At 71.0% G+C, this 57,671-nt stretch carries 47 protein-coding genes and 2 tRNA genes (1 of these 49 cut by a window edge); 18 read left to right on the top strand and 31 right to left on the bottom strand.

The features are described from left to right. The 3 genes from aroA to ACIRP2_RS11875 form a co-directional block, all read left to right on the top strand. On the top strand, positions 1-304 hold the final stretch of the coding sequence (gene aroA, locus ACIRP2_RS11885; RefSeq protein WP_404248952.1) for a 3-phosphoshikimate 1-carboxyvinyltransferase. The gene continues 1,037 nt to the left of window position 1, outside the view; only the last 304 of its 1,341 coding nucleotides appear in the window; its start codon lies beyond the left edge, outside the window; its stop codon occupies positions 302-304. Between the two features lie 3 nt (positions 305-307). Next, the gene (gene rsgA / locus ACIRP2_RS11880; protein WP_404248950.1) at positions 308-1,324 is read left to right on the top strand and encodes a ribosome small subunit-dependent GTPase A; all 1,017 of its coding nucleotides are present in this window, start codon (positions 308-310) and stop codon (positions 1,322-1,324) included. A gap of 90 nt (positions 1,325-1,414) precedes the next feature. Next, positions 1,415-1,738 (top strand): DMT family transporter, encoded by a 324-nt coding sequence (locus ACIRP2_RS11875; RefSeq protein WP_404248948.1) that lies wholly within the window; start codon positions 1,415-1,417, stop codon positions 1,736-1,738. Between the two features lie 45 nt (positions 1,739-1,783). Here ACIRP2_RS11875 and ACIRP2_RS11870 read toward each other — a convergent pair whose 3' ends face one another. Then, complete coding sequence (locus ACIRP2_RS11870) at positions 1,784-2,389, bottom strand: TetR/AcrR family transcriptional regulator (RefSeq protein ID WP_404248946.1); 606 nt, start codon at positions 2,387-2,389, stop codon at positions 1,784-1,786. Between the two features lie 121 nt (positions 2,390-2,510). Here ACIRP2_RS11870 and hisN point away from each other — a divergent pair, with 121 nt between their 5' ends. Both hisN and ACIRP2_RS11860 read left to right on the top strand, forming a co-directional pair. Continuing rightward, a complete protein-coding gene (hisN, locus tag ACIRP2_RS11865) occupies positions 2,511-3,311 on the top strand; it encodes a histidinol-phosphatase (RefSeq protein WP_404248944.1) in 801 nt (266 codons plus the stop codon). Positions 3,312-3,475: 164 nt separating this feature from the next. Continuing rightward, entirely contained in the window at positions 3,476-3,880 is a 405-nt protein-coding gene (locus ACIRP2_RS11860; protein WP_404248942.1) for a cyclic nucleotide-binding/CBS domain-containing protein, read from the top strand. Positions 3,881-4,112: 232 nt separating this feature from the next. On the opposite strand, the gene ACIRP2_RS11855 is transcribed toward ACIRP2_RS11860, so the two are convergent. Beyond that, positions 4,113-5,582 (bottom strand): catalase, encoded by a 1,470-nt coding sequence (locus ACIRP2_RS11855; RefSeq protein ID WP_404248940.1) that lies wholly within the window; start codon positions 5,580-5,582, stop codon positions 4,113-4,115. Between the two features lie 143 nt (positions 5,583-5,725). Here ACIRP2_RS11855 and ACIRP2_RS11850 point away from each other — a divergent pair, with 143 nt between their 5' ends. The 4 genes from ACIRP2_RS11850 to ACIRP2_RS11835 all read left to right on the top strand — a co-directional run bounded on the left by ACIRP2_RS11850 (position 5,726) and on the right by ACIRP2_RS11835 (position 9,330). Further along, entirely contained in the window at positions 5,726-6,145 is a 420-nt protein-coding gene (locus ACIRP2_RS11850; RefSeq protein WP_404248938.1) for a Fur family transcriptional regulator, read from the top strand. Positions 6,146-6,473: 328 nt separating this feature from the next. Then, positions 6,474-7,289: an ABC transporter ATP-binding protein gene (locus ACIRP2_RS11845; protein ID WP_404248936.1), complete on the top strand. Its 816-nt coding sequence runs from the start codon at positions 6,474-6,476 to the stop codon at positions 7,287-7,289. After that, complete coding sequence (locus tag ACIRP2_RS11840; protein ID WP_404248934.1) at positions 7,286-8,155, top strand: ABC transporter permease; 870 nt, start codon at positions 7,286-7,288, stop codon at positions 8,153-8,155. The genes ACIRP2_RS11845 and ACIRP2_RS11840 overlap by 4 nt, the downstream gene beginning before the upstream one ends. A 32-nt stretch (positions 8,156-8,187) precedes the next feature. Then, positions 8,188-9,330, top strand: a complete 1,143-nt coding sequence (locus ACIRP2_RS11835; RefSeq protein WP_404248932.1) for an ABC transporter substrate-binding protein — start codon at positions 8,188-8,190, stop codon at positions 9,328-9,330. A gap of 67 nt (positions 9,331-9,397) precedes the next feature. Here ACIRP2_RS11835 and ACIRP2_RS11830 read toward each other — a convergent pair. From ACIRP2_RS11830 to ACIRP2_RS11815, 4 genes are all read right to left on the bottom strand, one after another. Continuing rightward, positions 9,398-9,471 (bottom strand) — tRNA-Met (locus ACIRP2_RS11830). 104 nt (positions 9,472-9,575) lie between these two features. Next, complete coding sequence (locus tag ACIRP2_RS11825; protein ID WP_404248930.1) at positions 9,576-11,651, bottom strand: tetratricopeptide repeat protein; 2,076 nt, start codon at positions 11,649-11,651, stop codon at positions 9,576-9,578. A gap of 213 nt (positions 11,652-11,864) precedes the next feature. Further along, a tRNA-Met gene (locus ACIRP2_RS11820) sits at positions 11,865-11,938 on the bottom strand. A 52-nt stretch (positions 11,939-11,990) separates the two neighbouring features. Further along, entirely contained in the window at positions 11,991-14,918 is a 2,928-nt protein-coding gene (locus ACIRP2_RS11815) for a UPF0182 family protein (protein WP_404249473.1), read from the bottom strand. Between the two features lie 137 nt (positions 14,919-15,055). Between ACIRP2_RS11815 and ACIRP2_RS11810 the strand changes: the two genes are divergently transcribed. After that, positions 15,056-15,616, top strand: coding sequence for a PPA1309 family protein (locus tag ACIRP2_RS11810; RefSeq protein WP_404248928.1), 561 nt, complete (start codon positions 15,056-15,058; stop codon positions 15,614-15,616). Positions 15,617-15,643: 27 nt separating this feature from the next. On the opposite strand, the gene ACIRP2_RS11805 is transcribed toward ACIRP2_RS11810, so the two are convergent. The 4 genes from ACIRP2_RS11805 to ACIRP2_RS11790 all read right to left on the bottom strand — a co-directional run bounded on the left by ACIRP2_RS11805 (position 15,644) and on the right by ACIRP2_RS11790 (position 19,041). Next, entirely contained in the window at positions 15,644-16,732 is a 1,089-nt protein-coding gene (locus ACIRP2_RS11805) for a PDZ domain-containing protein (protein ID WP_404248926.1), read from the bottom strand. Positions 16,733-16,875: 143 nt separating this feature from the next. After that, complete coding sequence (locus ACIRP2_RS11800) at positions 16,876-17,046, bottom strand: hypothetical protein (protein WP_404248924.1); 171 nt, start codon at positions 17,044-17,046, stop codon at positions 16,876-16,878. 128 nt (positions 17,047-17,174) lie between these two features. Continuing rightward, positions 17,175-17,636, bottom strand: coding sequence for a molybdenum cofactor biosynthesis protein MoaE (locus tag ACIRP2_RS11795; RefSeq protein WP_404248922.1), 462 nt, complete (start codon positions 17,634-17,636; stop codon positions 17,175-17,177). A gap of 262 nt (positions 17,637-17,898) precedes the next feature. After that, positions 17,899-19,041 (bottom strand): SDR family oxidoreductase, encoded by a 1,143-nt coding sequence (locus ACIRP2_RS11790; protein ID WP_404248921.1) that lies wholly within the window; start codon positions 19,039-19,041, stop codon positions 17,899-17,901. Between the two features lie 192 nt (positions 19,042-19,233). On the opposite strand from ACIRP2_RS11790, the gene ACIRP2_RS11785 reads away from it, so the two are divergent. Next, the gene (locus tag ACIRP2_RS11785; protein WP_404248919.1) at positions 19,234-20,685 is read left to right on the top strand and encodes a zinc-dependent metalloprotease; all 1,452 of its coding nucleotides are present in this window, start codon (positions 19,234-19,236) and stop codon (positions 20,683-20,685) included. Continuing rightward, positions 20,682-21,230, top strand: a complete 549-nt coding sequence (locus ACIRP2_RS11780) for an NUDIX hydrolase (protein ID WP_404248917.1) — start codon at positions 20,682-20,684, stop codon at positions 21,228-21,230. The genes ACIRP2_RS11785 and ACIRP2_RS11780 overlap by 4 nt, the downstream gene beginning before the upstream one ends. Before the next feature lie 71 nt (positions 21,231-21,301). On the opposite strand, the gene ACIRP2_RS11775 is transcribed toward ACIRP2_RS11780, so the two are convergent. The 4 genes from ACIRP2_RS11775 to ACIRP2_RS11760 form a co-directional block, all read right to left on the bottom strand. Beyond that, positions 21,302-22,057: an AIM24 family protein gene (locus tag ACIRP2_RS11775; RefSeq protein WP_404248915.1), complete on the bottom strand. Its 756-nt coding sequence runs from the start codon at positions 22,055-22,057 to the stop codon at positions 21,302-21,304. A 17-nt stretch (positions 22,058-22,074) separates the two neighbouring features. Continuing rightward, positions 22,075-22,755, bottom strand: a complete 681-nt coding sequence (locus tag ACIRP2_RS11770) for an AIM24 family protein (RefSeq protein ID WP_404248913.1) — start codon at positions 22,753-22,755, stop codon at positions 22,075-22,077. Between the two features lie 12 nt (positions 22,756-22,767). Next, positions 22,768-24,414, bottom strand: coding sequence for a TerD family protein (locus tag ACIRP2_RS11765; RefSeq protein ID WP_404248911.1), 1,647 nt, complete (start codon positions 24,412-24,414; stop codon positions 22,768-22,770). Positions 24,415-24,521: 107 nt separating this feature from the next. Beyond that, on the bottom strand, positions 24,522-25,145 hold the full coding sequence (locus tag ACIRP2_RS11760; RefSeq protein ID WP_404248909.1) for a M48 family metallopeptidase: 624 nt from the start codon (positions 25,143-25,145) through the stop codon (positions 24,522-24,524). A 217-nt stretch (positions 25,146-25,362) separates the two neighbouring features. On the opposite strand from ACIRP2_RS11760, the gene ACIRP2_RS11755 reads away from it, so the two are divergent. Both ACIRP2_RS11755 and ACIRP2_RS11750 read left to right on the top strand, forming a co-directional pair. Next, a complete protein-coding gene (locus ACIRP2_RS11755; RefSeq protein ID WP_404249471.1) occupies positions 25,363-26,508 on the top strand; it encodes a ThiF family adenylyltransferase in 1,146 nt (381 codons plus the stop codon). Positions 26,509-26,549: 41 nt separating this feature from the next. Then, positions 26,550-27,944, top strand: coding sequence for an ABC1 kinase family protein (locus ACIRP2_RS11750; protein WP_404248907.1), 1,395 nt, complete (start codon positions 26,550-26,552; stop codon positions 27,942-27,944). 128 nt (positions 27,945-28,072) lie between these two features. Here the strand turns inward: ACIRP2_RS11750 and ACIRP2_RS11745 are convergent, their stop codons facing one another. From ACIRP2_RS11745 to ACIRP2_RS11725, 5 genes are all read right to left on the bottom strand, one after another. Continuing rightward, positions 28,073-28,234 carry a hypothetical protein gene (locus tag ACIRP2_RS11745; protein WP_404248905.1) on the bottom strand — a complete coding sequence of 54 codons (162 nt, stop codon included), beginning with the start codon at positions 28,232-28,234 and terminating at the stop codon, positions 28,073-28,075. 220 nt (positions 28,235-28,454) lie between these two features. Next, a complete protein-coding gene (locus ACIRP2_RS11740) occupies positions 28,455-28,778 on the bottom strand; it encodes a hypothetical protein (protein ID WP_351075610.1) in 324 nt (107 codons plus the stop codon). Positions 28,779-28,810: 32 nt separating this feature from the next. Next, on the bottom strand, positions 28,811-29,179 hold the full coding sequence (locus tag ACIRP2_RS11735; RefSeq protein ID WP_362200603.1) for a WhiB family transcriptional regulator: 369 nt from the start codon (positions 29,177-29,179) through the stop codon (positions 28,811-28,813). A 173-nt stretch (positions 29,180-29,352) separates the two neighbouring features. Then, positions 29,353-29,685 (bottom strand): hypothetical protein, encoded by a 333-nt coding sequence (locus ACIRP2_RS11730; protein ID WP_404248903.1) that lies wholly within the window; start codon positions 29,683-29,685, stop codon positions 29,353-29,355. Positions 29,686-29,850: 165 nt separating this feature from the next. After that, on the bottom strand, positions 29,851-32,103 hold the full coding sequence (locus tag ACIRP2_RS11725; protein WP_404248901.1) for an ATP-dependent DNA helicase UvrD2: 2,253 nt from the start codon (positions 32,101-32,103) through the stop codon (positions 29,851-29,853). 368 nt (positions 32,104-32,471) lie between these two features. On the opposite strand from ACIRP2_RS11725, the gene ACIRP2_RS11720 reads away from it, so the two are divergent. After that, positions 32,472-32,726 carry a mycoredoxin gene (locus tag ACIRP2_RS11720; protein ID WP_266748401.1) on the top strand — a complete coding sequence of 85 codons (255 nt, stop codon included), beginning with the start codon at positions 32,472-32,474 and terminating at the stop codon, positions 32,724-32,726. 99 nt (positions 32,727-32,825) lie between these two features. Here ACIRP2_RS11720 and nudC read toward each other — a convergent pair whose 3' ends face one another. From nudC to ACIRP2_RS11685, 7 genes are all read right to left on the bottom strand, one after another. Further along, positions 32,826-33,773, bottom strand: a complete 948-nt coding sequence (gene nudC / locus ACIRP2_RS11715; RefSeq protein WP_351075462.1) for an NAD(+) diphosphatase — start codon at positions 33,771-33,773, stop codon at positions 32,826-32,828. A 44-nt stretch (positions 33,774-33,817) separates the two neighbouring features. Continuing rightward, on the bottom strand, positions 33,818-35,212 hold the full coding sequence (locus ACIRP2_RS11710) for a dipeptidase (RefSeq protein WP_404248898.1): 1,395 nt from the start codon (positions 35,210-35,212) through the stop codon (positions 33,818-33,820). Between the two features lie 55 nt (positions 35,213-35,267). After that, complete coding sequence (locus ACIRP2_RS11705; protein ID WP_404248896.1) at positions 35,268-38,873, bottom strand: UvrD-helicase domain-containing protein; 3,606 nt, start codon at positions 38,871-38,873, stop codon at positions 35,268-35,270. A gap of 264 nt (positions 38,874-39,137) precedes the next feature. Next, positions 39,138-39,353, bottom strand: a complete 216-nt coding sequence (locus ACIRP2_RS11700; protein ID WP_404248894.1) for a hypothetical protein — start codon at positions 39,351-39,353, stop codon at positions 39,138-39,140. 6 nt (positions 39,354-39,359) lie between these two features. After that, positions 39,360-39,512: a hypothetical protein gene (locus tag ACIRP2_RS11695; RefSeq protein WP_404248892.1), complete on the bottom strand. Its 153-nt coding sequence runs from the start codon at positions 39,510-39,512 to the stop codon at positions 39,360-39,362. A 104-nt stretch (positions 39,513-39,616) separates the two neighbouring features. Next, entirely contained in the window at positions 39,617-43,117 is a 3,501-nt protein-coding gene (locus ACIRP2_RS11690) for an ATP-dependent helicase (protein WP_404248890.1), read from the bottom strand. A gap of 293 nt (positions 43,118-43,410) precedes the next feature. Then, the gene (locus ACIRP2_RS11685; protein WP_404248888.1) at positions 43,411-43,887 is read right to left on the bottom strand and encodes an MGMT family protein; all 477 of its coding nucleotides are present in this window, start codon (positions 43,885-43,887) and stop codon (positions 43,411-43,413) included. 221 nt (positions 43,888-44,108) lie between these two features. On the opposite strand from ACIRP2_RS11685, the gene ACIRP2_RS11680 reads away from it, so the two are divergent. The 3 genes from ACIRP2_RS11680 (at position 44,109) to ACIRP2_RS11670 (ending at position 50,664) form a co-directional block, all read left to right on the top strand. Further along, on the top strand, positions 44,109-46,934 hold the full coding sequence (locus ACIRP2_RS11680; RefSeq protein WP_404248886.1) for a lysylphosphatidylglycerol synthase domain-containing protein: 2,826 nt from the start codon (positions 44,109-44,111) through the stop codon (positions 46,932-46,934). Positions 46,935-47,136: 202 nt separating this feature from the next. Further along, positions 47,137-48,741, top strand: a complete 1,605-nt coding sequence (locus ACIRP2_RS11675) for an alpha/beta hydrolase (RefSeq protein WP_404248884.1) — start codon at positions 47,137-47,139, stop codon at positions 48,739-48,741. Positions 48,742-49,083: 342 nt separating this feature from the next. Beyond that, entirely contained in the window at positions 49,084-50,664 is a 1,581-nt protein-coding gene (locus ACIRP2_RS11670; protein WP_404248882.1) for an alpha/beta hydrolase, read from the top strand. 84 nt (positions 50,665-50,748) lie between these two features. On the opposite strand, the gene moeZ is transcribed toward ACIRP2_RS11670, so the two are convergent. The 5 genes from moeZ to ACIRP2_RS11645 form a co-directional block, all read right to left on the bottom strand. Then, positions 50,749-51,927: an adenylyltransferase/sulfurtransferase MoeZ gene (gene moeZ, locus ACIRP2_RS11665; RefSeq protein WP_114246509.1), complete on the bottom strand. Its 1,179-nt coding sequence runs from the start codon at positions 51,925-51,927 to the stop codon at positions 50,749-50,751. Positions 51,928-52,012: 85 nt separating this feature from the next. Next, the gene (locus ACIRP2_RS11660; RefSeq protein ID WP_404248880.1) at positions 52,013-52,837 is read right to left on the bottom strand and encodes a spherulation-specific family 4 protein; all 825 of its coding nucleotides are present in this window, start codon (positions 52,835-52,837) and stop codon (positions 52,013-52,015) included. Next, the gene (locus tag ACIRP2_RS11655) at positions 52,825-53,790 is read right to left on the bottom strand and encodes an NAD-dependent epimerase/dehydratase family protein (protein ID WP_376217821.1); all 966 of its coding nucleotides are present in this window, start codon (positions 53,788-53,790) and stop codon (positions 52,825-52,827) included. Before ACIRP2_RS11655 ends, ACIRP2_RS11660 begins: the two co-directional genes overlap by 13 nt. Before the next feature lie 155 nt (positions 53,791-53,945). Next, positions 53,946-55,199 carry a hypothetical protein gene (locus tag ACIRP2_RS11650; RefSeq protein WP_404249468.1) on the bottom strand — a complete coding sequence of 418 codons (1,254 nt, stop codon included), beginning with the start codon at positions 55,197-55,199 and terminating at the stop codon, positions 53,946-53,948. A gap of 451 nt (positions 55,200-55,650) precedes the next feature. After that, entirely contained in the window at positions 55,651-57,483 is a 1,833-nt protein-coding gene (locus ACIRP2_RS11645; RefSeq protein WP_404249466.1) for a glycosyltransferase, read from the bottom strand. Between the last annotated feature and the right edge of the window lie 188 nt (positions 57,484-57,671).

The raw sequence follows: 57,671 nt of genomic DNA, 5'->3' as shown, positions 1-57,671 counted from the left end.
GGACGGCCCGTCCACCCTGAGCGGCGTCGCCCATCTGCGGCTGCACGAGACGGACCGGCTCGCCGCGCTCACCAAGGAGATCAACGAGCTCGGCGGCGACGTCACCGAGACCGCCGACGGGCTGCACATCCGGCCCAGGCCGCTGCACGGCGGTACCTTCCATACGTATGACGACCACCGGATGGCCACCGCGGGGTCGATCATCGGCCTTGCCGTCCCCGGAGTGGAGATCGAGAACGTGGCGACCACCGCCAAGACCCTGCCGGACTTCCCGCAGATGTGGACCGGAATGCTCGGGGTCTGAGACATGCGCCGCTACGGCAAGAACCCCGACGAGGACGACATCCGGTTCCGCCCCAACCCGAAGGGCAACCGGCCCCGTACCCATACCCGCCCCAAGCACGAGGACGCCGAGGACGGCATGGTCCTCACCGTCGACCGGGGCCGTCTCACCTGTCTCGTGGACGGCCGTACGGTCATGGCGATGAAGGCCCGTGAGCTGGGCCGGAAGGCCGCCGTGGTGGGCGACACCGTCTCCATCGTCGGCGATCTGTCCGGCGACAAGGACACTCTCGCCCGCATCGTCCGCATCGGTGAGCGCCGCTCCGTGCTCCGCCGTACCGCGGACGACGACGATCCGTACGAGCGGGTCGTCGTCGCCAACGCCGACCAGCTGGCGATCGTCACCGCGCTGGCCGATCCGGAACCCCGGCCGCGGATGATCGACCGCTGTCTGGTCGCCGCGTACGACGGTGGGCTCTCCCCGCTCCTCGTGCTCACCAAGTCGGACCTCGCCTCCCCGGACAAACTGCTGGAGGCGTACACCCCGCTGGGCGTCCCCTTCATCGTCACCAGCCGCGAGGAACTGGAGAACGGCGACGCGGCCGAGCGGGTCCGCGAGCAGCTGAACGACCGGGTCACCGCCTTCGTCGGCCATTCCGGTGTGGGGAAGACGACGCTGGTCAACGCCCTCGTGCCGAAGGACCGGCGGCGTACCACCGGCGTCGTCAACGCGGTCACCGGGCGGGGCAGGCACACCACCACATCGGCACTGGCACTCCCCCTGCCCGACTACCGCGGCTGGGTGATCGACACCCCGGGTGTGCGCTCCTTCGGGCTCAATCACATCGATCCGTCCCGGGTGATCCACGCGTTCCCCGACCTGGAGCCCGGCACCGAGGAGTGCCCGCGCGGCTGCACCCACGACGGCAATCAGCCGGAGTGCGCCCTGGACGCCTGGGTGGCCGACGGCCACGCCGATCCGGCGCGACTGGATTCGCTGCGGCGGCTGCTCTCCACACGGGAGCGGCGCGAGGGCGACTGACCGGGACACGTTTGCGATCCGCCGTCGCCGGTAAGTGCATAATCACACCCGGCGAGGCAAGGCGGTCACCGAAGTGGGAGGGCACTGACGATGGCGTGGCTGCTGGTCGTGGTCGCGGGGCTGCTGGAGACCGGCTTCGCCGTCTGTCTGAAGCTCTCGCACGGATTCACCCGGCTCTGGCCGACCATCGCGTTCTGCGTCTTCGCCCTCGGCAGCTTCGGCCTGCTGACGCTGTCGCTGAAGAAGCTCGACGTCGGACCCGCCTACGCCGTGTGGACCGGCATCGGCGCGGCGGGCACCGCGATCTACGGCATGGTCTTCCTCGACGACCTGGTCTCCGCCCTCAAGCTGATCTCGATCACCCTGGTGATCCTCGGCGTGATCGGTCTGCAGCTCTCCGGCTCGTCGCACTGACCCCCGGCGGGCTCACGCCGTGACAAGCGGCGGCGGGCCCGGTCCTCATCCGGCCGACCGTCCCTCCACGACCGTGCGCACCAGCGGTGCGCCCTCGCCCGGGGAAGCCGGCACCAGCGCGTAGCTCAGTGCGAGCCGCAGCACGATCTCGCAGGTCGCGGCCAGTGGCTCCGGGTCGTGCGACGGCCGGCTCGCGGCGAGGGCGGCCACCATGCGGTCCCTGACCTGGCCGAGCAGTTCGGCGGGCGTCGGCGTTCCGGCGTCGGCCCACCGCTGGGCGGGAACCGCCGACGAGGTCGGCGCGGCCGGGCGTACGGGACGGGGTAATCGCTCACCCCAGCAGCCCGTGAGCAGCCCTCGGACGAGGGCGTTCGTCCGTACGGCACGAACGGTCCAGGCGGCGGTGGCGGCCGGGCCGTCCCTCGGGTCGCCGACCGATCGCAGCGCCCGGTCGACGCCTGCCAGGTAGCCGTCCGCGGCACCTCGGACCAGGGCACGGGCCAGGCCGTCCTTGCCGCCGAACTCGTTGTAGAGGGTCTGCCGGGAGACCCCGGCGGCCGACGCGACATCGACCATGCGCACCGCCGACCAGGGCAGCGTGGCCAGCGCCGAGAGTGCGGCGTCCAGCAATGCGTCTCGCGCCGTGGGCATCGTCGCCTCCCGCGCCATGGGGCCTGCGTTCCAGAGTTGACGCGCCGCCGGGGACTGTCAATGGTCCGGGCCGCCGCGGACCCCTGTGGCTCTGTTCACCTGCGGTCGATACTGTGACGGCATGCCCGACTACCACGATGATCTGCGCCTTGCCCATGTGCTGGCGGATGCCGCCGACGCTGCGACGATGGACCGGTTCAAGGCTCTGGACCTCAAGGTCGAGACCAAGCCGGACATGACGCCGGTGAGTGAGGCCGACAAGGCCGCCGAGGAGCTGATCCGCGGCCACCTCCATCGGGCACGTCCGCGCGACGCGATTCTGGGCGAGGAGTTCGGGATCGAGGGCACCGGCCCGCGGCGCTGGGTCGTCGACCCGATCGACGGCACCAAGAACTACGTCCGGGGCGTGCCGGTCTGGGCGACGCTGATCTCCCTGATGGAAGCGGGTGAGGACGGCTTCCAGCCGGTGGTCGGCGTGGTGTCCGCCCCTGCCCTGAACCGGCGCTGGTGGGCGGCGAAGGGCGCGGGCGCGTTCTCCGGCCGCAGTCTGACCTCGGCGACCCGGCTGCAGGTGTCGAAGGTGGAGCGGATCTCGGACGCCTCGTTCGCGTACGCGTCGCTGAGCGGCTGGGAGGAGCAGGGCCGCCTCGACGGGTTCCTGGATCTGACCAGGGCCTGCTGGCGCACTCGTGGCTACGGGGACTTCTGGCCGTACATGATGGTCGCCGAGGGATCGGTCGACATCTGCGCGGAGCCCGAGCTCTCGCTCTGGGACATGACCGCGAACGCGATCATCGTCCAGGAGGCCGGCGGGAGGTTCACCAGCCTGGACGGGGTCTCCGGCCCCGGCGGCGGCAACGCGGCGGCCTCGAACGGACTGCTCCACCACGAACTGCTGGGCTATCTGAACCAGCGCTACTGATCGGGATCGCGCCCCCGAGGGGCGTCACGCACCACCGCACGCCCCTCGGACGCTCCCGCCGCCCCTTGTTCCGGTTCCGCATCGGTGCAACTCTGAGAGTCCCCCCGCTTGTGAACTTGTGAACCGACTCACATGGTCGCTTCACGAAGGAGGTGGCTCCCTTCATGCTCGTCCGTGACGCCATGAGCACGCTGATCCTCACCATCGGACCGACCCATACGCTCCGCCAGGCCGCCCGGCTGATGTCGGTCCGCCGCGTCGGGGCCGCGGTCGTCCTCGACCGGGACACCAGCGGACTCGGCATTCTCACCGAGCGCGACATCCTCGACGCGGTCGGCTCCGGCAAGAACCCCGATGTCGAGACGGCCTCCACCCACACCACCACCGATGTGGTCTTCGCCGCGCCCACCTGGACCCTGGAAGAGGCCGCGGAGGCCATGACGCACGGCGGATTCCGCCATCTGATCGTGCTGGACGACCACGGACCCGTCGGCATCGTCTCGGTCCGCGACATCCTGCGCTGCTGGGCGCCCATCAGGCGCCGCCACCACGCGGAACTCGTCGGCTGAGCCCAAGGGCTGTCCCGTAGTCCCCGGCGCGCGCGACGACGGCCACGGCACCTCGCCGCGTTGCCGGAACATCCGCATGCATCCAGTGTGCGAACGCCCCTGTGCCTTGCGATGCACCGCATCCGACGCCGCGCGCCGGTCCACGACGGATTTGGGGACAGCCCTTGGAACGACCGGCGGGCCGGCCCCCTCCGAAGAGGGAGCCGGCCCGCCGTCGACGACAGGCGTCGGTTCAGCCGCGCAGGGCCTGGACCGCGGCCTCCAGACGCTTGCCGAAGTCGCCGTCCGCCTGGCGGAAGTTGTTGATCGCGCGCTCGGCGATGTCGTCGCGCGACACCTTGGCGATGAACCCGGCGAGGTTGTCGATCAGCCGGACCTTCTCGTCCTCGGAGAAGAGCCGGTAGAGGTTTCCGGCCTGCACGAAGTCGTTGTCCTCGGCGTGGCTCGGGGCCTCGTGCGTGCCGATCTCGCCCGTGACCGGGGTGGCCTCCCACAGCGGCCGGTCCGTCTGGGCCGGGCCGCCGAAGCTGTTCGGCTCGTAGTTCTTCGCACCCTTGTGACGACCGTCGTACAGGTAGCCGTCACGGCTGTTGGTACGCGCCTCGGTGGCGTGCGGGCGGTTGACCGGCAGGTGGTCGGCGTTGATGCCGACGCGGTAGCGGTGGGCGTCGCCGTACGCGAAGAGTCGCCCCTGGAGCATCTTGTCGGGGGACGGTCCGATGCCCGGCACGAAGTGCGCGGGGCTGAAGATCGACTGCTCGACCTCGGCGAAGATGTTCTCCGGGTTGCGGTTGAGCTCCAGCTTCCCGATCTCGATCGGCGGGTAGTCCTCGTGCGGCCACACCTTGGTGAGGTCGAACGGGTTGAAGCGGTACGTGGCCGCCTCGGCCGCCGGCATGATCTGGACCTGCACCGTCCAGGACGGGAAGTCACCGCGCTCGATCGCCTCGCGCAGATCACGCTGGTGGCTGTCGGGGTCCTCACCGGCGAGCTTGTTGGCCTCGTCCTGGGTGAGGTTCTTGATGCCCTGGTCGGTCTTGAAGTGGTACTTGACCCAGAAGACCTCGCCGGCCTCGTTGCTCCACTGGTACGTGTGCGAGCCGTACCCGTTCATGTGACGCAGGGTGGCCGGGATGCCGCGGTCACCGAAGAGCCAGGTCACCTGGTGGGTGGACTCGGGCGACAGACCCCAGAAGTCCCAGACGTTGTCCGCCTCCTGCGAGCCGGTGTACGGGTCGCGCTTCTGGGTGTGGATGAAGTCCGGGAACTTGATGGCGTCCTTGATGAAGAACACCGGGGTGTTGTTGCCGACGAGGTCGTAGTTGCCCTCTTCGGTGTAGAACTTCAGCGCGAAGCCTCGGGGGTCGCGCACCGCGTCGGCCGAACCGAGGTTGCCCGCGACGGTCGAGAAGCGGAGGAACGTCTCGGTCTGCTTGCCGACCTCGGAGAGGAACTTCGCCCGCGTCCACTGGGAGACGTCACGCGTGAGCGTGAACGTGCCGTACGCACCGGCGCCGCGAGCGTGCACGATGCGCTCCGGGATGCGCTCGCGGTTGAAGTGCGCGAGCTTCTCCAGCAGCGACTGGTCCTGCACCAGGACCGGCCCGCCGACGCCCGCGGTCTGGCTGTTCTGGTTGTCGGCGACCGGCGCGCCGGCCTCCGTGGTGAGCGGTCCCTGCGTCACGTGCGCCTCCTGCGTCATTCCTGCACATTCGTCATGTCCTGCACAGCCTGTCCCTTGGCTTATGCCGGTCTCGATCCTACAATGGACATTGTCCAAGTCAAGTGAACATCCAAAGTCACACCTGTTCGGGACCTGGTCCCCTCACTGTTAGGGTTGTTCTTATGAGTGACCTGTTGGAACGACTTCGCGGACGCGGCTGGCGCATGACTGCGCAGCGGCGCGTCGTGGCCGAGGTCCTCGACGGGGACCATGTGCACCTGACGGCCGACGAGGTCCACGCCCGGGCCGTCACCAAGCTGCCCGAGATCTCCCGCGCCACCGTCTACAACACCTTGGGTGAGATGGTGACGCTCGGCGAGGTCATCGAGGTCTCCACGGACCGCCGGGCCAAGCGTTACGACCCGAACGCACACCGCCCCCATCACCACCTCGTCTGCGCGAACTGTGGCATCATCCGCGACGTGCACCCGGCGGGCGACCCGCTGGCGGACCTGCCGAGCGACGAGCGGTTCGGATTCACGGTCTCCGGTGTCGAGGTCACCTACCGCGGCATCTGCCCGAACTGCGCCTCGACGAGCTGAGTTCCTCCACGAAGGGCCCCGGTGCGAGCATCCTGCCCACCGGGGCCCTTCGCATGCCTGCCGGAGGTGCGAACCACGCGCCCGCCGGCCGACCGGCGGAGCGCACGCACCGGTCGCCGCAAAGACGCCGGGCCGCCCGGACCGCCCAGGCCGCCCCACCCGCGAGCCGAGGGCGGAACGGACACCGGGCGGCCCCGTCACACCGCCGCACCCTCAACCTCACCACGCGCGCACCCCCTTCCCTGATCTGACGGGTCGTCATATCGTCGGCGGCGATCACGTCCGCCCCGGGGCGGATCCGCACCTCGATACGCGCGAGGAGAGACCCGTGGGAGTTCCGCACCCGACCACACCCACACCCACTGCCCCAGCCACCAGTCCCAAACTCCACGCCGACGCGCTCACCCGTTCGTTCGGACGCGGGGCCAAGGCCCTTCCCGCCCTCGGCCCGGTCGATCTCTCCGTCGCACCGGGCGAGTTCACCTGCATCGTCGGTCCGTCCGGCTGCGGCAAGTCCACGCTGCTACGGATCGCCGCCGGACTGCTCCGCCCCAGCTCGGGCGAGCTCTCCATCCGTACGGCCTCGTCCCGCCCGGCGGCGATGATCTTCCAGGACTACGGGATCTACGACTGGAAGACCGTACTCGCCAATGTCCGCTTCGGCCTCGACATCCAGCGCGTACCGCGCAAGGAGGCCGACGCCAGGGCTCGCGACTGGCTGGCCCGGATGGGGCTCTCGGACTTCGCGGGAGCGTATCCGGCCGCTCTCTCCGGCGGGATGCGGCAACGGGTCGCCATCGCCCGCGCTCTCGCCGTCGAACCCGAGATGCTGCTGATGGACGAGCCGTTCGCGGCGCTGGACGCCCAACTGCGCACGATCCTCCAGGACGAGCTGCTCGATCTCACCCAGACCACCCGCACCACCACCCTCTTCATCACCCACAGCCTCGAAGAGGCGATCGTGCTCGGGGACAGGGTGCTGGTGATGTCCGCGAGACCGGGACGGATCATCGCCGAGCGCCGTCCGCCGTTCGCCCGGCCTCGCACCGGCGAGGTCCGGTCGGCACCCGAGTTCACCGCGTTGAAGAGCGAGTTGTGGGAGCTGCTGCGCGGCGAGGTGCGCAGGGAGGTGGTCCCGGCATGAGCGCCACCGTCCACACCACGCAACCCGCCGAGGGTGTACTGGTCCGCAGGCCCGGCCCGCAGGAACTGCGTCCGGTACGCACCCATCGCAGGCGGCGCGCCCTGGAACTCTCGCTCGCCGTCGCCGTACCACTGGTGCTCGTACTGCTCTGGCAACTGGCCGCCGAGCGGTCCTGGATCGACGACCGGGTCTACCCCGCCCCCTCCACCATCCTGGCGGACGGCTGGGACCGGGCGGGTGCCGGTGAGCTGTGGCCGGATGTGTGGGCCACGCTCAAGCGGGTCCTCGGCGGCTACGCGATCGGCACCGTCGCGGGATACGCGCTCGGCCTGCTGATGGGCTCGCTCTCCCTCGTACGGGCCGCGCTGGAGCCGTTGCTCGACGCCCTGTACGTCGTACCGAAGCTGGCCCTGCTGCCGGTCTTCCTCAACATGTTCGGGCTCGGCGAGGGGCCGCAGATCGCCCTGGTCGCGGCGACCGTCTTCTTCTTCGTCTGGATCTCCACCATGGCGGCCGTGCTCGCCGTCCCGACCGGCCACCGGGACGCCGGTCAGGTCTTCGGAGCCTCGCCCTGGCAGATGTTCCGCCATGTGCTGCTGCCCGCGTCGCTGCCCGCCGTCCTGGTCGGGGCGCGGATCGCCGCGGGAGTCGCCGTGCTGGTCATCGTCGCCTCCGAGCAGATCGCGGCGGCCGACGGGCTCGGGCACCTGATCTTCGACTCCCGAGCGCTGTTCCAGAACGACGTGATGTTCGTCGGCATCGTGTGTGTCGCGGTCCTGGGCGTCGTCTTCTCCGAAGTGGTACGCGTCGCCGGACGGTTGCTCACACCGTGGGCCCCGCGCGACCGCGGCCGCGGCCGGTCCTGACCGGCTCCCCTCGTTCCCCGTACGGAGGCACTGTGCGTACACGTACCGCTTTCACCTGCACCGTCGTACTCGTCACCGCATCCCTGCTCGGCGTGGCGGGCTGCGCCGGGAACGACTCCGGCGGCGACGGCGCCGCTGCCGCGCCGCGCACCGTCAAGCCCGTCGCGGGCTGCGGCGCGGGCGGCTGGACCGACCCGGCCGGCCTCGCCCCCGACCGGAAACCGGCCCGCTGCGACAAGGGCGCGCCGGGCCCCCGCCCCCTGGCGAAGAAACGGAAGCTCACCGTCGCCACCGGCACCCTGAGCGCGGAGTACGTCGCTCCGCTCCAGGTCGCGGTGGCGAAGGGCGAGTTCGCGAAGGAGGGACTGGACGTCGAACTGAAGGTGCTGCCCACCCCGGACGCCCTGCCACTGCTCGCCAGGGGCGATGTGGACGCCCAGTGGGCGGCACCCGAGGCGGCCGTGATGAACGGCATCAGAGGCGGCTTCGACATCAAGTGGGTGGCGGGGAACTTCTCCCCCGACCCCACCTCCAAGAGCGGCCTGTGGGTGCGGCTCAAGAACGGCGAGAGCGCCGATCACGTCGAGATGGCGGGCCGGAAGATGGGCACGATGATCGGCAAGGGCTCGGTCATCGCGTACCCGATGGACACCTCGCTGAAGAAGCACGGCGGCGGCCTCGACAGGATCAGCTTCCAGCAGCTCGGTTCCGCGGACGTGCTGACCGCGCTGCAGAACGGCGGCGTGGACTCGGCCTGGCTGCTCGACCCGGTCTGGCGCAAGGTGGACGGCGACCGGAAGTACGCATTCCTCGGCGGCCAGCCGCTCGGCGAACCGCTCGGCGGTCTGCTCTTCGGCCCGACACTGCTGAAGAAGGACCCGGACGCGGGCGTCGCCTTCCTCCGGGCCTACATCCGGACGGTGAACACCTACTTCGCCGGCGACTACAAGGCCGACCCCGCGTTCGTCGCCGAGCTGGCGAGGCTGCTGAAGACCGACGAGGCCACACTGCGGGCGACGCCGTCGATGCGGATGGACTGGGAAATACGCGCGGGCACGACGGGCCGGTTGCAGAAGGCGTACGCGGACGCAGGGGTCTTCAAGGGTGCTGCGGTGCCGGAAGCAGAGGCTGTCGACCGGGCGATGTACTCGGAGGCGGTGGGTCACAGACTCTGAGCGCGGGTCGGGACGGACGATGCACGGAAGGCCGGATCCTTCAAAGGATCCGGCCTTCCGTCTTCAGTAGCGGGGACAGGATTTGAACCTGCGACCTCTGGGTTATGAGCCCAGCGAGCTACCGAGCTGCTCCACCCCGCGTCGTTGTGTTCCCCACCGTACGTCACCGCTCCGGACCAGCGCAAATCGGTTCCGGAGCCCGACGCGCGGGCGCCGGGATCCACTGCCACAACGCCCCGCCCCGCCTACGCGGTGAGTTCCTGGTGCAGCGCCTCCCGCAGCCGGGCGGCCCGCTCGGCAACCTCCGCCGGACCCAGCTCGACCGCCCGCGCGCACCAGCGCTGCCCCTCGGTGAGCTCGCCGCGGCGGGCGGCCAGCAGGGCGAGGCGCAGGGCGGCCCGTCCGTGCCCGTCGTTCGCGGCGCGGCTCCACCACAGCGCGGCCTCCCGCTCACTGCCCTCACGGGCGAGCAGCAGCCCGAGGTTGAAGGCACCGTTGCGGCTGCCCGCCTCGGCGGCCTCGCGGTACCAGCGGGCCGCGCTGTCCACGTCGCCGCGGGCCGCCGCGAGCATCCCGACGCGCACCTGGGCACGGCGGTGCCCCTGCTCGGCGGCCCGCTCGTACCACTCCTCGCACTCGGTCTTCTCCGGCATCGGCTCGCCGAGCGCCGGAGGGCCGGGCGGAGGCTGCCGCGAGTCCAGCACCCCGGCCAGCCGGAAGGCGGCCTCCGCGCTGCCGCCGCCCGCCGCGCAGCGCAGATGACGCTCGGCCTCCTGCTCCTCGCCGTGGTGCAGCAGGGCCATGCCGACCTGGAGCGCGGCTTCGGTGTGGCCCGCGGCCGCGGCGCGCTCGTACCAGACCAGTGCCGTACGGTCCTCGTCCCGCCCGGCGTACAGGATGCCGAGGTTGAAGGCCGCGTCGACGCTGCCCGCCTCGGCGGCCTTGGAGAACCAGGGCTCGGCGCCGGTCGCGTCGCCCGCCTGGAGCAGGAGTACGGCGAGCGCGTTGGCGGCCTCGCGGTGACCCGCGTACGCGGCACGGCGGTACCACTGCTCGGCCTGCGGCGTACGGTCCTGCGCCGCACAGAGCAGCCCCAGGTTGTAGGCGCCGTTGACGTCGCCCGCGTCCATGGCGGCGCGGTACCAGCGCTCGGCGGTCTGCTGCTCACCGCGGGCGGCATGCAGGGCACCCAGGGCGTTGGCCGCGTTCCCGTCCCCGTCCTGGGCGGCACGCAGCCACCACACGGCGGCGCTCTCCTCGTCACCGGCGTCGCGCAGCAGGAATCCGAGCGCGCAGGCGGCCCGCGCCTCCCCGGCCTTCGCGGAGATCAGGTACCAGCGGCCGGCCTCCTTGGGTTCGCCGCGCTGTTCGAGGATGGCGCCGAGGTGCAGGGCGGCCCGCCGGTGGCCGCGCGCGGCGGCCTGCCGGTACCACTGCTCGGCCTCACCCACGCGCCCGGTCGCCGGACCCGCCACAGGGCCGTCGTCCTTGCGCGCCCCGGACCGGCCGACCGCACCCGGGCGCTCGGCGCCCTCGCCGGGGCCGGGGCTGAGCCCCGGGCGGCCGAAGGCGTCGTGCGGGTCGTCGGCCGCGTTGCGGTCCAGCATGCGCGCGAGGCGGTAGGCGGCCTCGCGGTGCCCCTGTTCGGCGGCGGCACGCAGCCACCGCTCGGCGCCGACGTCGCTGCGGTGTTCCAGCAGATCCGCGAGGGCGTAGGCGCCCAGCGCGTGTCCCTGTTCGGCGGACTGCCGCAGCCAGTACTCGGCACCGGGCTCGTCGCCGCGCTCCCGGTAGTGGCGACCGAGGGCGTGCGCGGCGGCGGCGGAACCGGCGACGGCCGCGATACGCCACCAGCCGGCCGCGTCATCGGTGTACCCGCGCTGGTGGAGGAGGACGCCCAGGTTGTTGGCCGCGGCCCGGTCGCCGTCGGCGGTGGCTCCGCGCAGATACGGCTCGGCCCCGTCCAGATCGCCGCGGCGCAGCAGCAGGGCGCCGAGGACACTCATCGACGTGGTGTCCCCCGCGTCGGCCGCGCGACGGTGGCGCTCCTCGCTCTCGGCGCTCTCCGGGCTCTCGGAAGTCTCCTGGACCCCGAGGCCCTCCCCGGCCCCGGCGCTCTCCGTGCTTTCTGTGCTCTCGACGGTCGCGGCACACCCCGCAGTCTCGGTCGTCCCGATGATCCCAGTGTTCTCGGCGGTCTCGCTGCTCTCCCCGGCGGCAATATCAAAAGCCTCATTCGTCACGCTATCCGGCCGATGAACGCGACGTTGCACAAACCGCCCTGTCTCCAACAGAGTTGCCCTGTCCCCCATAAATACCATCGTCGCACCACCTGCAACCCGCGTACAGCTCGTATACCGCGGCCAGTGAGGTCACTTCAGCGTTTTGTCGACATGCCCACAGAGAGATAAGTCAAACACGCCCGGGCCCAACTCGTGCCCCGCGAACCGCCCTTCACGCACTCCGCACAAGAAAGTCGCGAGAACATGACGAAGGCCCGGATCCTCGAAAGGATCCGGGCCTTCGTCTTTCAGTAGCGGGGACAGGATTTGAACCTGCGACCTCTGGGTTATGAGCCCAGCGAGCTACCGAGCTGCTCCACCCCGCGTCGTTGTGGTGAAACCGTACCACGACGCGGGGGTGAGCCTTTACCGAGTCACTCAGCCATCACCGGTTCCGGACGACTTATCCGTATTGCCGGACTTGCCCGTATCGCTCGTGGAGCCCGACTTGGGCTGGGCGGCCGCCGCACGCTGCAGCGCGTCCTGCAGATCCGCCTGGGCCTTGCCGTAGGCGGCCCAGTCCTGCTTCTTCAGGGCTGCCTCGCCTTCCGCGTAGGCCTTCTGCGCGTCCGCGATCGCCTTCTTCAGCGCCGCGTCACCGGTGGCCGGTGGCTGCGTGGTGCCCGGTGGCCGGGTGGTCTCCGCGGGTGGCTCGGTGGTGCCCGGACCCGTCACGCCGAAGACCGAGTTGAGCGCCTCCCCGAGACTGTTCTCGAAGACGGTCTTCGACCCGTACGAGGCGGCGACCTTGCGCAGCAGCGGATAGTTCTGCGTGCCACCGCGCGTGTACACCGGTTCGATGTAGAGGAAGCCCCCTTCGAGCGGCACGGTCAGCAGGTTGCCGTACTCGATGTCGGAGTCGGTCCCCTTGAGGTTTCTCACGAACTCGGCCACGTCGTCGTTGCCGTTGAGCTCACTCTGTACCTGGCCGGGACCCTTCACCGTGGTGGTGACTCTCAACAGCCTTATCGTGCCGTAGTCCTTGCTCGCCGCGTCCGCGTCCACCGCCATGAACGCGCCGAGGTCGGGCCGTCCCTTCGGGGTGAACGTCGTGGTCAACGAGAACTTCTGGGCCGGCTGGTCCGGCATCTTTATGCTCAGGTAGTACGGCGGGACGGCGCCGGACTCCTTCTGGGTCGGGTCGTCCGGGACCTGCCACGCGTCACTGCCGCTGTAGAACTGGGCGGGGTTCGTGACGTGGTAGCGGGTGAGCAGCTCGCGCTGCACCTTGAACAGGTCCTGCGGGTACCGCAGGTGGTCCATGAGCTGCTGCGGAATGTCCGCCCTGGGCTGCACGGTCCCCGGGAACGCCTTGCGCCAGGTCTTGAGGACCGGGTCCTTGGTGTCCCACTCGTAGAGCTTGACCGTGCCGTCGTACGCGTCGACGGTGGCCTTCACCGAGTTGCGGATGTAGTTGACCTGGTTCTGCTGGGCGACGACCGCACGCTGGTTGGTGGTCAGCGAGTCGGCCGTGGTGTCGCCCAGCGTCGTACGCGAGGCGTACGGGTAGCCGTTGGTGGTGGTGTACGCGTCGACGACCCACTGGATGCGGTGGTTCACCACGGCCGGGTAGGCATCGCCGTCGATGGTCAGCCAAGGGGCGACCGCCTCGACGCGCTCCTTGGGCGTGCGGTTGTAGAGGATCCGGGAGCCGTCGCCGATGGCCCCCGAGTAGAGGATCTGCGGCTCGCTGAACGCGACCGCGTAGGCGGCGCGGTTGAAGGCATTGGAGAGACTGACCCCGCTGTTGCCCTGATAGCTGGTGGTCTTCTCGCCGTCCTCCTCGTAGTCGAGCTCCTTCTGGGGCCCACCGACGATGGAGTACTGCTCGGTCTTCTCGCCGTAGTAGATCTGCTGCTCGTACGTGCCCAGGTCACCCGTGGTGGGCAGACCGGCCTCGGTGAAGTCCGGGGAACCCTTCGGGTTCTTGCCGGTCGTCGTGCCCCGGGCCGCGATGGCCCCGTAGCCGTGGGTGTAGGTGAAGTGGTCGTTGATCCAGTTGCGCTTGGGGATGCCGTCGAGGTTGAGCTCACGCAGACCGATGACCGTGTCCTGGTCCTTGCCGGCGGCGTCCTTGTAGCGGTCCACGTCCAGCGTCTTGGGGAACTGGTAGTAGTTCCTCTTCTGCTGGAGCTGCTGGAAGGCCGGAGAGACGACGTTGGGGTCCATCACCCGGTAACTGGCGGCGTCGTCCGCGCTCGCGCGCAGCTTGGCGTCGTCGTTCGTCGTGCTCTTGCCCGAGTAGTCGTGCACCTGCGCGTTGTCGATGTCGTACGCGTCACGCGTCGCTTCGATGTTCTTCCGGATGAACGGGGCTTCCTTGGCCTGCTCGTTCGGCTGGACCTGGAACTTCTGCACGATGGCCGGGTACAGCCCACCGATCAGGATCGCCGAGAGCACCATCAGGCCGAAGCCGATCATCGGAAGCTGCCAGGTGCGGCGCCAGAGCGTCGCGAAGAAGAGCACGGCGCAGATCGCGGCGATGCAGAACAGAATGGTCTTCGCCGGAAGGTAGGCGTTGGCGTCGACGTACCGCAGGCCCGTCCAGTTGTCCGTGGCCTTGAAGTCGCTGGACTTCACGGCCAGACCGTAGCGGTCCAGCCAGTACGCCACGGCCTTCAGCGAGACGAAGACACCGAGCAGCACCGACAGATGGCCGGTGGCCGCGCCGGTGGCCCGCGCGCCGGGGCTGGTGATGCGGAGTCCGCCGTACAGGTAGTGGGTCAGCGCGGCGGCGATCAGCGAGAGCACCGTTGCCGCGAAGCCGAAGCCCAGCAGGAAGCGGTACCAGGGCAGGTCGAACGCGTAGAAGGAGACGTCCAGGTGGAACTGGGGGTCCTTCTGGTGGAACGCCACGCCGTTCACATACATCAGCCAGGTACGCCACTGGCCGGAGGCGGATGCCCCGGCGATCAGTCCGACGAGCGCGGTGATCGCGAGCAGCACCCACTTCTTGTACGGGGCGAGACTCATCCGGTAGCGGTCCAGGCTCTGCTGTTCCAGCGACATCGCGCTCAGCGGCGGCCGGAGCCGGTACGCGAGCCAGATGTTCAGACCGACGGCGATCGCCATCAGCAGTCCGAAGACGAGAAACAGCCCGATCTTGGTCCACAGAGTGGTGGTGAAGACGGACGAATACGCGACCGACCGGTACCAGAGCCAGTCCGTCCAGAACCCGGCGAACATGACGAACGCCATGGCGAGAACCGCCAGGACGCCCAGTGTCATGAGCAGGGTACGGGCGCGCCGGGACGGGCGGCCGACTCTGATCCGTGGCCCGGTCGGGCCTCCGCCGCGGTCCGGCATCTGGAAAGCCAACGTGCGCACCTCGAAGTTCGCGGGTCGTGTGGAGCGGGCCCAGCGATCGTAGAGCCCACCTATGCAACTTACTGAGGCTTTACCTAGTTCCCGTTCCCGGGGCAGAAGGAGGCAGGATATTGGCCATGCCCAACGTTTCCCCCTCAGGCCCCCCGATGGCCGCGAGCCCTCTCACCGTCGCCGTCCTCGAAATCGACGAGTACATCTCCGGCCTCGGCTGGGACCAGCCGGCCCGGCTCTTCGCTCTCGTCGACACCGCCAGGCTGCGCGCCCAGGAGCCCGGCCTCGCCGCCCAGCTCGGTCTCGACAACGCAGACTCCCCGACCGCCTCACTCACCCCCATCGAGCAGGAGGAGCTGCCGCCGGGCACCGCCCTGGACGAGTTCCTCGCCACGATCGCCTGGCCCGACGCGGTGATCGGGTGCGCGATGACGGTGGAGCGGCTGATGCTGCCGCCGTCCGCCGAGGCCTCCGTACCGGAGGGTCTCAGCGACGCCCAGCTGACGAAGTGGGTCGCCAAGCACCCGGAACGCCAGGAGGTGCGGATGACCGTGGCCGTCCTCCGGGACGGTACGCGCGAGGCGGCCGTACGGCTCCGCGAGAAGGACTCCCCGAGCGAGGTGCGGACGGGCGCCGGTCTGGTGCCCGGCCTGGCCGACGCACTGGCCGCGACCTTCGAGGCCTGACTCCCGCCGCACCCCCGAGAGACGCGGTCAGCCTGCCGAGCAGCTCGGCAGGTCGGCCGTGTCCCCCGCCCGGATCTTCTCCAGCGACTTCTTCGCGTCGTCGATCGTCCCGACCTTCACCAGCTTCAGTCCGCTCGGGGTGTCGGAGGCGGCGGCCTTGCAGTTCTCGTCCGGCGTCAGGAAGTAGCGGGCGCCCGCGTTGCGCGCGCCGACCAGCTTCATGTTGATGCCGCCGATCGGGCCGACCTTGCCCTTGTCGTCGATCGTGCCGGTGCCCGCGATGAACTTGCCGCCCGTGAGGTCGGTGGGCGTCAGCTTGTCGATGATGCCCAGGGAGAACATCAGCCCGGCGCTCGGACCGCCGACATCGGCGAGCTTGATGTCGATCCGGAACGGGAACGTGTGGTCCGTCCCGGCCTGGATACCGACGATCGCCCGGTTCTCCTTGGGCGCCTTCGCGGTGGTGATGACGATCTTCCGGGTGCCCTCCGGCTCCTTGCCGGCCTTCTCCGCCGCCCTCGCCGTCTTCGCCGGGATGATCGTGAACGTGACCTCCTCGCCGGGCTTGTGGCGGGTGACGAGCTTCGCGACGTCCTCGGGCTGCTTGACCGCCGTACCGTCGACCTGCTTGATCACGTCGCCGGCGTGCAGCTTGCCCTGGGCCGGACTGCCCTTGATGACCGTGGAGACCACGACGCGCGACGGCACCTTGATCCCCATCTCGTTCAGAGCCGCGACCTTGGCGCTCTCCTGGGACTGGCTGAACTCCTCGGCGTTCTCCTGCGTCGACTGCTGCTCGGTCTTGCCGTCGGGGTAGAGGGTGTCGTGCGGTACGACGACGCTGTCGTGGGCCAGCCAGCCGTAGACGGCCTCGACGAGATTCATCCGGTAGTCGGCCCCGGTGACCCTGACCGTCGTCATATTGAGATTGCCGGACGTCGGATACGTCTTGTGCCCGGAAATCTGCAGGACGGGTTCACCGTCGACCTTGCCGAGGGTGTTCACGGTCGGCCCGGGAGACATCTCCGAATACGGCACTTTGATCAGCACGCCTGCGCAGAGCAGCGCGATGAGGATCAGGGTGGAGGCGAGCATCGTCGCGGTGCGGCGTGGCATGGAACGACAGTACGGGAAGGGCACGTAAGTGCACCGTCGGGGCCCGTCCACGCGAGGCGGGAAGAGGGATCGGAGCCGTACCGAAGGGCGTCTGCGATCAGCAGCGCGTTGCGGATTGGCGACTGCGTACGTTCGGAGGAGGGTCAGACAACATCGGAACCGGAGTGCGACTTCTCCATCGCCTTGCGGAACCGGGCATACCCGGCGAGTTCTGAAACATCACCGGCCGTGCGATTACGGGCCGCCCAGCTTCCCCATATCGCGGCACCGAGCGCGGCGAAAAGCGGAATCAGCAGCCAGACGAGTGCCGCCATGACGACCTCCCTACCCCGTGAGCGACCGCAACTGCCCGATCAGCAGATTAACCATCTACAGCATCAACGCTCACGGCAGGGGGGCTGTTACGCAAATCGGGGCGGATGACCACCCGATCGGCTTGCACTCAGCAGGCTCCGACCCACTCCTCGGTGCCGTCCGAGAAACGCTGGTGCTTCCAGATCGGCACCTCGTGCTTGAGATCGTCGATGAGCTTGCGGCACGCCTCGAACGCCTCCGCGCGGTGCGGGCAGGAGACGGCGACGACCACGGCGAGATCGCCCACTTGGAGGTCACCCACTCGGTGGACGGCGGCCAGCGCCCGGACCGGGAATTCCGCTGCCACCTTCTCGGCCACCCGGCGCATCTCGTCCTGCGCCGAGGGATGGCAGGAGTAGCCGAGCGCGCCGACGTCCTGACCGCCGTCGTGATTGCGCACCGTACCGACGAAGAGCGCGGTACCACCCGCGGCGTCGTCCCCGACGGCCCGGAAGATCTCGTCGACCGACAACGGTGTGTCGCGGATCGCCAGCAGCCGGATGGGGTCGATCGCCGCCTGCTCGCCGGGGTGGTCGTGGGTGGGAGCCATGGGGCCCATGGTGCCGTACCTCACCGACATCACGGAATAGCGTTTTCCACCGGCGGACCGCCCCTGACCTTGGAGCCTTCTACAGACGCCCCGGGCTCCTGCCGGGGCCGTCCCTGGTGTCCGGCGGGCGCACGGCGACGACCTCGGCAGCTCGCCGGCCCGTCGGGCCGTCCGGCGACGCCCGGCAGGAGGACGCTCCTCCGCTTTGCGTCGCACGGCATCCGGCTCCGCGGGCCGATCCCTCGGGGATCGAGGGACGGCCTCAGATGCGGCGGCGGGCCTTGCGGGCGCGGCGGACCAGAGCGGCGGTGCCGAGCAGCGCCACGGTCGCCCCGGCGGCACCCGCCGCTGTGGCGTCCTTGCGGCCGAGACGACGCCCGGCGACCGTGTGCCGGCCCTCGACCTCCTCGAGGAGCGCGGCGAGCACCTCCTCGTTGGTCCAGCTCGGGCGCCAGCCCACGTCGTGCAGCCGGCTCACGCTCACCACCCAGGGGTGCATGGTGTACGCCAGATCACCCGCCGGGGACGGAGTGAGGCCGATCCTGTGCAGCCGGGCCGCGGCGCCGAGGGCCACGGCGGAGGGAAGCTCCATCCGGCGGACGCCGCTGAGCTCCTCGACCTCCTCCTGCTCCAGCCAGCCGTCGCAGCCGACCGCGAACTCGCCGTCGATCTTCTCCAGCGCCGCGTACTCCAGGGCCGTGACCAGGTCGTCGACGTGGCAGAACTGCCAGGTGGGCCGAGATCCGGCGACGACCAGGAGACGTGGCGACTCGAAGTAGCGGGTCAGCGCGGTGTCCGTGCCGCCGACCAGGACGGTCGGCCGGACCACGGTCACGTTGAGTCCCGGGTGGGCACGGGGTGCGCGGCGGCCGAGCCGCTCGATCTCCAGGAGGTCGCCCACGCCCGTGGCCTCGGCCGTGGCGCGCAGCTCGGCGTCCTCGGCGAGCGGGATGTCGTTGTCCGGCAGTGCCCCGTAGACCATCGCCGAGGTGCACAGCACGACCCGGTGGACGCCCACGGCCGCGGCGGCCGTCAGCACGGTCTGGGTGCCGCGAACGTTGTAGGCGGTACGGGCCGCGGGGTCGGTCTCCAGGTCGAGATCGAGCGCCAGATGCACCACGACATCTGCGCCACGCAGCTTCTCCGCGATCGCGGGGTCCCGGACGTCGAGGATGTGCCAGGTCGCCTCGGAGACGCCTCTGCGGCGTTCATCGATGGCGATGACCTGCTTGATCTCCTCGGAGGCCGCGAGGCGGGCCGTGAGCAGTTCACCGACGCCGCCCGCGGCACCGGTGACCGCGACGACGGGGCCACGGTTCCTGGAGCGGCTTTTTGCGGGCTTGTCCGCGGTCGAGGGGTCGGACAGGTTTCGCGCTGCGCGAACCTGAGGATCTGGGGAACTCACCGGGCGTCTCCAGCGGTTGTCTTCAGTACGTACCCGAATGACGCGTGCGTACCAGGTGGCGTCCATCCTGCCGCAGGCCGGGAGCCGGCGGAGCACTGAGGCCCCGAGCGGACTTTTGGTGTCTACGCTGGATGGTGATGTCGGGCAGTCGCCGTCGGTTCGAGCCGGCGGCCCTACGAGCCGAGGAAACCCGTGAGTGACACCCCATTCGGATTCGGCCTTCCGCCGGAGGAGCCGGAGAACGGCGACGAGGGCAAGAAGAAGGACCCCACCGGAGGTGGGCAGGGTTCGGGCGGGTCGGCGAACCCGTTCGGCTTCGGTCCGGGCGCGGGCGCGGACAACCCGTTCGCGGCGATGTTCGGCACGATGAACCCCAACGACCTGGGGGCGGCCTTCCAGCAGCTCGGCCAGATGCTGAGCTACGAGGGCGGTCCCGTGAACTGGGACATGGCCAAGCAGATCGCTCGCCAGACGGTCTCGCAGGGCACGCCGGACGGCACCAAGGACGCGAGCGTGGGCCCGTCGGAGCGGTCCGCGGTCGACGAGGCGCTGCGGCTGGCCGACCTCTGGCTGGACGGCGTGACGTCGCTGCCCTCCGGTTCGGTCTCCACCGTGGCGTGGAGTCGCGCGGAATGGGTCGAGGCGTCCCTCCCCGCCTGGCAGAAGCTGGTCGACCCGGTCGCCGAGCGCGTCGGTCTGGCCATGGGCGATGTGCTGCCCGAGGAGATGCAGGCGATGGCTGGCCCGCTGATCGGCATGATGCGGTCGATGGGCGGCGCGATGTTCGGCCAGCAGATCGGGCAGGCCGTCGGTGTGCTCGCGGGCGAGGTGGTCGGTTCGACCGACATCGGGCTGCCGCTGGGCCCGGCGGGCAAGGCCGCGCTCCTTCCGTTGAACGTCGAGAGGTTCGGCAAGGACCTCAGCGTGCCGCAGGAGGAGGTGCGGCTGTATCTCGCCCTGCGCGAGGCCGCCCACCAGCGGCTCTTCGCTCATGTTCCGTGGCTGCGCTCCCATCTGTTCGGCGCCGTCGAGGGATACGCCCGCGGCATCAAGGTCGACACGAGCAAGCTGGAGGACGTGGTCGGCCAGTTCGACCCGTCGCAGCCCGAGCAGCTGCAGGACGCCCTCCAGCAGGGCATGTTCCAGCCGGAGGACACACCGGAGCAGAAGGCCGCCCTGGCCAGGCTGGAGACGGCGCTCGCACTGGTCGAGGGCTGGGTCGACGCCGTGGTGCACGAGGCCGCGAAGTCCCGTCTGACCTCGGCGGACGCGCTGCGCGAGACCATGCGCAGGCGCCGCGCCTCCGGTGGGCCGGCCGAGCAGACGTTCGCCACGCTCATCGGCCTTCAGCTGCGTCCGCGGCGGCTGCGCGACGCCTCGCGTCTGTGGGCGTCGCTCACGGACGCCCGTGGTCTCGACGGGCGTGACGCCCTGTGGGAGCACCCCGACATGCTGCCGACCGCTCAGGATCTGGACGATCCGGACGGGTTTGTCCACCACGAGCAGCTGGACTTCTCCGAGCTGGACAAGATGCTCGGCGAGGCCGCGAAGGGTCCGCAGCAGCCCGGGGCCGGCACGGACGAACCCGGCTCCGAGGGAACCGACGGCCACGGGAGCGACGGCAAGGGCGACAGCGGCCGGTGAGCCTGTACGACGACGCCGTTCTCGTTCTGAAGGGGTACGAGAACCCGCTGGATGCGGCCCAGGAGGAACTGCGTCAGGTCTATCTGGACCATCTGGCGGAGCATCCCGACGGCATGTGGAAGGCCTGCGGAGCCGGGCATCTGACGGCCAGCGCACTGGTCGTCGACCTGGAGCGCGGGCGCGTGCTGCTCACCCTGCACCGCAAACTGCGGATGTGGCTGCAGATGGGCGGCCACTGTGAACGACAGGACAACACGCTGGCCGCCGCGGCGCTGCGCGAGGCCACCGAGGAGTCCGGCATCAGCGGCCTGACCCTGCTGGCGGGCGGCCCGGTGACACTGGACCGCCATCGGATCCCCGCGCCCTGCCACTGGCATCTGGACGTGCAGTACGCGGCGCTGGCACCGGCGGGTGCGACGGAGCAGATCAGCGACGAGTCGTTGGACCTGCGCTGGTTCGCGTACGACGAGGTCGCATCGGTGGCCGACACCTCGGTCGTACAACTGATGACGCGGGCCCGCGCCGCGCTGGAGCAGCGCCGGTAGCGGCGAGATGCGGTAGGGGCGAGATGCGGTCTCCGTGGAGACCGCCCCTCGCCCCTACCTGTGCGTCGCGGTCAGTTCCAGGCGTTGTTCTGGTTCTGGCCGTGGGCGCCCTGCTGGCCCATCCCGTACTGCGCACGGATTCCCTGGCCGATCTGGGCGTTCTGCGGGGGCAGCACCTCGCTCGGCTGGACCAGGGCGAAGCCCTGGCCGAGGAAACTGAGCTCCCAGCCCTCGCCGGTGTTTCCGCGCCGCCGCCAGACACCCGAGGAGTGCGTCTGGGCCTGCATCTGTACCCGCAGGGAGCTGGACCAGGCAACGATCGCGTCGGCGTCGGCGTTGACGTACTTGTCCGGCGTGACCTGCATCATCAGCGGCTGACCGGAGGTCATCAGGGCGACCTTGCCGGTCCCGGAGATGTTGAGCTGGTACTTGCCGGTGCCGGCGATGCCGTACTGGCTGTCCACCGCGATGACCTCGTGATGCAGCCCCGAGTCCAGTGCGAGCACATAGGCGCTGTCGACGGTCAGCCCGTCGTGGTCGACATCCACCACGTGCACGTACTGCGCGAGATTGGCGAGGAAGACGGTGCCCTGGCCGGAGCACCGCATGAGATCGAGGCCTTCACCGGTGTGGGCACGGGAGTGGCTCTGCCCCCGCGACTGGTACTCCCCGTCGAACTCGACCAGTCCCTGGTACGCGACCATGCTGCCCTTGCGGGCCAGGATGTCGTCGTGACCGCTCAGCGTCACCCGGAGCATCTGCGCGTTCTGCAGGACGTAGCGGTCCGCGGACTGCTGTTCGGTGTGGTGGAAAAGCGGACTCTGCATGGTGTCTTCTCGCTCCCTCAGCCCCGGGCCCGCAGGCGGTCGGTGCTGTCCTCGCTCGGCTGTACGACGACGATGCCCTGACCGGAGAAGGCCATCTGATAGGCCTCGCCGCTGCCGCGGCCGATCAAGGAGGCCGCCTTGAAGCTGCGCTTGCCCTTCACCTTGAGGTTCGGGGACCAGGCCACCAGCGCGTCGGGGTCGACATACGTCTCGTCCTCACCGCTCCCGCAGTTGACGACGACAGGGGTTCCGCGCGAGGTCAGGGCGACCCAGCCGGTGCCCGAGAGGGACACGTTCCACAAGCCCTGGCCGGCGAACTTGGCCATCCCTTTGACGCGCTCCACGCCCCACTGGAGCTGGGCGTCGAAGGCGAGGACGTTGGTGCCGTTGACCGACAGCGCCTCGTTGTCGAGGTGGACGACCACGACATGGGCACCGTAGTCGGCCAGGTACAGCAGTCCGTCCCCGCTGCACTTCATGAGCGGGGCACCCTCACCGGTGATCCAGTCACGGGCGATCTGGCGTACGGCAGGCGGATTCGGTTCGTACTGGATGAATCCCTCGTACGCGACCATCGAGCCCACCCGGGCGAGGAGGTCCTGCCCCGTGGCCATGGCCACCTTCAGCATGGCGCTGCCGTGATTCTCCATACGGGCTGTGACCGGTGCGGGGGCGTACCCCGCGAGCTGCTGGTTCATTCCTCGGCTTCCTCAGACCTCGTACGGCTGGACGACGATGAAGTTGCCCGGGGCGCCCCGGAACTGAAGGTTCACCGACTCCCCGCTGTGTCCCGGGTAGGCGTTGTAGCGCAGCCGCACCTGGCTGGAGACGATGACCTGCGATGCGGCGGACCAGGCCACGATCGCGTCGCTGTCGGCGAAGGTCGTGGGCGTCACGGGCAGGACGACCGGAGTGCCGTGCGTCATCACCACGACCGTGCCGGTTCCCTGGAACAGCATCGTGAACAGCGCGCCGCCCGGGATGCCGTGCCCTTCGATCCTCCGCACTTCGTACTGGAGGGACTCGTCGAAGGCGAGGACACGCTCGGCGGAGACGCAGATGCTGTCGCCCTGCAGCTCGATGGGGTGCAGATGGGCGCTGTCCTCCGCGAGGAAGATCTGGCCGCGGCCGGTGCAGCGCATGAGCTGCATCTCCTGGCCCGTGGCGTTCCCGACGATCCGGCCGGCGAAGCCCGCTCCCTTGTAGCCGAAGTCGACCTTGCCCTGGTACATGACCATGCTGCCCTGACGGGCCAGGACGGGGGCGCCGTCCTGGCCGAGGTCGACACGCACCAGTTGCTTGTTCTGCGCGGTCCAGCGCTGACCCGTCGGCACCTCCTTGTAGAGGTTGACGGCCGCCTGAAGCCCGCCACCGGACTGCGGCAGGCCTTGCGGCACCCCCGGGGCCATGCCGGGAGGCTGCTGTCCGTACGGAGCCGGAGCCGGCTGACCGTAGGGCGCGGGCGTCGGCTGACCGTACGGGGCGGGGGTCGGCCGGCCATAGGGCGCGGGCGCGGGCACGGGCGGGCCGGGAACCTGACCGAACTGCGGCTGCCCGCCCGGTTGTCCGTACGGCGCGGGTGCGGGTGCGGGTGGAGGAACAGTGCCGCCCTGCGGTGCCATGGGGGTCATCGGCGCCACCATCGTCGGCGCGTTGTGGATCTGTTGCTGCGGGTCGGGGGCACCGAAGGTCGGGGTCGGCGGTGGAGCCTGGGGCGCCTGCGGTGCGGCCGGGGCGCCGAAGGACGGGGCGGGCGCCGGTGCGGCGGCCTGGGTGGGCGGCGCGAAGGACGGAACGGCGGCCTGCGGCTGAGGCGCCGCCGGCTCCTCCTCGGCGACCTCGCCGCCGAAGTTCTTCAGCAGCGCTTCCAGACCACCGTCGAAACCCTGCCCGACGGCGGCGAACCGCCAGACGTCCTTCAGATAGAAGTCTCCCAGCATCACCGCGCGCTCGGTGGTGAACTCCGAACCGGTGAAGGCGTACCTGACGACTTCCTCGCCGCCCGCGACGATTCGGATGTATCCGGGACCGACCTGGGACATCTGGCCGGCGCCGTCGACCGTGGCGGTGAACGACAGCTTGTGGATGTTCGCCGGAATGCGGTCCAGGGTGACGCGGAACGACTCGGTGTCACCGGCCTGGGCACCGAGGAGCTGAATGGACTCCTCGGGCGATTTAGGCTGATTGAAGAAGATGAAATACCGGTCGTCGGAGAGCTGCTCATTGGCATCGAGCCCGAAGCAGCTGATGTCAAAGGTCAGTCCCGGGCCGGCGATCTGCACACCTACGTACAGGTCCGTCCCCGGCGTGAGATCGCTGATCTTGGCCTTGTGGCCGCGCTGGAATTCCCTGGCCATGCGTAACGACCGTCCCCCATCCCGAATGTGAATGCGTCGCGCCAGGCTAACCGCAATCTCCGGCGTTGGGCCAAGCCGGTACACACCCGGTACAGAACCGCCGAACGTCACTCACCGCGTGCGGCGGGCAGATGCGGCAGCCGGTCGGCCGCCACCACGCCCTCCAGGTAGCCGCGGGCGCGTTCGGTGCGCGGATACGCCTCCAGCAGCCGCCAGAAGCGTGGACCGTGACCGGGGACGAGCAGATGGGCCAGTTCATGGACCAGTACGTAGTCGACGACGTACTCGGGCATGCCCTGCAGTCGGTGCGACAGCCTGATGCTGCCCTCCGCCGGGGTGCAGGACCCCCACCGGGTGTTCTGGTTCGTCACCCAGCGCACCGACACGGGTCTGGCCCGCCCCTCGAGATACTGGGCGGACAACCGCGCGGCCCGTTCGGCCAGTTCGCTGTCGCCGAGGACGCGTTTGCTCTCCTGGGCCGCGAGCTTGTCGAGCATCACGTTCACCCACCGCTGCTCCTCGGCCGCCGACATCCGGGCGGGGATGAGCACGATGGTGCGATTCCCCTCCCGGTACGCGGAAACCGTTCTGCTGCGGCGTCTGCTCCTGCGGACCTCGACCGCGCTCGTTGCCGAGGCGCGGGGCGGACGGTCTGCCGCGCTGCGCTGATGGGTTCCGGCGCTGCGCACGGGGGACTCCCCGGCGATTCCGGGAGAAGGGTCGGCGGGCACGCCACGACGTTACCCGGTGTCAGTGGGGGAAGTCCCGCCTCCGGGACGGTTCGCGCGTGATCCGCTCCGCGGCATGCACCATTTGAACGACTAATACCCGCACCTGTGGACAACTTTCTGCACGCCTCGACGTCCGCCTGCATTCTGACAACGGATCTCGCGGAGATCCGGACGCAGCCCACGCACAGAGATCATGGAACACAGACCGGGGGAAGCCGTGTATCCGATGTTGAAGCCCGCACTGCGCCGCGCCTGGCGCGGCCGAGGCACCGTGCAATTCGGGGTGACACCCGCTCATGCGGTCAAGCTCGGTCCGATGGATATCTCCACGGGCTGTTTTCTGGAACTGCTCGACGGTACGCGCGGCCTCCCGTTGCTGCGCGAAGAAGCGCGGGCACTGAACCTGTCGGACCATCAAATGGACACTTTGGTAGAGCGCTTGACGGCCGCCGGGCTGATCGACGACGTACGGCCTGCCGGCCCGGAGATCGATGCGCTACGGAAGCGGCCCGGTGTCCTGGAGCGGCACCGTCCCGATCTGGCATCGCTCTCCGTCGTCCATCCGGAGCCGGGCGGCGGGATGCGGCGGCTGGCCGCCCGCCGGGCGATGCGGGTCCAGGTGCGGGGCGCCGGGCGGGTCGGTGCCGCGATCGCGGCGATGCTGTCCGGTTCCGGGGTGGGCCGGGTGGAGGTGTTGGACGGTGGGCACACGGAGCCGTGGGACGTCTCACCCGGCGGACTGCCACCGGCAGCGGTCGGGGAACGCAGGGACACCGCCGCCCGCCAACTGGTGCGCAGGGCTGCCGCCGGTTCGGCTCCACGGGAAGCGGAAGCGGCGGCGTCCTGCGCAGGTGGCGAGCCGGGGCTCTCGCTGATCGTGGTCGCCCCTCGCGACGGGCTCGGGGTGTACGTCCCCGACCCGCGCACGGCCGAACCCTGGATCACTTCGGGAACACCCCATCTCTATGCCGGAGTGATGGAGGCGACCGGAGTGGTCGGGCCCCTGGTCCTGCCCGGGGGTACGGCATGCGCGGGCTGTCTGGCGCTGGATCGCGCGGACGGGGACGAACAGTGGACCAGAATGCTGTCCCAGTGGCAGTCCGGGCGGCGCACCGCCGTGCAGGCCTGTGATCTGGCGCTGGCGACGGCGGTGGCAGGCCTCGCGGCCGCGCACGCGCTGTCCTTTCTGGACGGGGAACTGCCCGCCAGTACGGGCACCCGGTGGGAAGCGGCGCTGCCGCTGTTGGACTGGCGGTCCGAGCGGATCCCGGCACACCTCGACTGCTCCTGCGGAGCGGCTGGGCACACTGGGAGGGAGCGCGCCTCCGCGGTCGACGCGGCGCACGACACAATGGCCGGGTAACCGCCGCACGCGGTACGGCAGTCTGGGATTTGGAGGGGCTCATGTCTGATCTTCCCCGGAAAGCGGTCACCCGTACCGCCAAATTGGCCGCCCTGCCACTGGGCTTCGCCGGCCGCGCCACGTGGGGTCTGGGCAAGCGGATCGGTGGGAAGTCGGCGGAGCTGGTCGCCCGGGAGGTGCAGCAGCGAACCGCGGATCAGCTCTTCAAGGTCCTGGGCGAGTTGAAGGGCGGGGCGATGAAACTGGGTCAGGCGCTGTCCGTCTTCGAGTCGGCACTGCCGGAGGAGGTCGCCGGACCGTACCGGGCTGCGCTCACCAAACTGCAGGAAGCCGCACCTCCCCTGCCCAGCGCCACGGTGCACGCGGTACTGGAGGAACGGCTCGGCGAGGACTGGCAGGAACTGTTCCTCGAATTCGAGGACACACCATCGGCCGCCGCCTCGATCGGCCAGGTGCATCGGGCGGTGTGGCACGACGGGCGGGACGTGGCGGTGAAGGTTCAGTATCCGGGCGCGGGAGAGGCGCTGCTCTCGGATCTGACTCAACTCAGCAGGTTCGCAAGACTGCTCGGCCCGTTGGTCCCCGGCATGGACATCAAGCCGCTCATCACGGAACTGCGCGACCGGGTCGCGGAGGAACTGGACTACGAACAGGAGGCACGGTCGCAGCGTCACCATGCCGAGGAATTCGCCGCCGACCCGGATGTCGTGATCCCCGGCGTGGTGCACCAGTCCGATCAGGTGCTGGTGACGGAGTGGATGGAGGGTGTCCCGCTGGCCGACGTGATCGCGGACGGCACGCCCGAGCAGCGGGACCGGGCCGGTCAGTTGCTGGCGCGTTTTCTCTTCTCGGGGCCCGCGCGCACCGGTCTGCTCCACGCGGACCCGCATCCGGGCAACTTCCGACTGCTGCCTCCGGACGAGGAGGTCGATGAGGACGGGCAGTGGCGGCTCGGAGTGATGGACTTCGGCACGGTGGACCGGTTGCCGGGCGGTCTGCCGCCGACCATCGGGAATTCTCTGCGGCTGACGCTGGCGGGTGAGGCGGTGGCGGTGTACGAGCTCCTGCGCGGGGAGGGGTTCGTCAAGGACTCGATCGACCTCGACCCGGACGCGGTGCTCGACTATCTCCTCCCGATCATCGAGCCCGCTCAGGTGGAGGAGTTCACCTTCACCCGGAGCTGGATGCGCAATCAGGCGGCACGGATCGCCGACCCCCGCTCCCCCGCCCACCAGTTGGGCAAGCAGCTGAATCTGCCGCCCGCCTATCTGCTGATACACCGGGTGACGCTGAGCACCATCGGGGTGCTGTGCCAGCTGGGTGCGACGGTACGGCTGCGCGACGAACTCGAATCATGGCTCCCGGGGTTCCTGATGGAGAATCAGCAGGAGCCGTTGATCGAGGAGTTGGCGGGCGACGGCGCCGTCGGCGCGTAGGGGTCGGCACCTGGCGCGGAGCCCTGGGCATCACGCCGTCGCGTCACTGCTTCGGGGTCCGTACCCCGGCCGTGTCGCCCCGGCGGTCCCATCCCTGAGCGGCACTCCTTCGGCCGTCACCACCGGGCTCACCACCAGGCGGAGTCGAGACGGCTCTCGATGGCTCTGATGTGGGTGCGCGCGCACGTCTCGCAGAAGTACTGGCGTCCGCCGTTCTCCACGGAGCAGATCCAGGTCGGCGGTGCGGTCTCGCCGTCGGTGGAGGTGTCGCACAGAGCACACGTGATCACTGCTGCGTCCCTGCGCGCGGCTTGCTGAATCCGGTGATGAGTCTCCTCGTCCACCTCGTGACGATAACTCCGTCGCCGCTGTGCCGCGCGGCACCACACACCACGACCGCGGGGCCGGCCCGTCCGGACCGGCCCCGCGGAAGGGGTACTGACTGTGGGTACTGTCTGCTGCCGGGCAGAGCGGCTGCCCGGCAGCGGGTGCTGCTGGAGTTCGGCTCGACTAGTGCATGACCGCCATGGCCAGCGCACGGCGGGCGCGCATCGAGGCACGCTCCGCCCGGCGCTGCATCCGGCGCGCGGCGACCAGGCGTACGGCCTGGCGTTGCGTGTCGGCCTCCCTCAGGCGGTCGTGCATATGCGCACGCGCCAGGGCTTCTGGGATGAGTTGCATCTCGCGGGTCCTGTTCTGACGCGAGTCGTTCGCGCCGATGATGGTGGCGTTCGGTGTTGCGGAGCCGACGGGCTCATTCGTGGGGACGGACATCGGGGCCTGGTTTCGGGGATCGTGGGTGTGGGGACGGTCGATGGTTCCGACGCGCTTCATGGGTTTGGGGGCCGTGACCCCCAGTCCGGCGATCACGCCGCGACCGGGTTCTTGCGCGGACGACCACGCGGCCGCTTGCGAGCGACGACGACGCCCTGGATGAAGAGCTCACCACCCCAGACGCCCCACGGCTCCCGGCGCTCCTTGGCGCCGGCGAGGCACGCCTCGACGAGCGGGCAGGTGCGGCAGAGGGACTTGGCGTACTCGACATCGGCCGGCGACTCGGCGAAGAAGACCTCCGGGTCGTAGGAGCGGCAGGGCACGGGCACGCCGAGGTTCTCGATGGCGTCGTCGAGCGCGGTGAGCGCGGTGAGGGGGGTCAAGGTGGAGTCCTCCGTGAGGCCGGGCGGCGGGATCGTGTCGGAAGGCGGTACGGACGGGGCGTGCGCTTCGAGTTGCACGGTGGGTGGTGTCCTCGTCTGGTCGTTCCGGCCTGTTGGCCGGGGGGCGGCTGGTACCGGGTGTTGCTCGTCCCGAGGCTCCTTCTCGCCGTCTCGTCCGTTTGGACAAAACAAAAGGGCCGCGGATCCCGAGTGGGGTTCCGCGGCCCTGAAGGCGCCGGCCTGATGATAAATCAGGCTGGATCACTCCAGGGTTCAGGCCCACGGAAGGCCCACATCGTGTGATGCGTCATCTGCTTCTTGGCGCCGGATTCCGCTCCTGCACCGACGGCCGCAAAGGCATAGGCCTGGGCCTGTCCCTTCGCTACTGCTGCTGCCGGTGCCTGGGTCGGTCGCTCATTGCGCTCCTGCACGGGGAAGCTCGACAGGGACAGCGGGCTGACGGCGGAAATGCCGGACATACCGGTGCCACGCAGCGAGGACTTCGAAGAGCAGGCGAGGCCGAGCGAGCAGGCGGAGACGACCGAGGGATCGGTCATTTTGTTGGTCTTGATGATGCTGATCACTTCAATCGCCTCCTCTCGGCGTCTCGGGGGGACCGGCGGGCCGGTCCTACGTATTCGGATAAGTACAGCACAGGGCCAGGGCTTCAGAGAAGCCGCTGTTCCCGTGGTTAAGAACCTATGGTGATGACTGGGGCGGGCGCAAACTATTTTTTCGACGAATTTTTCTCACACCTCGTCAACGTGGTCCGCGAGCTCGTCCTCCACCGTCTCACCTGCGCAAATGGCGAGTACCGCGGTCCCGAAGCGGTCCAGCTTCCGCGCGCCGACACCGGAGATCCCGGCCAGCTCACCCGCGCTGCCCGGCACCGCCTCGGCGATCGCCATCAGTGTCTTGTCCGTGAACACGCAGTACGCGGGCTGACCGATCTCCTTCGCCCGGACCGCCCGCCAGTCGCGCAGTCGCTCGTACAGCGCCTCGTCCATGTCGGACGGGCAGTCGTCGCAGCGCATCAGCTTCATCTCGCCCGCGTCGGTCAGGGTCTTGCCGCAGACCCGGCACCGGGCAGGGCCGCGCCGGCCGCGCTTGGCGACCGGGCCGGGGCCCCGTTCGATCCCGCCGCCACCAGCCGTGCCGCGCGTACCGAGCGGCACGGAGCCGGGGCGCAGTCCGTTGAGGAACCGGCTCGGGCGCCTTCCGGCGCGGCCACCGGGCGAGCGGGACAGCGACCATGACAGCGCGAGGTGGAAGCGGGCGCGGGTGACGCCGACGTACAGCAGTCGGCGCTCCTCCTCGATCTGCTCGTCGGTCTTGGCGTAGGTGATCGGCATCATGCCCTCGGTCAGCCCGACCAGGAAGACCGCGTCCCATTCCAGGCCCTTCGCCGAGTGCAGCGAGGCGAGAGTGACCCCCTGGACCGTGGGGGCGTGCTGCGCGGCGGCGCGCTCGTCGAGCTCCGCCACCAGATCGGAGAGCGTCGCGCCCGGCTTGGCCCGTTCGAAGTCCTCGGCGAGCCGGACCAGCGCGGCAAGGGACTCCCAGCGGTCCCGCACCGCCCCGGATCCCGCGGGCGGCTCCGGGCTCCACCCCTTGGTGGACAGCACAGCGCGGACCTCCGCCGGCAGCCCCTCCGCGTCGTCGAGCAGGGAGTCGTTGCCCCCTGCGCGGGCCGCCCCGCGCAGGGCGACGCCCGCTTCGCGTACCTCCGCCCGTTCGAAGAAGCGCTCCGCTCCGCGCAGCTGGTACGGCACGCCCGCGTCGGCCAGGGCCTGTTCGTAGACCTCGGACTGGGAGTTGACGCGGTAGAGCACGGCGATCTCGCCGGCCGGGACCCCCGCGGCGATCAGATCGCGGATGCGGCGCGCGGTGCCCTCCGCCTCCGCGGGCTCGTCCGCATACTCCGTGTAGACGGGTTCGGGACCGGGTTCGCGCTGAGAGACCAGTGCCAGCCGGTGCTCGGCGGCCCGGCCGCGGGCCTGGCCGAGGAGTCCATTGGCCAGATGGACGACCTGGGGGGTGGAGCGGTAGTCCCGGACCAGCTTGACCACCGTCGCGTTGGGGTGGCGGGTGCGGAAGTTCAGCAGATGGTCGGGGGTCGCTCCGGTGAAGGAGTAGATCGTCTGGCCGGCGTCACCCACGACGCACAGGGTGTCCCGGTCGCCGAGCCAGAGGTCGAGCAGCCGCTGCTGGAGAGGGCTGACGTCCTGGTACTCGTCGACCACGAAGTGCTGGTACTGACGGCGGACGTGATCGGCGATGTCGTGGCGGTCCTGAAGGATGGCGACGGTCAGTAGCAGCACGTCCTCGAAGTCGATCACCGAGCGGTCGCGCTTCAGCTGCTCGTACATCGCGTAGATCTGGGAGATCTCGGCCGGGTCGCGCGGGGCGTCCCGCTGGATCTTGGCGACCACGGCCGGATAGTCCGCGGGCACGGTCTGCGTGACTTTGGACCACTCGATCTCGCTCGTGACATCGCGCAGCTCGTTGCGGTCGAGGCGGATGCGGCAGCGGGCCGCGGCCTCGGCGACCAGCTGTACCTTGCGCTCCAGCAGCCGGGGCAGGTCACCACCGACCGCCTTCGGCCAGAAGTACTGGAGCTGGCGCAGGGCGGCGGAGTGGAACGTCCGCGCCTGCACCCCGCCGGCGCCGAGCTGGCGCAGCCGTCCCCGCATCTCGCCCGCGGCCCGGTTGGTGAACGTGACGGCGAGCACGCTCGTCGGCTGAAGTATTCCGGCGCGCACTCCGTAGGCGATGCGATGGGTGATCGCACGCGTCTTGCCCGTACCGGCTCCGGCCAGCACACACACCGGGCCGTGCAGGGCCGTGGCGACCTCGCGCTGCTCGGGGTCCAGGCCGTCGAGCACGGCGTCGGCCGACTCGGGGACCTGCGGGAAGAGGGAGGAATGCGTTGCTGCTGTCACCCCGCCATGCTGCCAGGTCGCAAGAGGCCGGTGCGAAGGTTGTCCACAGGGGGGCAGCATCTGTCGTACTAATGCGGGAGTCTCGGTCCCCTGCGGGAACGAGGGTCCCGTACGGGGGTGGCAGTCCCGGCCAGGAAAGTGGCGGCGTTGCGTTACGAGGATCGCGATGCGGTACGAGGATCGCGATGCGGGATACGAAGGTGGCGCCCCCGGACACGAGGGTCGCGCTCCTCGACACGAAGGCGGCGGTTCGATGCCGGGGGCCGGTCCGCCGTGCGACAGAGGGGCGGCAGCGGGAATGGTGGTCGGCTCGCGTACGTTGCCTTTCCGTGCGGCAACGCACTTTCCAGCTTCTCCGCGTGACGGATGAGACGGATGAGTCAGACGACAGGTCTGAGAAGACTGATGAGACAAGGGAGCGCGAAGACATGCCGGGCACTGTGACGATGTACAGCACCACGTGGTGCGGCTACTGCCGTCGGCTCAAGGGTCAGATGGACCGCGAGGGCATCGCCTACAACGAGATCAACATCGAGCAGGACCCGGAGTCCGCCGCTTTCGTCGAGAAGGCCAACGGGGGCAACCAGACGGTTCCCACCGTCCTGGTGGTCGGCTCCACAGGTGTCGAGGCCGTCATGACGAACCCGTCCCTGGCCCAGGTCAAGCAGGCGCTGGCCGTCTGACCCGCTCCGCGGTACGCGAACGCCCTCTCCGGTCGAGCAGCGCCGGAGGGGGCGTTCCGTAGCGCGTGAGCCGTCCGTCGGCCGATGCCGGTCGGCAGGTCAGCCGACGGCGCCCGGCTTCGGGAGCGGCTTGCCGTACCAGAGCTCGATCAGGCGGGCCGCGATCGAGATGCCGTACGGGGGCATGATCTCGCCCGACTCGAAGGCCGCCGTCAGGTCCTCGCGGGAGAACCAGCGGGCCTCCTCGATCTCCTCGCCGTCCACATTGATCTCGGAGGAGGTCGCCCTCGCCATGAAGCCCAGCATCAGGCTGGACGGGAACGGCCAGGGCTGGCTGGCGATGTACTCGACCTCGCCGACCGTGACGCCCGCTTCCTCGAAGACCTCGCGGGCCACGGACTGCTCGATCGACTCCCCCGGCTCGACGAAACCCGCGAGCGTCGAGAAGCGGCCCTCGGGCCAGTGCACCTGGCGGCCCAGCAGGGCACGGTCCTGCTCGTCCGTCACCAGCATGATGACCGCGGGGTCCGTCCGCGGGTAGTGCTCGGCGCCGCAGGCCGGACAGCGCCGGATGTGACCGGCCGCCGCGATGACCGTGCGCTCGCCGCAGCGGGAGCAGAAGCGGTGCAGGCGCTGCCAGTTCTCCAGGGCCACCGCGTGCACCATCAGGCCCGCGTCGCGGGGGCCGAGCAGCAGTCCGGCCTCGCGCAGACCCGCCGGGCGGGCCGGCTGGTCCATGCGGCCGGGCAGGGAGTCCTTCTGCAGCGCGAAGTAGCTGACGCCGTCCTCGTCGGTGCCGAGGAAGTAGCGGTGGGTCTCGGTGACCGGGGCCTCGAAGGCCGGGGTCATGACGATCTCCGTACCGCCGTCGGCCGTGTCGTCGATCAGCACCTGCCCGCCGGAGACGACGAACACACGGGTTGTCGGGTGGCTCCAGGCGGCGGACAGCCACGCCTCGTCGAGGCGGTGGTGCGCCGCGCGGTCGATGCCGCTGGGCGCGGTGAGACCGATGGGCCGGTCTGCGGTGGCGTTGTCGAAGGTGCTCACAGGTGCTTCCTACTCCCCCGGGATGGATCGGGTGTTCAGAGGATTCAGCGGAGTGCGACGGCCAGCTCGCCCCAGAGGTGGGCGGTCGTCTGCACGCCCTTGAGCAGAAGGTCGATTTCGACCTTCTCGTTGGGGGCGTGCCAGCCGTCGGACGGTACGGAGATGCCCAGGAAGAGGACGGGAGCGCCGAGCACGTCCTGCAGGTCGGCGGCGGGCCCGGAGCCTCCTTCGCGGGTGAAGAGGATCTTCTGGCCGAAGGCCCGTCCCATGGCGCGGGCCACGGCCTGCAGGGCCGGGTGGTCCAGCGGTGTCAGACAGGGGCGGGTGGCGGGCGCGAAGGTGATCCGGTGGCGGACGCCGGCCGGGATCTGCGCCTCGGCCCAGGCTCGTACCACCTGCTGGACGTGATCGGGGTCCTGGCCCGCGACCAGCCGGAAGCTGATCTTCACGAGGGCGGAGGAGGGGATGATCGTCTTGCTGCCGGCGCCCTGGTAGCCACCGCCGATGCCGTTGACCTCGGCGGTGGGGCGGGCCCAGACGCGTTCCAACGTGGAGTAGCCGGCCTCGCCCGACGCCGCCCGAGACCTGGCGGTACGCAGCCAGGTGGCCTCGTCGAAGGGCAGTTCGGCGAAGAGCGCGCGCTCGGTGTCGGTGAGTTCCGTCACGCCGTCGTAGAAACCGGGGATCGCGACCCGGCCGTCCGCGTCGTGCAGGGCGGCGACGAGCCGGGCCACGGCGGTCGCCGGGTTGGGGACGGCGCCGCCGAACGAACCGGAGTGGATGTCCTGCTCGGGACCGTGCAGCTCGATCTCGCACTCGGCGAGGCCGCGCATGCCCGTGCAGACCGTGGGGGTCTTCTCGTCCCACATGCCGGTGTCGGAGACGATCACCGCGTCGGCGGTGAGCCGGGCGGCCCGTTCCTCGACCAGCGCGCGGAAGTTCGGGGAGCCGGACTCCTCCTCGCCCTCGATCAGCAGCTTGAGGTGGACGGCGGGGGTGGTGCGGCCGGTGGTGGCGAGGTGGGCCCGCACACCGAGGGTGTGGAAGAACACCTGCCCCTTGTCGTCGGCGGCGCCCCGCCCGTACATACGGCCGTCGCGGATCACCGGCTCGAACGGGTCGGTGTCCCAGCCGTCCTCGCGTGCGGCGGGCTGCACGTCGTGGTGCCCGTAGACGAGAACGGTCGGTGCGTCCGGGTCGTCGGACGGCCACTCGGCGAAGACCGCGGGCGCGCCGGGCGTCTCCCAGATCTCGCTGACCGGGAAGCCGGTCTCCCTGAGCTTGGCGGACAGCCACTCGGCGCTGCGTCGTACGTCCCCGTCGTGGACCGGCTGGGCGGATACGGACGGAATGCGCAGCCAGTCGGCGAGGTCGTCGAGGAAGGCTGTGCGGTGCTGCTCGGTGTACGTACGGACGGCGCTGTCCGGGGTGTCGCTCATGGCCTTGAGCCTAGTGCCTCGCCCAGCGGGGTCCGCCCGCCCGTCGTGACCCGGCCTACCCCGGGGGAGGCGGCTCGTCGAGCAGGATCCGCTCCAGCTCCGCGCGGCCCGGGAGGCGGGCGGGGCGGACGGTCTCCCCGCTGCGTACGTACAGGAACGTGGCGATCACGTCGGTGAGCGGGAGGCCGTGCAGTTCGGCCCAGGCCAGGCGGTAGACCGCGAGCTGGAGGGGGTCGGCGGTACGGGCGCGGGTGGTCTTCCAGTCGACGATCTCGTAGGTGTCCCCGGTGCGGTACACCGCGTCGATTCGGCCCCGGATCACCCGGCCGGCCAGGGTGATCTGGAACGGCGTCTCCACGCGGTACGGCGTGCGGCGGGCGTACGGGGTGCGCTCGAAGGCCTCCTTGAGTGCGGCGAGGTCGCGCTCGTCGGCGATCTCGGCATCGCTCTCGTCTCCGCCCGGAAGTTCGTCCGGCCCGAGCATGGGCAGTGGCAGTTCCTCGAAACGGGACTCCACCCAGGCATGGAAGCGGGTGCCGCGGCGGGCCGCGGGCTGCGGGGGCCGGGGCATGGGCCGGGCCAGTTCCTGGGCGAAGCCGTCGGGGTCGTCGGCCAGGCGCAACAGCTGGGTGGCGGAGAGGGACGCGGGTACGAGAACGTCGCGCACGGTGGCGCGGGCACGGCGCAGTTCGCCGGTGAGGGCGTCGAGGTCACGGTCCCAGGAGGCGAGCGTGCGGGACTCCTCGGGGGTGAGGCCGCGGTCCTCGGCGGGCTCGGGGGCGCGGGCGGCCGGGACGTGTGATGTGGGGGCGGGGGGCCGGGCGGGGGTGGGAGCGGGGAGACGAACGGGGGCGGGGAGCGGCGGGGCAGCGGTCCGTGGGGGCTCCGTCGACAGTGCGTCCCAGTCGCCGGCGTCGTCGGGAAACGCCTCGTCGTCGGGGAACGGGGCGTCGTCGGGGAACACCTCGTCGTCGTACGGGCCGTCATACGGATCCGGGACGCCGGGCGACGCCTCGGACGCGTCCGGCACGCCTCCCGACACGGCCAGTGCCTCCAGATGTGCCATCACCGTGTCCGCGGCGGCCCGGCGGCGGGTCAGCGCGATGCCGTCCAGCGGAAGCGGCCACGCCCGGTCGGCCTCCTTCTCGGCGAGCGCCGGGTTCTCCTCGTCCTCGGCCGGTTCGTCCGCCCAGGCCTCGATCTCGCCGTGTCCGGCCGCGCAGTGCTCGTACAGCGCGTGCAGGAAGTCCGACGGGCCGCGCGGCTTCTTCTGGGTCGGGCCCCACCAGTGGCCGGAGCCGAGCAGCAGGCCGCGGGGCCTGGTGAAGGTGACGTATCCCAGGCGGAGCTCCTCGGTGTGCTGGTGCTCCTTCATCTCCTCCTTGAACCCCTTGAGTCCCTTGGCGTCCCAGGAGTGGATGACGGGGAGGGTGGCCCCGTCCCCGCGCAGCGCGTGCGGGAGGACCTTGGACTGGGACGTCCAGGCGTCGCGGGACTGGCTGCTGGGGAACTGGCCGGTGACCAGTCCCGGCACCGCGACGACATCCCACTCCAGGCCCTTGGACTTGTGGGCGGTGAGGACCTTGACGGCGTTCTCCCCGCCGGGCAGGGCGTTGTCCAGGCCCTTCTCGTACTGGACGGCGGTCCGCAGGAAGCCCAGGAACGCGAGGAGGGTGGCCTCCCCGTCGACGGCGGCGAAGCGGGCCGCGACGTCGAGGAAGTTGGCGAGGGTCTCTCGGCGGCGGGCGGCCAGGGCGTGCGGCGACGCGGAGAGCTCGACCTCGAGGCCGGTGGTGGCGAGGACGCGGTGCAGCACGTCCATGAGGGGGTCGGCCAGCGAGCGGCGCAGGTCGCGCAGCTCGGCGGCCAGGCGGGCGAAGCGGATGCGGGCCTCGGCGGAGAACGGAAGGCCGTCGTCCTCTCCTCCGCCCGATTCGAGAAAGGTGTCCAGGGCGTCGGCGAGCGAGATCACCTCGGCGGGATCGATGCCTTCGACGGCCTCGGCGAGGCGGCGGTCGGGGTCGAAGTCGTCCTCGTCGCCGTGGGCCGCGCGCTGGACGAGGAGGCGGGCGCGACGGCCGAGGAGTGCCAGGTCGCGGGGGCCGATCCGCCAGCGGGGCCCGGTGAGCAGCCGGACCAGGGAGGCATTGGCGCCGGGGTCCTGGAGGACCTCGCAGACCGCTACGAGGTCGGCGACCTCGGGCAGGTGCAGCAGCCCGGACAGGCCGACGACCTCGACCGGAATGTCGCGGGCCACCAGTGCGGCCTGGATCTCCGGGAAGTCGCCCGCGGTGCGGCACAGGACGGCGATCTCACCGGGCGCCTTTCCGGTCCTGACGAGGTGGGCGATCGAGTCGGCGAGCCAGTCGAGCTCCTCGGCGTGGGTACGCAGCAGGGCGCAGCGGACGGTGCCGTCCCGTTCGGCGCCGGGGGCGGGGCGCAGCGCCTCGACGCCCTCGTGCATGGCACGCAGGGGTGCGGCCAGGCCGTTGGCGAGGTGGAGGAGCCGGCCGCCGCTGCGACGGTTCTCGCTGAGGGAGTAGCGGGTGGCGGGGGTTCCGTCGGCGTGCGGGAAGTGGAGCGGGAAGTCGTCCAGGTTGGCCACGGAGGCGCCGCGCCAGCCGTAGATCGCCTGGCAGGGGTCACCGACGGCGGTGACGGCGTGGCCGGCCCCCGTCGCTTCGGCGGTCCGCGCCCCGGCCGCGGTCTGCGCCGTCCGCGCCCCCGCCCGTCCGGTCGGCGCCTCCGTGGCCACCGTCCCGGAACCGGAACCGGAACCGGAGCCGGGGCGTCGGCCGAAGAGCGCGGAGAGGAGCAGGCGCTGGGCGACCGAGGTGTCCTGGTACTCGTCGAGCAGGACCACCCTGAACTCGTCGCGCAGGATCGCGCCGACCTCCGGGCGGGTGAGCGCCAGCTCGGCCGAGAGCGCGATCTGGTCACCGAAGTCGAGGAGGTCACGGCTCTTCTTGGCCTCGCGGTAGCGCCGGGTCAGCTGCAGCAGCTCACGACGGGCCTGCGCGGTCTCGGGGATCTTGCGCAGTTCGGCGTTGGAGAGCCGGGCCGATTCGAGCGTGCGGAGCAGGTCGGTGTCGTGCTCCGCGAGCTGTTCGGGCCGCACGAGATGCTCGGCCAGCTCGGCGTCGAGGGCCAGCAGATCGCTGACCAGGGTGGGGAAGGACCTGGTCAGGGCCGGATACGGGCCGGGGGCCTCGCGCAGCACGCGGGCGGCGAGCTGGTAGCGGGTGGCATCGGCCAGGAGGCGGGTGGTGGGTTCGAGCCCGATGCGGAGCCCGTGCTCGGTGAGGAGCCGGCCGGCGAACGCGTGATAGGTGGAGATGCTGGGCTCGCCCGGGGGGTCGTCCGGGTCGATGGCGTCCGGATCGGTGACCCCGGCCGCGACCAGGGCCTTGCGGACGCGCTCGGCGAGCTCCCCCGCCGCCTTGTTGGTGAAGGTGAGCCCGAGGACCTGCTCGGGGGCGACCTGTCCCGTCCCGACCAGCCACACCACACGGGCCGCCATCACCGTGGTCTTCCCCGACCCGGCTCCGGCCACGATCACCTGCGGGGCGGGCGGCGCGGTGATGCAGGCCGTCTGCTCCGGGGTGAACGGGATCCCGAGGAGTTCCTTGAGCTGCTCGGGATCGGTGATACGTGAGAACACCCGACCGAGGCTAACCGGGCGCACCGACAACGTGCCGGGCCGGACGGCGCGGAGGATCCGGCGGACGGGCATCGGGGCCTCGCGTCGGCCGGTGACAGGGCCACCGTCGGCCCTGTCCGGACCGCTTCGAAGGACGGCTGCCCGGAAGAACAAGGACGGTCGCCTCGAAGGACGAGGGGCGCCGCCTCGGCCTGCTCGCGAGGACGACCTGATGACGACCTCATGAGCACCGGCGCACCCGGCCCGGTGCCGTGATCTGTCCGGTCAGCGGTCGACGGTCCGGGCCGCGTCGGCCGGCGGGGTGCCCGTCGAGAGGAGGTGCCGGACGATCCGGAGTGCCTCGGCCGGCGGCACGGTGTCCTCATCGGGGTACGCGTCGTCCTGGCCGTTCGACAGCCTGAAACCGTCGCTCCGGCCTTCGGCCCCCGGATCCACCGCGTGCTCGCCCGGGTCACCCTCGTTCGCGAGGAGCATCACCATGGCGCGTTAGGCATTGCTGACGACGGCGAGCCGGCGTCCGGACGAACTGGTCAGCCATGTCTCGAACTTCCCCTCGGCGATCCTGAGCCCGAGCATGTCGAGCGCCTCGTCCGGAGCCACCGGCACGGTGCCACTGTCGAACGTCCATGATTCGGCCACGCGCACAACTGTCTCGCACGGCACGGCACGGACACCGGCCCGGTCCGTCCATCGACATCCCCGTCATGGTCGCCCGCAGCCATCCGGGGGGAACGCCGAAGGAGTCACTCCAGGATGTGGCGGCCCTCCGGCTGCGCGCTGCACGAGGCCCGGAAGGCGCAGTTCGTGCAGTGCTGGCCGGTCGTGGGGGTGAAGCGTTCGTCCAGGACCCGGCCAGCGGCCGTGGCCAGGAGTTCGGAGAGCCACTCCCCGGAGAGCGGTTCCTGGGCCTGCACCCTGGGAAGTGCGTCGCCGCCCTCCTTCTTGGGGGCGGGCTGGCGCAGCTGTACGAGTTCGGCACCGCCGGGCGCGGGGCGCCGGCCTTCGAAGACCTCGTCGACCGCCCCTTCCCGTACGGCCAGCTGGTACACGGCGAGCTGGGGGTGCCGGGTGACCTCGTCCTTGGTCGGGGACTGCTTGCCGGTCTTGAAGTCCACGACGTACGCCCGGCCCTCGGCGTCCTCTTCCACCCGGTCCATGGAGCCGCGGATGCGCACCTCGTACTCCCCCGCCTCCAGCGTCACGTCGAAGTCGTGCTCGCTCGCGGCGGGGGTACGGCCGGCCCGGTCCATGACATGCCAGCGCAGGAAACGCTCCAGGGCGACCCTGGCCTGTTCCTTCTCCTGCCGGGACTTCCAGGGGGCGTCGAAGGCGAGTCCGTCCCAGACCGAGTCCAGCCGCTCCATCAGGACGGCCAGGTCCGCGGGGGTGCGCCCGGACGCCACCTCGTCAGCGAGTACGTGGACGACGTTGCCGAAGCCCTGTGCGGCCGTCGCGGGGGCGTCCGCCTTCACCTCGCGGCCGAGGAACCACTGGAGCGCGCAGGTGTTGGCGAGCTGGTCGAGCGCGCTGCCGGAGAGGGCCACGGGCTGGTCCCGGTCGCGGAGCGGAACGGTGGAGCGGGTCGGCTCGTACAGGCCCCACCAGCGATACGGATGGGCCGCGGGTACGAGCGGCTGCCCCTCGTCGTCGGTGAGCGCGGCAAGCCGGGCGAGGCGGCGGGCGGCTGCCTCGCGCAGGGTGTCGGAGGCTTCGGGGTCGACGGTGGTGGCGCGGAGTTCGGCCACGAGGGCGGCGACGGCGAGAGGGCGGCGCGGCCGGCCGGTGACGTCGCGCGGTTCGACGCCGAGCTCGGCGAGGAAGCGGGACGGCTGGTCTCCGTCGTCGGCGGGCGCCTTGACGGCGGTGACGACAAGACGTTCCCGGGCACGGGTCGCCGCGACATAGAAGAGGCGGCGTTCCTCCGCGAGGAGGGCGCCGGGGGTGAGCGGTTCGGCCAGGCCGTCACGGCCGATCCGGTCCGCTTCGAGCAACGAACCGCGGCGGCGCAGGTCGGGCCAGAGCCCCTCCTGCACCCCCGCGACGACGACCAGGCGCCACTCCAGGCCCTTGGACCGGTGTGCGGTCATCAGCCGAACGGCGTCGGGGCGCACGGCGCGCCTGGAGAGGGTGTCGGCCGCGATGTCCTGGGCGTCGACCTCCTCCAGGAAGTTGAGCGCGCCGCGCCCGCCGGTGCGTTCCTCGGCGCGGGCCGCGGTGTCGAAGAGGGCGCAGACCGCGTCGAGGTCGCGGTCGGCGTTGCGGCCGCCCGCCCCGCCGCGCAGCGCGGCACGTTCCAGCCGCGTCGGCCACGGGGTGCCGGACCACAGCTCCCACAGCGCCTCTTCCGCGGTACCGCCGCCTTCGAGGAGCTCACGCGCCTTGCGCAGAAGTGCGCCGAGGCGCTGGGCGCCGCGGGCGTACGCCGGATCGTGCGCGACGAGCCGTTCGGGCTCGGCGAGCGCGCGGGCCAGCAGGTCGCCGGAGGGCGCCGGTACGCGGTTCCCGGCGGACCTCTCCTCGTCGCGCAGGGCCCGGCCGAGCCGACGCAGATCGGCCGCGTCCATGGAGCCGAGGGGAGAGGTGAGAAGGGTCAGGGCGGTCTCGGTGTCCAGCCAGGAGATCGCTTCGGGGGCGGGGGCCTGATCGGGCTCCGGGCCCAGGGCCTGCTCGGGGACCTCTGTCTCTGCCTCCGCCGGCGCCTCCGGCGACACCGAGGGGCGGACCTCCTCGCCTTCCGGGACAGGTGTCTGCGCCCCGAGGACCTCCGTCACAGGGGTGTCTGCCGCAGAGGTCTCCGTCACGGAGGTTTCCGCACCCCGGCGCAGCGCCGCTGTCGCGACGGCACGGAGGGCCGTCAGGAGCGGTGCCACAGCCGGTTCGTGGCGCAGGGGGAGATCGTCGCCGTCGATCTCCAGGGGAACGCCCGCCGCTGTCAGGGCCCGGCGCACCGAAGGGATCGTGCGGCCTCCGGCCCGTACGAGCACCGCCATCTCGTTCCACGGGACGCCGTCCTCCAGATGTGCCCGGCGCAGCAGGTCGGCGATGTTGTCGAGCTCGGCGGAGGCCGTCGGGTAGGTGTACGCCTCCACGTTGCCGCCCTCGCCGACCGCGACGAGCTCCCGGTGGGCGCGGACCTTCGCCGAGGGCAGCCGGGTCAGCGGCATCCGGCGGGTGAGCAGTCGGGTGGCGGCCAGCAGCTGTCCGCCGGAACGTCGCGAGGTGGTGAGGACGCCGACCGGGGCCGGGGTGCCGTCCGCCCGCCGGAACGTCTCCGGGAAGTCGAGGATGCCGTTCACATCGGCGCCCCGGAACGCGTAGATCGACTGGTCCGGGTCACCGAAGGCCACCAGGTCCCGGCCGCCCCCGGCGCCCGGCCCGCTCCCCCGGTTGCCGGCCAGCGCGTGCAGCAGCCGTACCTGCGCCGGGTCCGTGTCCTGGTACTCGTCCACGAACACTGCGTCGTACCGCCCGGCCAGCAGCGCCGAGACCTCGGGGCGCTCCGCGAGCAGCACGGCCCGGTGCACCAGCTCCGCGTAGTCCAGCACCCCCTGCGCGTCCAGCACGTCCAGATACTCGGCGAGGAACTCGGCGGCGGCACCCCAGTCCGGTCGGCCGGTGCGGCGGGCGAAGTCGGCCAGCGCGTCCGGGCCCAGGCCCAGCTCGCGGCTGCGGGCGAGCACCGCCCGTACCTCGTCGGCGAATCCGCGCGTGGTCAGGCAGGCCCGCAGCTCGTCGGGCCAGCGGATGTGCGCGAAACCGTCCTGTTCGAGTTCGAGCTGGCCGGCGAGCAGCTCGCGGACGGTGACGTCCTGCTCCGGTCCGGAGAGCAGCCGCATCGGTTCGGCGAAGAGGTCGGCGTCCTGATGGGCGCGCACCAGTGCGTAACAGAAGGAGTGGAACGTGGTGGCCTGTGGGCCGCGGGCGGCGCCGAGTCTGGCGGCCATCCGGTCGCGCAGCTCCACTGCGGCCTTGCGGCTGAAGGTGAGGACCAGGAGGCGGGCCGGATCGCCGCCCCGTGCCACCCGTGCGGCGACCGCCTCGACGAGCGTGGTCGTCTTGCCGGTGCCGGGTCCGGCCAGCACCAGGAGCGGGCCGCCGGGGTGATCAACCACCGCACGTTGCGCCGCGTCCAGAACAGGGGGAGCCACGGAGCCCGGCGGGGTGCGCACCAGTCGGTACGCGCCCGCGGTCCGCTGCCGTGCCTGACGGTGCGGACTGTGCCGGGTGAAGGAGGAGGAGCTCACGTGGTTCGCCGGTCCTGGTGGGTGTACTGGTGATGAGGGTGCGGCGCGTGCCGCGAACTGACGACGCTACGCCAGCGGGGGCGCGATGCGGGGCGAGTGCGCTGCGTGCCTCGTCACGTCCCGCGTCACCGACGCCCTCGGCGCACTCCATGCCGCGGGAGCGGTCGCCACGCGCCGTGTCGGGGACGCTCCCGGCACGCTTCGCGTCACGGGTGCTGCCACGTGGCGCCTCGTGTTCCCCATCACGTGTCGGGCCCGCCGCCGCCCGTTGCGCCCCCGAATGGCCGAAGCTGTCAGGTGTGAGCACCTCCGCCCTTCTCCCTGCCCGCGCTCGCGTCCGCGTCCGCGCCGCCGGTGACGCCGTCCCACCGTGCCCGCTTCATGTCGAGCCGCGGCAGATGGCCCTCCGCGTTGCGCGACGCCTCGCGCAACGGGGTGCTCTCCTCCCGGTAGTGGCCCAGCGCACGCAGTTCGTGGCCGGGGAGCAGCGCCCCGTCGGCACGCACCACGCGCCACCACGGCACCGCGGCCCCGTACAGTGCCATGACCCGGCCGACCTGGCGCGGGCCCCCGTCGCCCAGCCACTCGGCGACATCGCCATACGTCATGACACGGCCCGGCGGGATCAGCTCGGTGACATCGAGCACCCGCTCCGCGTACTCGGGCAACTCGTCGACCGCCCGGTCGTCGATCGCACCGCCGTCGATCGCCCGGCCGTGGATCGTCCGGTCGCCGCTCGTCCCGTCGCCGCTCGTCCGGTGTTGGCTCATCCGGCCCATCCTGCCGTACTCCACCGACAGTCCGGCGCGATCCGCGAGCGTCCTTTCACGGGGCGTGCGTGCAGGGACAAAGGAGCGTATGTTGCGCTTCGCATGTCCGCGCAGTGCACCCTGATGCCCTCCTGTGTCGCCGGGCCGTGCCACCATCGTGCGGGCGGTGACCGGTGATACGAGAACACGAAGACCAATCAGAGGCGACGAAGGAGCAGGGCGTGCAGCCACCGAAGGCGGCGGACGCCCCTGATGCCGAACCGCACCCGGACACCCCCGACAAGCCCGCCGAAGAGCCCGATGCGCAGCGGGAGGCTTCCCGTACGGGGCAGGGAGAGCCCGGTGCGGGGCAGCAGGCGCTCCCGGGGCATCTGGCCGGCTCGACCCTCTCGACCACCGCGGCCGAACAGGCCGAGCGCGTCTCGGGGGACGAGCCGCTGCTCCCCGCCCGGGTGCACCGGCCCTCCGATCTCATGCGGCTCCTCATCGGTGTCCTGGCGATCGTCGTCCTCTTCTCGATCGCCGCGTTCGCCCACGGCACGACCACCGGTCTCGAACAGGACATCAACAAGGGCACCGGCCAGGCACCCGACATCCTGATCAAGATGGCCGGCCTGGTCTCCAGCATCGCCGTGCTCCTCGTTCCCGTCGCCTTCGCCATCGAGCGGCTGATCAAACGCGACGGGCTGCGGATCGCGGACGGCGTGCTCGCCGCCGTGCTGGCGCACGGCGTCACGCTCGCCGCCGACCTGTGGGTGGCCAAGTCCGCACCCGGCACCATCCAGGACGCCCTGACCCAGCCGCAGCCCGGTGACGCGCTCACCGATCCCGTCCACGGCTATCTCGCTCCCGTCATCGCCTATATGACGGCGGTCGGGATGGCGAGACGGCCGCGCTGGCGGGTCGTGCTGTGGGTGGTGCTGCTGCTCGACGCGTTCGCCATGCTGGTCGGCGGATACACGACCCCGTTCTCGATCGTCCTCACCGTGCTGATCGGCTGGACCGTGGCGTACGGCACGCTGTACGCGGTCGGCTCCCCGAACGTACGGCCGACCGGTCAACACCTGATGGCCGGACTGCGCCATGTCGGCTTCCACCCGGTGACCGCGATGCGCGCCGAGGACACGCCCGACTCCGGCGACCAGAACGACCGGGGGCGCCGCTATCTGGTCACCCTGGAGGACGGGGCGCCCCTGGATGTGACGGTCGTCGACCGCGAGCAACAGGCCCAGGGCTTCTTCTACCGGGTCTGGCGCAGGCTCACCCTGCGCGGCATCACCCAGCGCCGCTCCATCCAGTCGCTGCGTCAGGCTCTGGAGCAGGAGGCGCTGCTCGCGTACGCGGCGATCGCCGCCGGGGCCAACGCACCCAAGCTGATCGCCACCTCCGAGCTCGGGCCCGACGCCGTGATGCTGGTGTACGAGCACATCGGCGGCCGTTCGCTGGACGCGCTGGAGGACTCCGAGATCACCGACGAGCTGGTGCGCGGGGCCTGGCGCCAGGTCAGGGCGCTCCAGTCGCGGCGGATCGCGCACCGCAGGCTCACCGGGGACGCCATCCTGGTCGACCGTTCCGGCGAGGTGTTCGTCACCGATCTGCGCGGCGGCGAGATCGCGGCCGGTGACCTGGTCCTGCGGATGGACGTCGCCCAGTTGCTCACCACCACCGGTCTGCGGGTGGGCGCCGAGCGGGCCGTCGCCGGCGCGCTGGAGGTGCTCGGCCCCGATGCCGTCGCGGACTGTCTGCCGCTGCTCCAGCCGATCGCGCTGAGCCGCTCCACCCGGGCGACCCTGCGCAGGCTCGCCCGGGAACGCGCGCAGCGCGAGCGCGAGGCGGTGCTCGACGCGTCGGACGCGGCCAAGCGCGCCAGGGCGCTCGAACACGGGGCGGCCCAGGACACGGCCGCCGCCGGCACGGGGCCCGACCGTGCGGCCGACCACAAGGCCGCGCGCAAGGCCGCCCGGAAGTCGCTGCGCAACCAGAAGCAGGCCGAGAAGCGGGCCATGGACGACGCCCTGGAGGAGGCGCGCGAAGAGGATCTGCTTTCCCAGATGCGACAGCAGGTGCTGCTGATCCGGCCACAGGCGCCGGTCGAACCGGTACGGCTGGAGCGCATCAAGGCACGCACCCTGTTCAGCTGCATCGCCGGCGCGATCGCCGCGTACTTCCTCATCTCGCAGGTCACCCAGGCCGACTTCGGCGCGGTCGTCGAACAGGCGGAGTGGGGCTGGGTGGCGGCCGCGGTCGGCTTCTCGGCCCTCAGCTACGTCGCGGCGGCGATGAGCCTGCTGGGCTTCGTCCCGGAACGGGTGCCGTTCGGCAAGACCGTGCTGGCACAGGTCGCCGGTTCCTTCGTGAAGCTCGTCGCCCCGGCCGCGGTCGGCGGCGTGGCGCTGAACACGCGCTTCCTGCAGCGTGCGGGAGTGCGCCCGGGGCTCGCCGTGGCGAGTGTCGGCGCCTCACAGCTGTTCGGTCTCGGCTGCCACATCCTGCTGCTGGCCGCGTTCGGCTATCTGACCGGTACGGAGAAGACCCCGTCCTCGCTCACCCCGTCCAGGACGGTGATCGCCGGGCTGCTGACGGTCGCGGTGCTGGTGCTGGTGGTGACGGCGGTTCCGTTCCTGCGGAAGTTCGTGGTGACACGGGTGCGGTCGCTGTTCGCCGGAGTCGTGCCGCGCATGCTCGACGTGGTGCAGCGCCCGCAGAAGCTGCTGACGGGCATCGGCGGGATGCTGCTGCTGACCGGCGTGTTCGTGATGTGTCTGGACGCGTCGGTCCGGGCGTTCAGCGGTCCGGATGTGCCGCGGCTCAGCTACGCGAGCATCGCGGTGGTCTTCCTGGCCGGCAACGCGCTGGGGTCGGCGGCGCCCACACCGGGCGGAATGGGCGCGGTCGAGGGCGCGCTGACGCTGGGGCTGATCGCGGTCGGCCTGCCGAAGGAGGTCGCGGCACCGGCCGTCCTGCTCTACCGGCTGCTGACGCTGTGGCTGCCGGTGCTTCCCGGCTGGCTCTGCTTCAACCATCTGACCCGCAAGGGCGAACTCTGACGCCCCCTCGACGCCCCGGACGGCGCGTCCGGGGCGCCGGTCCCCGGACGCGAGCCCGGTCCGGCCTCCCCGACCCCGCCCGGACGTCCGCGGGGACGGTGTCCGACATCCGCAAGACCGGTCGGCCGATCGGGCGAGAGACCCGCCACCCGCTTGGACCGTGCCCCGTGCACCGGTCCGGTTCTCGCCGCACGATGGGCCCATGAGGACCTCCCCCGCCCTGCGTGCCGCCGCTCTCGCCGCCGCCGTCACCGTGCTCCTGCCCGTCACTGCCTGCTCAAAGAGCGGCAGCAAGGACGGCCCGGACGGGCCCCGGAGCTCTCCCCTCGCGGCGAACGACGCCGACGCGAGCAGCTCCGGCGACCTCACTTCCCAGAAGCTCACCTGGAAGCCGTGCCCTGCCCCGTCCCCGGCACAGGGCAGCGGGACGGCGCCGACGCCGCTGCCCGGTGGAACCCCCTGGGAGTGCTCCTTCATGCGGGTGCCGCTCGATTACGCGAAACCGCACGGCGAGACCATCGAGCTGGCGCTCATCCGGGCCAGGGCCAAGAACCCGGACAAGCGGATCGGCTCCCTCATCTTCAACTTCGGCGGCCCCGGCGCCTCCGGTGTGGCCACCCTGCCCGCCTTCGGCACCGACTACGAAAAACTTCGCTCCCGCTACGACCTGGTCAGCTTCGACCCGCGCGGGGTCGGCCGCAGCGCGGGCGTGGAGTGCGAGACCGACCGGCAACTCGATGTCCGCTACGAGAGCGACGGCACTCCGGACACCGTCGCCGAGGTGAATTCCTTCGTCGAGGACACCAAGATGTTCGCGTTGGCCTGCAAGAAGAACTCCGGCAGGCAGCTCCCCTACGTCGGCACCACCAACGCCGCCCGCGACATGGACCTGATGCGTCAGGTGCTCGGCGACAAGAAGCTGTACTACTTCGGCATCTCCTACGGCACCGAACTGGGCGGCGTCTACGCCAACTTGTTCCCGAAGAACATCGGCAGGTCGGTGCTGGACGGGGTGGTGGACCCGACCCAGAACTCCGAGCAGTCCTCACTCAGCCAGGCCAGGGGGTTCCAGCTCGCGCTGGACAACTTCACCAAGGACTGCGCGGCCCGCGGCGACGCCTGCAAGCTTCCCGGCGCCACCGGGAAGGAGGTCGAGCAGGGGATCTCCGGCCTTCTCGCCAGGCTGGAGAACACGCCGATCCCGGGGCTCGGGTCCCGGCAGCTGACGCAGACCCTGGCCATCACCGGCATCGCGGCCGCCCTCTACTCCAAGGAGACCTGGCCGCTGCTGGAACAGGGGGTGGACGAGGCCGACGGCGGGAACGGAGCGCTGCTCCTCGCCCTCGCCGACTCGCTCAACGGCCGTGCCGAAGACGGCCGCTACAACAACTTGATGGCTGCCAACACCGCCATCAACTGCGCCGACTCCAAGCAACGCTTCACCGCGGATCAGACGAAGACGAGACTTCCGGAGTTCCGGGCCGCCTCGCCGCTCTTCGGTGACTATCTGGGCTGGGGCCTGATGACCTGCACCGGCTGGCCGGTGGCGGGCGCCTGGGAGACCCCGGACGTCAGCGCCCCCGGCGCGCCCCCCATCGTCGTCGTCGGCAACACCGGTGACCCGGCGACCCCGTACGAGGGAGCGAAGGCGATGGCCGACGCGCTGGGCAAGGGTGTGGGGGTGGAGCTGACGTACGAGGGCCAGGGGCACGGCGCGTACAACAGCGGCAACGCCTGCGTGCAGAGGACCGTGAGCGCCTATCTGCTGGACGGTACGGTTCCGGCGGCCGGCACCGTCTGCAAGTGAGCGACCGGCCCGAGACGCCCCGGATGTATCGCTCACGAGCCTTGTCGGCACGGAGGACGTGATCGGAGGCGAAGACCTCCGGCGTGGTGGCGGTGTCCGGGCTCCGCACCGCACACGGCCCGAGGACCGTCCCGTGATCCCCGCTGGATCGGCGTACGGCGTCGGACGCGGTGCGTCGCAAGGCGGAGGGACGCCCGCACAGTGGATGCATGCGGACGTCCGACGACGCGGCGAGGTGCCGTGGCCGCCGTCGCGCGTCCGCCGGGGGTCACGGCGCAGCCCTTAGCATGGACGCACTTTCTGTACGTCGTTGTGAACCCGCACATCGGGGAGGACGCACACGTGGTCGGACACGCACGCGCCGGGGCTCTGGCCGGCGCCGCACTTCTGCTGACGGGCCTGCTCGCGGGCTGTGCCGGCGGTACGGACGACAAACCGGCCGACCGGGCGAACCCCGGCGGTACGTCCACGTCCGGCGATTCGCCCGCCACTCCGGACGGGCGGCCGGGCTCACTCCGGTTGCCGGCGGCCCTCACCTCCCAGCAGGTGGACTGGAACAGCTGCAAGGCCCCTGCGGGCGGCAGCGAACCCGGCGGCGACTGGCGGTGCGCCACGATCGAGGTGCCGCTGGACTACGCGAAGCCGGACGGCGACACCATCGGGATCGCGGTGATCCGCAAGAGCGCGCGGAACGAGGCCCGGCGCCTCGGCGCGATGCTGTTCAACTTCGGCGGCCCCGGCGGTTCGGGAGTCTCGATACTGCCGCGGCTCGCCGACTCGTACAGCAAGCTCAACACCCGCTACGACCTGGTGAGTTTCGATCCGCGCGGGGTGGCGGCCAGCGCGGGAGTGAACTGTCGCACCGACAGGGAGACGGAGGACGCCAACCGGAAGGTCGACATGACCCCGGACACGCCGGCGGAGGAGGCGGCGTTCATGAAGGACGCCGCGGACTTCGGCGCCGGCTGCGAGCGGCGCTCGGGCAAGGTGCTGCCGTACGTCGGTACGGCCAACGCGGCCCGGGACATGGATCTGATCCGTCAGGTGCTGGGCGAGAAGAAGCTCAACTACTTCGGCATCTCCTACGGCACGGAACTCGGCGGCACCTACGCCCACCTCTTCCCCGAGCACGTCGGCCGGACCGTCCTGGACGCCGTCGTCGACCCGACCGCGGACGCGGTCGGGCACGCGCGCAACCAGGCGACCGGTTTCCAGCGGGCACTGGAGAACTACCTCAAGGACCGCGGCCAGGACCCGAAGGCCGGCACGCGGCGCATCGCCCGGCTGCTGGAACGCATCGACAAGAAGCCGCTGCCGACGAACTCGGGCCGTGAGCTCAACGAGTCCCTGGCCATCACCGGCATCGTCATGCCGCTCTACTCCAAGAACAGCTGGCCGTATCTGACCCGGGCACTGGACGAGGCCGAGAAGAGCGGCACCGGCACCCTGCTGCTGCAGCTGGCCGACGCGTACAACGGCCGTGACGCGAAGGGGCACTACGACACCCAGAACCACTCGCAGCGCGCCATCTCCTGCGCGGACAGCAGGCTCCGGCCGACGGCGGCCGAGGCACGGGCCCTGCTCCCCGAGTTCCGGAAACTGTCCCCGGTGTTCGGCCCCTTCCTGGCGTGGGACACGGCCGGCTGGTGCGCGCAGTGGCCGGTGAAGGGCGCACACGACCATCCGGAGGCGAGCGCCCCCGGCGCCGGTCCGATCCTGGTCGTCGGTACGACCGGCGACCCGGCGACGCCCTACGAGGGTGCCCGGAGGATGGCGGACGAGCTGGGCAAGGGCGTCGGCGTCATGCTCACCAACAAGGGCGAGGGGCACGGCTCGTACGGCGAGAGCGCGTGCGTGACGGCGACCGTGGACGCGTACTTCCTGGACGGGAAGGTTCCGGCGGACGGCAGGACCTGCTCGTGACGCACGGCGTGTGCATGTCGAAGGGGCCGGTCCGCAGCGCGCGGACCGGCCCCTTCGGCGTGTGTGTGCCGGTACGGCAATCGCTCAGTACACCGGCTTCTCGGGCTCGATCTGGTTGACCCAGCCGATCACGCCGCCGCCCACGTGCACCGCGTCGGCGAAACCCGCCGACTTGAGGACCGCGAGGACCTCGGCGCTGCGGACACCGGTCTTGCAGTGCAGGACGATGCGCTTGTCCTGCGGGAGGTCCTGGAGTGCGTTGCCCATCAGGAACTCGTTCTTGGGGATCAGCCTGGCACCGGGGATCGAGACGATCTCGAACTCGTTCGGCTCACGGACGTCGATGATCTCGATCTTCTCGTCCGCGTCGATCCACTCCTTGAGCTGCTTGGGAGTGATCGTGGAGCCGAGCGCCGCCTCCTGGGCCTCCTCGGACACGACGCCGCAGAATGCCTCGTAGTCGATGAGCTCGGTGACGGTCGGGTTCTCGCCGCAGACCGCGCAGTCGGGGTCCTTGCGGACCTTGACCTGGCGGTACTGCATCTCCAGGGCGTCGTAGATCATCAGTCGGCCGACCAGCGGGTCACCGATGCCGGCGAGCAGCTTGATGGCCTCGGTGACCTGGATGGAGCCGACCGAGGCGCAGAGCACCCCGAGCACACCGCCCTCGGCGCAGGAGGGGACCATGCCCGGCGGGGGCGGCTCCGGGTAGAGGCAGCGGTAGCAGGGGCCGTGTTCGGACCAGAAGACGGACGCCTGGCCGTCGAACCGGTAGATCGAACCCCAGATGTACGGCTTGTTCAGCAGTACCGCCGCGTCGTTGACCAGATAGCGGGTGGCGAAGTTGTCCGTGCCGTCCACGATCAGGTCGTACTGCGCGAAGATGTCCATCACGTTGTCGGCTTCGAGCCGCTCCTCGTGCAGGACCACGTTCACGTACGGGTTGATGCCCAGCACCGAGTCCTTGGCGGATTCGGCCTTGGAGCGACCGATGTCCGCCTGGCTGTGGATGATCTGGCGCTGCAGGTTCGACTCGTCGACCTCGTCGAACTCCACGATGCCGAGCGTTCCGACACCGGCGGCGGCCAGGTACATCAGGGCCGGCGAACCGAGACCGCCCGCGCCGACACAGAGCACCTTCGCGTTCTTCAGCCGCTTCTGCCCGTCCATCCCGACATCCGGGATGATCAGGTGGCGGGAGTACCTGCGGACCTCGTCGACGGTGAGCTCGGCAGCTGGCTCGACCAGGGGTGGCAGCGACACAGGAACCTCAACAATGCAGGTGGTCGGTTTCTACGTACTTCATCTACGTACGGTTGTTCTCTCGGTAACACTGCCACGCCCCTCCTCATTCCGAGATACCAGGTCCGATCCGCGAGACGATTTCGTCCCAGTAGCTGGGCAGCGCCGCGAATGGGTCTGTTTGTCCCTGTTGATCGTCCCGGTCCGTGAAGAAGATGGTGCCCGCGCCCTGCCAGCGGGCGATGCGCATGGCCTCTTCGAGGTGGGTGCGCGGAACCCCGTGGACGAAGTGCGCGAACCGCTCCGGCGGGTGGGCGGCGGTCCACTCCGCCACCTGGGACCAGCGGTAGTCGGTCCAGGGGCCGGAGAAGGTGACCAGTTGGTCGGCGGCCTCGGCGTAGCCCGGATGGGGGTGGGTGCCCAGGCCCAGCACCAGCGGACCGATCCCCTCGCCGCGGTCGCCGTGTTCGAGGAGCGTGGCGAGCGTGCTGGTGAGACGGCGGACCGCCGGAAGTCCGGCACGGTCGGCCGGGCAGCGGCCGAGATAGAAGCCGTCGACGCGGTACCAGTCGAGGAAGGACTGCGCGTCGGCGATCAGCTCCCCGAAGGGGCGGCAGCCGAAGGCCAGATCCAGATGGCCGAGCAGCCGCCCGCCCGCTGCGCGCACGGAGTCCTGCGGGGCATCACCGTGGACCGCCCGCGCCCGCGCGTTGCGGAGCCGGCCCGCGGCCTCCAGACAGTGCGGGTCGGGGCGGGTGCCGGGGCCGGAGTCGATGTTGAGGACCGCCCAGTGCAGCGGGGTGCCGGGGCGGACCAGTTCGGCCCACTCGGTCGGGGCGAGCAGTGGATGCGCGTATCCGGGGACGCCGAAGCCGAGCTGTTCGGCGCCGCTGGTCCGGCGGACGGTGTCGGTGGGGGTCAGATACGGCACGCCGCCTCCATCCAGATGTCGGCGAGGGACTCCTCCAGATTGATCCGGGGGCGCCAGCCGAGCCGGTCCCTGGCGGTGCGCACGTCGGCCTGCTGCCAGGCACCGCAGCCGTCGGGGTAGGGGGACGGGGTCGCCGAGAGGTGCTCGATGACCGACTCGGTCGAGGTGCGCGGGGCGCCGATGGGCAGCCGGGGCGGGGGCGAGTCGAGCTCGTGGAGCGCGCCCGCGTATCCGGCGACCCTGGCGAGGACGGCGGCCGCGTCCCGGAGCCGCACGGCGCGACCGGTACCGATGTTGACGACGCCCTGCGCCGCGGAGAGCGAGGCGGCGTGCACGGCGCGCGCGACATCGCGTACGTCGACGAAGTCGCGCTGCACGCCGAGGCCGCTGAGCTTCAGCTCGCCGTCGCCGGACTGCATGGCCCGGCGCATCGCCTCGGCGAGCCTGCCGAGTGGGGAGCCGGCCGGGGTGCCCGGACCGACCGGGGAGAAGACCCGCAGCACCACCGCGTCGAGGCCGGAGCCGAGGACGAGCTCGGTGGCGGCGAGCTTGCTGACGCCGTACGGACCGCCGGGACGCGGAATTGCGTCCTCCGCGGTCGATGAGCCGGGCTGCGAGGGCCCGTACTCCGAGGAACAGCCGACCTGGACGAGCCGGGCCGTACAGCCGCTGCGCCGCATCGCCTCGCAGACGGTGGCGACGGCGACGGTGTTGTGGCGGGTCAGATCGCGGGCCCCGCCCCGGGTGGCACCGGCGCAGTTGACGACGACTCCGGGGTGTACGGCGTCCAGGAAGCGGGTCAGCGCGCCGGGGCTGCCGCCGGCGAGGTCGAACCGTACGTCGGCGTCGTCGCCGCGGCCGAGCGCCGTGAGGTGCACGGCGGGGTCGGCGAGCAGGCGGTCGGCCACGAAACGGCCGAGGAAACCGTTGGCTCCGAGCAGCAGCACCCTCATCGCGCGCCCCCTTGGCGCCGACGGCTGGCTGCCGGTGCAGGGGATTGGGGGGTCATGTCCGATATCTCCTTGAGGAAGTGAGGTGCGGTACGGGGACAGGGACCCGCGGCGTCGGCTCCGCGGGGCGTGCGGGTGGTGCGGCTCCGGTCGCGTGGTTACGCGGCGGTGCGGGTTTCGTCGCCGGGGCGAGCTGCGGTGTGGGCGGACGCCCGGGAGAGGCCGACGATGGCGGTGATCAGCAGTCCGAGCGCGGCTGCGCCACAGGCGACGGCGGGGACGGCTCCGGTGCCCGCCGCCGCGACGAGGACGTCGACGGGGCGGGCGAGGAAGTGCAGACCGGGCAGCCGCCCGGCCAGCACCAGGGCGGGGGCCAGGGCTTCTGCGGCACAGGCGGCGGCGAGTCCGGCGGCGGCGTGCCCGGGGAGGCCGTGGACGCTCAGCAGCCGGGCCAGCAGGAGCAGCACCCCGAGCGCGGCCGCCCCGACGAAGGAGCCGCCGCCCCCGTATCCCAGGTGAGCGAGGTACAACAGGCCGGTGAGGGCGCCCAGATGGAGCGCGACGACCCCGAACAGCAGGGGGCGCACGCCTGCGGCGAACTCCTCCAGTGCACGACTGCTGTTGAGTCTGCGGTGCGCGTGGACGGAGAAGAGGTGCACGCACCAGGCGGCCGGGGCGACGGAGAGGGCCAGCCCCAGCATCGGCGCGGGGGTGATCGTCCAGGGGCCTTCGGGGCCGCCGCTGAGGGCCTGGCCGAGCAGCGCGTCACCGTAGAGGACGTAGCCGAGGAGCCAGCAGCCGTAGACATGGGCGGTGCCCGAGGAACCCTTCCCGGCGTGCAGGGGGCCGCTGCGCAGGCTGAGGACGAGGCCGATGAGTGCGACAACCGCTCCCACGAGGGTGATCGCCAGCCGTCCCCGGCCGCCGAGTCCCTCCGTGAGCCTCAGCGCTCCGGCGGTCGCCAGGCAGGCAGCGCCCGGCACCAGCGCGCGGAGCGTCCAGACGGCGCGTGTTTCGGTGTCGCGCTCCTGCGCGCGAAGTCCGGTTGCGGGCTCCGCCGTGACGGCGGGTACGCGGGCGAAGAGCTCCTCGGCGAGCGAGAAGACATCGCGGTGCCGGTAGCGGGCCGCGGCCCGGTCGGTGACGCCATGGGCTTCGAGCCCGGCGGCGATCTCCAGCGGATCGACGGCCCGCTCGCACAGCGCGCGATGGCGGTGCATCAGCGTTTTCACGGGGTCGGCGGGACCGCGGCGCGAAGCTCCGAGCCCGCGCGCCGGTGCGGCGCTCGCGATCTCGGGGGCGCGGGGGGCGGCCGTCTCCTCTCCGGCAGGCTGCCCTCCGGCGGCCCGTTCCCCGGCGGGCTGCCCGCCGGAGGACTCCTCGCCGACGGCCCGTTCTCCGGCACCCGGCACGTCGACGGGGTGCGCTGCGGCGGCGTCCTCCGCGACGGCCCGCCCCGTGCCGAGAGCTCGCTCCGTACCGGCGGCTCCCTCCGCGCCGACGCCCTGCGCGACGGCGCGGGGGGCGGGTCCGGCGCCGGAAGCCGTGGGGGAGGTTCGCCCCGCGGCTGCCGCGGGAACCTCGGGATCCGGGGTCGGCTGTCCCCGGACCGGATCGGAGATCCGGGCGACGGGCGTCCCGGAAGCGAGAGGCTCGTGGGCGACGACGGCCTCATCGGGCACAACGGCATCGGAGACCAGGGCCCGGGAGCGGAGGTCCCAGCTTTCGCCCGCTGCCGGTGCGGCAGGGGCGTCGGACACCCCGGTCGGGCGGCCCATGGTGATTCCTCCGTGATCGTCGCCGGCCGCGTCGGACCGTCCGGGGTCGCCACCGCGCTCCGGACCGGCCGTCCCCCGTTCCTGTTCACGCATCGCCGCCACCCGCTCCCCGCGCCCCCGCGCAGACGGCCCTGGGCTCGACGGCCCAGCCGGGTGTGCGGTCGGCCGCGGCTGCCGGGGCAACGGCCGTCCACGGGCCCTGGACCTGCGCCTCCGGCGGGGTGGCGAACGGGCGCGGTCCGCCGTCGGCGTCCACCTCGTCGGCCTCCCTGTGCACCGGGGCGCGCGAGATCAACTCCAGGTAGATACCGCGGAATGCCGCGAGGTTCTGCTCGACGGTGAAGAGTTCGATCGCGCGTGCGCGCGCCGCCGCTCCGAGCCGTGCGCGGCGCTCCGGATCGCGCAGCAGCGCGAGGCAGGCGTCCGCGAGCGCCTTGGGATTGCGCGGGGGCACCACCAGCCCGGTACCGCCGATGACTTCGACCACCGCGCCGACGTCCGTCGACACCGTGGCCCGTCCGCAGAACATCGCTTCGACCAGACCGGTGGGGAAGCCTTCGGCCACGCTGGACAGGACGACGACCCCACCCGCCGCGTAGGCCTCCGGCAGGTCCCGCACCTCGGCTCCGCCGATCTCCTCGAAGGAGACCGGGTTGTCGCCGACGGCGTGTGCGTCCGTGGCCTCGTCGGGAAACAACTGGGCGGCGAGCGCCCGGCAGTGCGCGAGGTATCCGGCGCCGTCCGGGCCCTGCGCCGCCGCGCCGATGATCCGCAGCCGGGCGTCCGGCTCGGCCTTCCGTACTTCCGCGAAGGCGTGCAGCAGCGCGATCAGGTCCTTGGCGGGCTCGATCCGGCCGACCCACACCAGGGTGTCGTCGGGACCGCTGTCGCCGCTCTCCCCCAGCGCCGCGAACCGGCCGGACTCCATGCCGGCGTGGACGGTGCGCAGTTTCTCGCGTGCGGCACCGCACCGTTCCTGCCAGCGGCGGGCGTGGGTGTCGCCCGGGGTGACGATCGCGGCCTGCCGGTACACCTCGCCGGCCAGCCGCCCGTGGAAGGCGGCGAGCAGGGCGCGTACCGGCGCGCTCAGCGGTGAGTCGCCGGTGGCGAGGTAGTGCTCCCTCAGTCGCACGCCGTGCTCGGTGACCAGCAGCGGAACCCCGAAGAAGCGTTTGGCCAGCAGTCCCGGCAGGGCGGCGGCCCCGCCCGCCGTGGCGTGGCAGAGGTCGACGGCCCCGAGGCTGTCCTCGTCGTACCAGTCGAGGGAGAGCGGGTGCAGCACCCGGTCGAGCTCCCGGGCGAAGGCGAGGAGGTCGGGGACGGCGGCGGTCCGGACGATGCGTCCGGTGCCCGGGGCGCGGCAGGCGGATTCGAGTACGCGCAGGGCGGTCTCGGAGCGGAGCGCGGCGGGCAGCCCCCCGTGTTCGCGGGCCAGTTCGGCGAGTCCGTACAGGCCCTCGGTGAACCGTGTGTCCGCGACGCCGACGGCCCCGCGCCCCTCGTCGCCGCGTTCACCGGAACCCGCCGACGCACCCGTGGCTTCGTCACCACCCGGCGCACCGGGCGCACCCGCCGCGCAGACAGCGGTCGCGAGAGCCGTGAAGTGCGCCGTGAACCGCCGACGTTCGCGCCGTCCGTACGAGCGACCGCCCCCGCCCGTCACCATCCGGGCGAGCAGCCCCTTGGGGACGCGGGTGCCCGGGGTGTCCTCGTCGGCCGTCCACAGCGGTGCCGTGCGCACCCGGCCGACCTGCGCCGGGAGCGGGACCCGACCCTGTGTCTCCTGCTCGGCAAAGCGGCTGAGCGCGAAGAGATCGAACTCGTGTTGCGCGAGTCCGCGCACCAGACGGTCGCACCAGAGTCCGGACTCACCTGTCGCATACGGATGACCACCGTCGGTGAGGAGTCCGATCCGCACGAGCACACCCCCGATCTCCCTTGTGGGCGGCCGCCGTCGGGACGGCGACTCACAGCGGGACGACCGTAAGGGGATACGCCGGTGGGGGGGGGGGCGGGGGGGGGGGGGGGCCCCACCACACCTGTTTAAACAAGATTTATATAAACCACACACGGGGGAGCGCCGGCGCATTGAGTATGCGTACACCA

This window comes from Streptomyces sp. NPDC101194 (assembly GCF_044767885.1).
In the GTDB taxonomy this organism is placed as follows: domain Bacteria; phylum Actinomycetota; class Actinomycetes; order Streptomycetales; family Streptomycetaceae; genus Streptomyces.
The sequence above is the reverse complement of the archived record's forward strand: the minus strand, read 5'-3'. Positions and strand labels throughout refer to the sequence as shown.

Bases quoted from the DNA above. Each gene is read 5' to 3' on its own strand.
- rsgA (WP_404248950.1), top strand. From the start codon at position 308: ATGCGCCGCTACGGCAAGAACCCCGACGAGGACGACATCCGGTTCCGC.
- ACIRP2_RS11875 (WP_404248948.1), top strand. From the start codon at position 1,415: ATGGCGTGGCTGCTGGTCGTGGTCGCGGGGCTGCTGGAGACCGGCTTC.
- ACIRP2_RS11870 (WP_404248946.1), bottom strand. From the start codon at position 2,389: ATGCCCACGGCGCGAGACGCATTGCTGGACGCCGCACTCTCGGCGCTG.
- hisN (WP_404248944.1), top strand. From the start codon at position 2,511: ATGCCCGACTACCACGATGATCTGCGCCTTGCCCATGTGCTGGCGGAT.
- ACIRP2_RS11860 (WP_404248942.1), top strand. From the start codon at position 3,476: ATGCTCGTCCGTGACGCCATGAGCACGCTGATCCTCACCATCGGACCG.
- ACIRP2_RS11855 (WP_404248940.1), bottom strand. From the start codon at position 5,582: ATGACGCAGGAGGCGCACGTGACGCAGGGACCGCTCACCACGGAGGCC.
- ACIRP2_RS11850 (WP_404248938.1), top strand. From the start codon at position 5,726: ATGAGTGACCTGTTGGAACGACTTCGCGGACGCGGCTGGCGCATGACT.
- ACIRP2_RS11840 (WP_404248934.1), top strand. From the start codon at position 7,286: ATGAGCGCCACCGTCCACACCACGCAACCCGCCGAGGGTGTACTGGTC.
- ACIRP2_RS11825 (WP_404248930.1), bottom strand. From the start codon at position 11,651: ATGGTATTTATGGGGGACAGGGCAACTCTGTTGGAGACAGGGCGGTTT.
- ACIRP2_RS11815 (WP_404249473.1), bottom strand. From the start codon at position 14,918: ATGCCGGACCGCGGCGGAGGCCCGACCGGGCCACGGATCAGAGTCGGC.
- ACIRP2_RS11810 (WP_404248928.1), top strand. From the start codon at position 15,056: ATGCCCAACGTTTCCCCCTCAGGCCCCCCGATGGCCGCGAGCCCTCTC.
- ACIRP2_RS11805 (WP_404248926.1), bottom strand. From the start codon at position 16,732: ATGCCACGCCGCACCGCGACGATGCTCGCCTCCACCCTGATCCTCATC.
- ACIRP2_RS11800 (WP_404248924.1), bottom strand. From the start codon at position 17,046: ATGGCGGCACTCGTCTGGCTGCTGATTCCGCTTTTCGCCGCGCTCGGT.
- ACIRP2_RS11795 (WP_404248922.1), bottom strand. From the start codon at position 17,636: ATGGCTCCCACCCACGACCACCCCGGCGAGCAGGCGGCGATCGACCCC.
- ACIRP2_RS11775 (WP_404248915.1), bottom strand. From the start codon at position 22,057: ATGCAGAGTCCGCTTTTCCACCACACCGAACAGCAGTCCGCGGACCGC.
- ACIRP2_RS11770 (WP_404248913.1), bottom strand. From the start codon at position 22,755: ATGAACCAGCAGCTCGCGGGGTACGCCCCCGCACCGGTCACAGCCCGT.
- ACIRP2_RS11765 (WP_404248911.1), bottom strand. From the start codon at position 24,414: ATGGCCAGGGAATTCCAGCGCGGCCACAAGGCCAAGATCAGCGATCTC.
- ACIRP2_RS11750 (WP_404248907.1), top strand. From the start codon at position 26,550: ATGTCTGATCTTCCCCGGAAAGCGGTCACCCGTACCGCCAAATTGGCC.
- ACIRP2_RS11740 (WP_351075610.1), bottom strand. From the start codon at position 28,778: ATGAAGCGCGTCGGAACCATCGACCGTCCCCACACCCACGATCCCCGA.
- ACIRP2_RS11725 (WP_404248901.1), bottom strand. From the start codon at position 32,103: ATGCTGCCCCCCTGTGGACAACCTTCGCACCGGCCTCTTGCGACCTGG.
- ACIRP2_RS11720 (WP_266748401.1), top strand. From the start codon at position 32,472: ATGCCGGGCACTGTGACGATGTACAGCACCACGTGGTGCGGCTACTGC.
- ACIRP2_RS11710 (WP_404248898.1), bottom strand. From the start codon at position 35,212: ATGAGCGACACCCCGGACAGCGCCGTCCGTACGTACACCGAGCAGCAC.
- ACIRP2_RS11700 (WP_404248894.1), bottom strand. From the start codon at position 39,353: ATGGTGATGCTCCTCGCGAACGAGGGTGACCCGGGCGAGCACGCGGTG.
- ACIRP2_RS11685 (WP_404248888.1), bottom strand. From the start codon at position 43,887: ATGAGCCAACACCGGACGAGCGGCGACGGGACGAGCGGCGACCGGACG.
- ACIRP2_RS11675 (WP_404248884.1), top strand. From the start codon at position 47,137: ATGAGGACCTCCCCCGCCCTGCGTGCCGCCGCTCTCGCCGCCGCCGTC.
- ACIRP2_RS11655 (WP_376217821.1), bottom strand. From the start codon at position 53,790: ATGAGGGTGCTGCTGCTCGGAGCCAACGGTTTCCTCGGCCGTTTCGTG.